The sequence below is a fragment of the Nostoc sp. FACHB-280 genome (assembly GCF_014697615.1).
Classification (GTDB): domain Bacteria; phylum Cyanobacteriota; class Cyanobacteriia; order Cyanobacteriales; family Nostocaceae; genus Nostoc_B.
In genome coordinates this window covers 1-57,671 of sequence record NZ_JACJSD010000023.1, presented here as the reverse complement: position 1 = coordinate 57,671, position 57,671 = coordinate 1, and the positions used below count along the sequence as shown (strand labels likewise).

56 protein-coding genes, 1 tRNA gene and 1 pseudogene (1 of these 58 running past the window's edge) are annotated in these 57,671 nt (G+C 40.3%); 31 read left to right on the top strand and 27 right to left on the bottom strand.

The window, feature by feature from the left end; genetic code table 11:
- From H6G75_RS17830 to crtC, 4 genes and pseudogenes are all read left to right on the top strand, one after another.
- Positions 1 to 243, top strand: the final stretch of a protein-coding gene (locus tag H6G75_RS17830) for a DUF2085 domain-containing protein (RefSeq protein ID WP_190981351.1). The gene continues 270 nt to the left of window position 1, outside the view; only the last 243 of its 513 coding nucleotides appear in the window; its start codon lies beyond the left edge, outside the window; its stop codon occupies positions 241 to 243.
- A 6-nt stretch (positions 244 to 249) separates the two neighbouring features.
- Positions 250 to 589, top strand: a pseudogene (locus H6G75_RS17825) (XisI protein).
- Between the two features lie 731 nt (positions 590 to 1,320).
- Positions 1,321 to 1,746 (top strand): hypothetical protein, encoded by a 426-nt coding sequence (locus H6G75_RS17820; protein ID WP_190981350.1) that lies wholly within the window; start codon positions 1,321 to 1,323, stop codon positions 1,744 to 1,746.
- A 40-nt stretch (positions 1,747 to 1,786) separates the two neighbouring features.
- Positions 1,787 to 2,659, top strand: a complete 873-nt coding sequence (gene crtC / locus H6G75_RS17815; protein ID WP_190981349.1) for a cyanoexosortase C — start codon at positions 1,787 to 1,789, stop codon at positions 2,657 to 2,659.
- A 124-nt stretch (positions 2,660 to 2,783) separates the two neighbouring features.
- On the opposite strand, the gene H6G75_RS17810 is transcribed toward crtC, so the two are convergent.
- On the bottom strand, positions 2,784 to 4,619 hold the full coding sequence (locus H6G75_RS17810) for an N-acetylmuramoyl-L-alanine amidase (RefSeq protein ID WP_190981348.1): 1,836 nt from the start codon (positions 4,617 to 4,619) through the stop codon (positions 2,784 to 2,786).
- 89 nt (positions 4,620 to 4,708) lie between these two features.
- On the opposite strand from H6G75_RS17810, the gene H6G75_RS17805 reads away from it, so the two are divergent.
- The 4 genes from H6G75_RS17805 to speB all read left to right on the top strand — a co-directional run bounded on the left by H6G75_RS17805 (position 4,709) and on the right by speB (position 8,715).
- Positions 4,709 to 6,346, top strand: a complete 1,638-nt coding sequence (locus tag H6G75_RS17805; RefSeq protein ID WP_190981347.1) for a CTP synthase — start codon at positions 4,709 to 4,711, stop codon at positions 6,344 to 6,346.
- Positions 6,347 to 6,457: 111 nt separating this feature from the next.
- A complete protein-coding gene (locus H6G75_RS17800) occupies positions 6,458 to 6,880 on the top strand; it encodes a hypothetical protein (RefSeq protein WP_062290840.1) in 423 nt (140 codons plus the stop codon).
- A gap of 284 nt (positions 6,881 to 7,164) precedes the next feature.
- Positions 7,165 to 7,620, top strand: a complete 456-nt coding sequence (locus H6G75_RS17795; protein ID WP_190981346.1) for a response regulator — start codon at positions 7,165 to 7,167, stop codon at positions 7,618 to 7,620.
- A 57-nt stretch (positions 7,621 to 7,677) separates the two neighbouring features.
- Positions 7,678 to 8,715 carry an agmatinase SpeB gene (gene speB, locus H6G75_RS17790; RefSeq protein ID WP_190981345.1) on the top strand — a complete coding sequence of 346 codons (1,038 nt, stop codon included), beginning with the start codon at positions 7,678 to 7,680 and terminating at the stop codon, positions 8,713 to 8,715.
- Between the two features lie 29 nt (positions 8,716 to 8,744).
- Here speB and H6G75_RS17785 read toward each other — a convergent pair whose 3' ends face one another.
- Complete coding sequence (locus H6G75_RS17785; protein WP_190676126.1) at positions 8,745 to 9,017, bottom strand: hypothetical protein; 273 nt, start codon at positions 9,015 to 9,017, stop codon at positions 8,745 to 8,747.
- A 297-nt stretch (positions 9,018 to 9,314) separates the two neighbouring features.
- On the opposite strand from H6G75_RS17785, the gene H6G75_RS17780 reads away from it, so the two are divergent.
- On the top strand, positions 9,315 to 9,725 hold the full coding sequence (locus H6G75_RS17780; RefSeq protein WP_190981344.1) for a hypothetical protein: 411 nt from the start codon (positions 9,315 to 9,317) through the stop codon (positions 9,723 to 9,725).
- A gap of 149 nt (positions 9,726 to 9,874) precedes the next feature.
- On the top strand, positions 9,875 to 10,738 hold the full coding sequence (locus H6G75_RS17775) for an HIT family protein (RefSeq protein WP_190981343.1): 864 nt from the start codon (positions 9,875 to 9,877) through the stop codon (positions 10,736 to 10,738).
- Here H6G75_RS17775 and H6G75_RS17770 read toward each other — a convergent pair.
- Positions 10,730 to 11,623, bottom strand: coding sequence for a 2OG-Fe(II) oxygenase (locus H6G75_RS17770; protein ID WP_190981342.1), 894 nt, complete (start codon positions 11,621 to 11,623; stop codon positions 10,730 to 10,732). The genes H6G75_RS17775 and H6G75_RS17770 overlap by 9 nt on opposite strands.
- Before the next feature lie 404 nt (positions 11,624 to 12,027).
- Here H6G75_RS17770 and H6G75_RS17765 point away from each other — a divergent pair, with 404 nt between their 5' ends.
- Entirely contained in the window at positions 12,028 to 12,435 is a 408-nt protein-coding gene (locus tag H6G75_RS17765; protein ID WP_190981341.1) for a hypothetical protein, read from the top strand.
- A gap of 78 nt (positions 12,436 to 12,513) precedes the next feature.
- Here the strand turns inward: H6G75_RS17765 and H6G75_RS17760 are convergent, their stop codons facing one another.
- From H6G75_RS17760 to H6G75_RS17745, 4 genes are all read right to left on the bottom strand, one after another.
- Positions 12,514 to 13,017, bottom strand: coding sequence for a molybdenum cofactor biosynthesis protein B (locus tag H6G75_RS17760; RefSeq protein ID WP_190981383.1), 504 nt, complete (start codon positions 13,015 to 13,017; stop codon positions 12,514 to 12,516).
- A gap of 122 nt (positions 13,018 to 13,139) precedes the next feature.
- Entirely contained in the window at positions 13,140 to 13,475 is a 336-nt protein-coding gene (gene psb28, locus H6G75_RS17755; RefSeq protein ID WP_190981340.1) for a photosystem II reaction center protein Psb28, read from the bottom strand.
- 280 nt (positions 13,476 to 13,755) lie between these two features.
- The gene (gene dtd / locus H6G75_RS17750; RefSeq protein WP_190981339.1) at positions 13,756 to 14,208 is read right to left on the bottom strand and encodes a D-aminoacyl-tRNA deacylase; all 453 of its coding nucleotides are present in this window, start codon (positions 14,206 to 14,208) and stop codon (positions 13,756 to 13,758) included.
- A 66-nt stretch (positions 14,209 to 14,274) separates the two neighbouring features.
- Entirely contained in the window at positions 14,275 to 15,423 is a 1,149-nt protein-coding gene (locus tag H6G75_RS17745; protein WP_190981338.1) for a GTP-binding protein, read from the bottom strand.
- Positions 15,424 to 15,856: 433 nt separating this feature from the next.
- Between H6G75_RS17745 and cysS the strand changes: the two genes are divergently transcribed.
- From cysS to H6G75_RS17730, 3 genes are all read left to right on the top strand, one after another.
- Complete coding sequence (gene cysS, locus H6G75_RS17740; RefSeq protein WP_190981337.1) at positions 15,857 to 17,299, top strand: cysteine--tRNA ligase; 1,443 nt, start codon at positions 15,857 to 15,859, stop codon at positions 17,297 to 17,299.
- Positions 17,300 to 18,092: 793 nt separating this feature from the next.
- On the top strand, positions 18,093 to 19,532 hold the full coding sequence (locus tag H6G75_RS17735; protein WP_190981336.1) for a TldD/PmbA family protein: 1,440 nt from the start codon (positions 18,093 to 18,095) through the stop codon (positions 19,530 to 19,532).
- A 113-nt stretch (positions 19,533 to 19,645) separates the two neighbouring features.
- On the top strand, positions 19,646 to 20,989 hold the full coding sequence (locus H6G75_RS17730) for a TldD/PmbA family protein (RefSeq protein WP_190981335.1): 1,344 nt from the start codon (positions 19,646 to 19,648) through the stop codon (positions 20,987 to 20,989).
- A gap of 124 nt (positions 20,990 to 21,113) precedes the next feature.
- Here H6G75_RS17730 and H6G75_RS17725 read toward each other — a convergent pair whose 3' ends face one another.
- The 3 genes from H6G75_RS17725 to H6G75_RS17715 all read right to left on the bottom strand — a co-directional run bounded on the left by H6G75_RS17725 (position 21,114) and on the right by H6G75_RS17715 (position 23,270).
- Positions 21,114 to 21,296: a DUF6887 family protein gene (locus tag H6G75_RS17725; protein WP_190981334.1), complete on the bottom strand. Its 183-nt coding sequence runs from the start codon at positions 21,294 to 21,296 to the stop codon at positions 21,114 to 21,116.
- Positions 21,297 to 21,406: 110 nt separating this feature from the next.
- Positions 21,407 to 21,544, bottom strand: coding sequence for a hypothetical protein (locus H6G75_RS17720; protein ID WP_190981333.1), 138 nt, complete (start codon positions 21,542 to 21,544; stop codon positions 21,407 to 21,409).
- A gap of 55 nt (positions 21,545 to 21,599) precedes the next feature.
- The gene (locus H6G75_RS17715) at positions 21,600 to 23,270 is read right to left on the bottom strand and encodes a DNA repair helicase XPB (RefSeq protein WP_190981332.1); all 1,671 of its coding nucleotides are present in this window, start codon (positions 23,268 to 23,270) and stop codon (positions 21,600 to 21,602) included.
- 137 nt (positions 23,271 to 23,407) lie between these two features.
- Between H6G75_RS17715 and H6G75_RS17710 the strand changes: the two genes are divergently transcribed.
- Positions 23,408 to 23,983: a Uma2 family endonuclease gene (locus H6G75_RS17710; RefSeq protein ID WP_190981331.1), complete on the top strand. Its 576-nt coding sequence runs from the start codon at positions 23,408 to 23,410 to the stop codon at positions 23,981 to 23,983.
- Positions 23,984 to 24,015: 32 nt separating this feature from the next.
- On the opposite strand, the gene H6G75_RS17705 is transcribed toward H6G75_RS17710, so the two are convergent.
- The 5 genes from H6G75_RS17705 to H6G75_RS17685 all read right to left on the bottom strand — a co-directional run bounded on the left by H6G75_RS17705 (position 24,016) and on the right by H6G75_RS17685 (position 28,610).
- Positions 24,016 to 24,348, bottom strand: coding sequence for a Ycf66 family protein (locus tag H6G75_RS17705; protein ID WP_190981330.1), 333 nt, complete (start codon positions 24,346 to 24,348; stop codon positions 24,016 to 24,018).
- 8 nt (positions 24,349 to 24,356) lie between these two features.
- A complete protein-coding gene (locus H6G75_RS17700) occupies positions 24,357 to 26,195 on the bottom strand; it encodes a helicase-associated domain-containing protein (protein ID WP_190981329.1) in 1,839 nt (612 codons plus the stop codon).
- Positions 26,196 to 26,359: 164 nt separating this feature from the next.
- Positions 26,360 to 27,043 carry a DivIVA domain-containing protein gene (locus H6G75_RS17695; protein ID WP_190981328.1) on the bottom strand — a complete coding sequence of 228 codons (684 nt, stop codon included), beginning with the start codon at positions 27,041 to 27,043 and terminating at the stop codon, positions 26,360 to 26,362.
- Positions 26,932 to 27,504 carry a pantetheine-phosphate adenylyltransferase gene (gene coaD, locus H6G75_RS17690; RefSeq protein ID WP_190981327.1) on the bottom strand — a complete coding sequence of 191 codons (573 nt, stop codon included), beginning with the start codon at positions 27,502 to 27,504 and terminating at the stop codon, positions 26,932 to 26,934. The genes H6G75_RS17695 and coaD overlap by 112 nt, the downstream gene beginning before the upstream one ends.
- 188 nt (positions 27,505 to 27,692) lie before the next feature.
- Positions 27,693 to 28,610, bottom strand: coding sequence for a histone deacetylase (locus H6G75_RS17685; protein WP_190981326.1), 918 nt, complete (start codon positions 28,608 to 28,610; stop codon positions 27,693 to 27,695).
- A 142-nt stretch (positions 28,611 to 28,752) separates the two neighbouring features.
- Between H6G75_RS17685 and H6G75_RS17680 the strand changes: the two genes are divergently transcribed.
- Complete coding sequence (locus H6G75_RS17680) at positions 28,753 to 29,769, top strand: mechanosensitive ion channel family protein (RefSeq protein WP_190981325.1); 1,017 nt, start codon at positions 28,753 to 28,755, stop codon at positions 29,767 to 29,769.
- Positions 29,770 to 30,159: 390 nt separating this feature from the next.
- On the opposite strand, the gene H6G75_RS17675 is transcribed toward H6G75_RS17680, so the two are convergent.
- Entirely contained in the window at positions 30,160 to 32,169 is a 2,010-nt protein-coding gene (locus H6G75_RS17675; RefSeq protein ID WP_190981324.1) for an S-layer homology domain-containing protein, read from the bottom strand.
- Between the two features lie 219 nt (positions 32,170 to 32,388).
- Between H6G75_RS17675 and H6G75_RS17670 the strand changes: the two genes are divergently transcribed.
- The gene (locus H6G75_RS17670) at positions 32,389 to 33,279 is read left to right on the top strand and encodes an alpha/beta fold hydrolase (protein ID WP_190981323.1); all 891 of its coding nucleotides are present in this window, start codon (positions 32,389 to 32,391) and stop codon (positions 33,277 to 33,279) included.
- Between the two features lie 223 nt (positions 33,280 to 33,502).
- Positions 33,503 to 34,507, top strand: coding sequence for a serine/threonine-protein kinase (locus H6G75_RS17665; RefSeq protein WP_190981322.1), 1,005 nt, complete (start codon positions 33,503 to 33,505; stop codon positions 34,505 to 34,507).
- Here H6G75_RS17665 and rimM read toward each other — a convergent pair.
- Positions 34,490 to 35,104 carry a ribosome maturation factor RimM gene (rimM, locus tag H6G75_RS17660; RefSeq protein WP_190981321.1) on the bottom strand — a complete coding sequence of 205 codons (615 nt, stop codon included), beginning with the start codon at positions 35,102 to 35,104 and terminating at the stop codon, positions 34,490 to 34,492. The genes H6G75_RS17665 and rimM overlap by 18 nt on opposite strands.
- A gap of 242 nt (positions 35,105 to 35,346) precedes the next feature.
- Positions 35,347 to 36,630, bottom strand: coding sequence for a valine--pyruvate transaminase (locus H6G75_RS17655; protein ID WP_190981320.1), 1,284 nt, complete (start codon positions 36,628 to 36,630; stop codon positions 35,347 to 35,349).
- 228 nt (positions 36,631 to 36,858) lie between these two features.
- Here H6G75_RS17655 and H6G75_RS17650 point away from each other — a divergent pair, with 228 nt between their 5' ends.
- The 4 genes from H6G75_RS17650 to fghA all read left to right on the top strand — a co-directional run bounded on the left by H6G75_RS17650 (position 36,859) and on the right by fghA (position 40,155).
- Positions 36,859 to 37,968, top strand: coding sequence for an S-(hydroxymethyl)glutathione dehydrogenase/class III alcohol dehydrogenase (locus H6G75_RS17650; protein ID WP_190981319.1), 1,110 nt, complete (start codon positions 36,859 to 36,861; stop codon positions 37,966 to 37,968).
- 122 nt (positions 37,969 to 38,090) lie between these two features.
- A complete protein-coding gene (locus H6G75_RS17645) occupies positions 38,091 to 38,750 on the top strand; it encodes a Uma2 family endonuclease (RefSeq protein WP_190981318.1) in 660 nt (219 codons plus the stop codon).
- 51 nt (positions 38,751 to 38,801) lie between these two features.
- Positions 38,802 to 39,281 carry a DUF29 domain-containing protein gene (locus tag H6G75_RS17640; RefSeq protein ID WP_190981317.1) on the top strand — a complete coding sequence of 160 codons (480 nt, stop codon included), beginning with the start codon at positions 38,802 to 38,804 and terminating at the stop codon, positions 39,279 to 39,281.
- A 31-nt stretch (positions 39,282 to 39,312) separates the two neighbouring features.
- Complete coding sequence (gene fghA, locus H6G75_RS17635; protein WP_190981316.1) at positions 39,313 to 40,155, top strand: S-formylglutathione hydrolase; 843 nt, start codon at positions 39,313 to 39,315, stop codon at positions 40,153 to 40,155.
- Positions 40,156 to 40,159: 4 nt separating this feature from the next.
- Here fghA and abc-f read toward each other — a convergent pair whose 3' ends face one another.
- The 3 genes from abc-f to H6G75_RS17620 all read right to left on the bottom strand — a co-directional run bounded on the left by abc-f (position 40,160) and on the right by H6G75_RS17620 (position 45,436).
- Positions 40,160 to 41,767 carry a ribosomal protection-like ABC-F family protein gene (gene abc-f / locus H6G75_RS17630; protein WP_190981315.1) on the bottom strand — a complete coding sequence of 536 codons (1,608 nt, stop codon included), beginning with the start codon at positions 41,765 to 41,767 and terminating at the stop codon, positions 40,160 to 40,162.
- A gap of 352 nt (positions 41,768 to 42,119) precedes the next feature.
- Positions 42,120 to 42,713 carry a Uma2 family endonuclease gene (locus tag H6G75_RS17625; RefSeq protein WP_190981314.1) on the bottom strand — a complete coding sequence of 198 codons (594 nt, stop codon included), beginning with the start codon at positions 42,711 to 42,713 and terminating at the stop codon, positions 42,120 to 42,122.
- Between the two features lie 23 nt (positions 42,714 to 42,736).
- Entirely contained in the window at positions 42,737 to 45,436 is a 2,700-nt protein-coding gene (locus tag H6G75_RS17620) for a CBS domain-containing protein (RefSeq protein WP_190981313.1), read from the bottom strand.
- 187 nt (positions 45,437 to 45,623) lie between these two features.
- On the opposite strand from H6G75_RS17620, the gene psbZ reads away from it, so the two are divergent.
- From psbZ to H6G75_RS17590, 6 genes are all read left to right on the top strand, one after another.
- Positions 45,624 to 45,812, top strand: coding sequence for a photosystem II reaction center protein PsbZ (gene psbZ / locus H6G75_RS17615; protein WP_190981312.1), 189 nt, complete (start codon positions 45,624 to 45,626; stop codon positions 45,810 to 45,812).
- A gap of 211 nt (positions 45,813 to 46,023) precedes the next feature.
- Positions 46,024 to 46,581, top strand: a complete 558-nt coding sequence (ribH, locus tag H6G75_RS17610; protein ID WP_190981311.1) for a 6,7-dimethyl-8-ribityllumazine synthase — start codon at positions 46,024 to 46,026, stop codon at positions 46,579 to 46,581.
- Between the two features lie 151 nt (positions 46,582 to 46,732).
- Positions 46,733 to 46,804, top strand: a tRNA-Gly gene (locus H6G75_RS17605).
- Between the two features lie 344 nt (positions 46,805 to 47,148).
- Complete coding sequence (locus H6G75_RS17600; RefSeq protein ID WP_190981310.1) at positions 47,149 to 47,289, top strand: hypothetical protein; 141 nt, start codon at positions 47,149 to 47,151, stop codon at positions 47,287 to 47,289.
- Between the two features lie 134 nt (positions 47,290 to 47,423).
- The gene (locus tag H6G75_RS17595) at positions 47,424 to 47,831 is read left to right on the top strand and encodes a hypothetical protein (protein WP_190981382.1); all 408 of its coding nucleotides are present in this window, start codon (positions 47,424 to 47,426) and stop codon (positions 47,829 to 47,831) included.
- A 4-nt stretch (positions 47,832 to 47,835) separates the two neighbouring features.
- The gene (locus H6G75_RS17590; protein WP_190981309.1) at positions 47,836 to 49,101 is read left to right on the top strand and encodes a glutamate-5-semialdehyde dehydrogenase; all 1,266 of its coding nucleotides are present in this window, start codon (positions 47,836 to 47,838) and stop codon (positions 49,099 to 49,101) included.
- Between the two features lie 171 nt (positions 49,102 to 49,272).
- Here H6G75_RS17590 and H6G75_RS17585 read toward each other — a convergent pair whose 3' ends face one another.
- The 3 genes from H6G75_RS17585 to H6G75_RS17575 all read right to left on the bottom strand — a co-directional run bounded on the left by H6G75_RS17585 (position 49,273) and on the right by H6G75_RS17575 (position 52,750).
- Positions 49,273 to 50,340: a fatty acid desaturase gene (locus H6G75_RS17585; protein ID WP_190981308.1), complete on the bottom strand. Its 1,068-nt coding sequence runs from the start codon at positions 50,338 to 50,340 to the stop codon at positions 49,273 to 49,275.
- A gap of 228 nt (positions 50,341 to 50,568) precedes the next feature.
- On the bottom strand, positions 50,569 to 51,621 hold the full coding sequence (locus H6G75_RS17580; protein WP_190981307.1) for a fatty acid desaturase: 1,053 nt from the start codon (positions 51,619 to 51,621) through the stop codon (positions 50,569 to 50,571).
- Between the two features lie 310 nt (positions 51,622 to 51,931).
- Positions 51,932 to 52,750, bottom strand: a complete 819-nt coding sequence (locus H6G75_RS17575; RefSeq protein WP_190981306.1) for an acyl-CoA desaturase — start codon at positions 52,748 to 52,750, stop codon at positions 51,932 to 51,934.
- 86 nt (positions 52,751 to 52,836) lie between these two features.
- Between H6G75_RS17575 and H6G75_RS17570 the strand changes: the two genes are divergently transcribed.
- Positions 52,837 to 54,066 carry a methionine gamma-lyase family protein gene (locus tag H6G75_RS17570; protein ID WP_190981305.1) on the top strand — a complete coding sequence of 410 codons (1,230 nt, stop codon included), beginning with the start codon at positions 52,837 to 52,839 and terminating at the stop codon, positions 54,064 to 54,066.
- Between the two features lie 64 nt (positions 54,067 to 54,130).
- Here H6G75_RS17570 and H6G75_RS17565 read toward each other — a convergent pair whose 3' ends face one another.
- Both H6G75_RS17565 and H6G75_RS17560 read right to left on the bottom strand, forming a co-directional pair.
- Entirely contained in the window at positions 54,131 to 54,508 is a 378-nt protein-coding gene (locus tag H6G75_RS17565; RefSeq protein ID WP_190981304.1) for a GxxExxY protein, read from the bottom strand.
- Between the two features lie 41 nt (positions 54,509 to 54,549).
- Complete coding sequence (locus tag H6G75_RS17560) at positions 54,550 to 55,749, bottom strand: Coenzyme F420 hydrogenase/dehydrogenase, beta subunit C-terminal domain (RefSeq protein ID WP_190981303.1); 1,200 nt, start codon at positions 55,747 to 55,749, stop codon at positions 54,550 to 54,552.
- 95 nt (positions 55,750 to 55,844) lie between these two features.
- Here H6G75_RS17560 and H6G75_RS17555 point away from each other — a divergent pair, with 95 nt between their 5' ends.
- Positions 55,845 to 56,645, top strand: a complete 801-nt coding sequence (locus tag H6G75_RS17555) for a PspA/IM30 family protein (RefSeq protein WP_190981302.1) — start codon at positions 55,845 to 55,847, stop codon at positions 56,643 to 56,645.
- Positions 56,646 to 56,711: 66 nt separating this feature from the next.
- Positions 56,712 to 57,173 (top strand): DUF29 domain-containing protein, encoded by a 462-nt coding sequence (locus H6G75_RS17550; RefSeq protein WP_190981301.1) that lies wholly within the window; start codon positions 56,712 to 56,714, stop codon positions 57,171 to 57,173.
- 397 nt (positions 57,174 to 57,570) lie between these two features.
- Here H6G75_RS17550 and H6G75_RS17545 read toward each other — a convergent pair whose 3' ends face one another.
- Positions 57,571 to 57,660 (bottom strand): hypothetical protein, encoded by a 90-nt coding sequence (locus tag H6G75_RS17545; protein ID WP_397331879.1) that lies wholly within the window; start codon positions 57,658 to 57,660, stop codon positions 57,571 to 57,573.
- Between the last annotated feature and the right edge of the window lie 11 nt (positions 57,661 to 57,671).

Below are 57,671 nucleotides of genomic sequence, written 5' to 3'. Positions count from 1 at the left end.
CGCCTGCTGTATGCTGTGACTGGCGGTAAAGGTTTTTATTGGTTAAGTCAATATGGTTGGAACGGTGCTGCTTTCGCTAGTGTGTTGATGATGGCTTACCCGTTGGAATTAGCAGCGCAAATTTTTGGCTTATGGGATTTTAATAATTATCTGGTTACACCCTTTGGGTTAATTACAGGTTTGGCTTGGGGGCTGTTTACAATGCCGATTCTGCACGGTGGACAGCGTGGTAAGGTATTTTAAACGTCAATGGCTGTAGAAAAATATCGGCAATATATTTCGACATCTTCTTTCAAAACGGCAACAAAGAGTCTCAATTAAACGCAATGTCGAAGAGTATGAAGTACAGACAATCTTTGACTAGCGGCAAGAGCATTATCAATTACTTTATGTTGGTTGGCGAGGAAATAAACGCAATTTTGGCTGCATTTTACATCTTGATATTAAAGATGGGAAAATTTGGATTCAACATGATGGTACTGAAGAAGGAATTGCAAATAGATTAGTGGAAATGGGAATACCTAAACAAGATATTATTTTGGCATTTCACGAACCATATATACTTCAATTCACTGGGTTTGGCAGTTAGGAAATACGCTATATATTAGCATCAACCAAACTTGTAATTTTTGATTGTAGAACAGATAGCAGAACTGTTAAGTTTGTCTGTTGAGCAAATTCAGCAACCCATCAATCAGCATACTGCTGATTCATAAAAGTTTTTCTCAATAAAATTGATGGCTGTAGCAGTTAGCAAATATCAGCGTTGATTGATGATGAGCGAGTAATTGCTTGACTCAAGCGTTAACTACTAGCATCTACAAAAGTATGTCTAGAGAATGGGTATCACCTTATATCTACAGATGGATGAACACCCATTCATATTTAGGTGAAAATTTGTAGAGAAATGTTGAAGGTTAGTAAAAAAACGAATAAACATTACCCAAAATACTTTAGACTTGACTTATAAGGTAGGAACTTTGCGGAGTTAAAATTCATCTATAAAGTTAGAGCTAATTGATAAACTCAATTTCAATAATTATCTAGTAAGGGTTTAAATTAAGTATTTATTCCCTCAAACCCAATGCTAGTAATTATTTGAGTTTTCTTAATATTTCATTATATGAATTAGCTCTTAAGTCTAAGCAAAAAATATTTTGTGCTTCTAATAAAAAATATTTTGTGCTTCTAATAAAAATAATTGCCAACTAAGAATTTTCCGAATCAAATGGATGACTTATAGCTGGTACGTAATTGCTGCAATGATCACAAATTGCAGAGATTTATCCTGTAAACATTCTTTGGGAGAATAATAATTTTATGAAAGTTAAAACTGTATATGCAAGTATGGCGATCGCTACATTGATTGCTACAGGTGTGATATTGGTTGCGCCAAATAATGTACTAGCTCAAGAAAGTATAAATCAAACTGAACATAATGGTTTAAGAGATTCAAAATCTATGGAAATTCAATGGCTTTTAGGTTTTATACCCTGGCCTACATGGAATAAGAATTCCAACAGTCCCAAAAGCAAAAATTTAGTTGATGGTGCTACCTATGCTAATAACCCAAATAATCCGATACAAGTAAATATAGGTGGCTCCAAGAAAGACACACCAAACGGTAAAAAGCACCCATCTAACTATAAAGAAGTTCCTGTTCCCTTATTAATACCAGGACTAACTGCTTTTGGATTAGGTTTAATACGTAAACATCGACAAGAGCAGAAACAAATAAATATGTAATAGATGACTTAAATACAGATAAAAGTAAATAGTTATCCCTATGAGTAAAAAACATAATCTAATTATTTTTTGTGGTTTGATTGTGGGTTTTAACTATTACTTCTTTTTTTGGTTAAAAACACTAATACAGTTCTTAATTGGTGGTAGTACATTTCCATTATTAACTATTACTGCCGTTTATTTAGCATTACAAGAGTTATGGCAGAATAAAATTAAACTTGCGAAATTAAGTGCTACCAATCTTCAGCGAAGATTAGGTCAGATTTTGATAGGGTGTGGAGTTTTGTTTTTTCCTTTCAGTCTGGATAAAGGGTGGAAACAGGCATTAGTCTGGTTAGGTATTTTATTAGGTATTGTGATTAGCACTTGGGGAATCAAGTTCTTTAAATACTATCTACGCCCAATTTTTTTAATAATTTTTAGTATCTATCCAGGCATTAATGTTTTACCAGGATATATATGGCAAGCCTTGACTCCTGAAAGAACAATGGATCAAATTCAAGCTTGGAATGTGAATTTAGCACTTCACGCTATGGGTTATCCCAGCAATATAGATGGAACATGGGTGAACTTACCTACAGGTAGCGTCAATATAGGATGGGGCTGTAACGGATTTGATTTAATGGTGTTGATGTTGATGACTAGTCTGTTAATAGGTATAGCTTACAGACTAAAAAGCCGGCAGATATTAATCGTAAGTTTATTGGGATGTGTGATTGCTTTTGCCTTCAACACAGCCCGCATTACATTGCTGGCAATTTCTGTTGCTTATTGGGATGGGCAATCATTTGATTTTTGGCATAGTGGCTGGGGCGGACAAATTTTTTCTTTAGCTATGTTTACCGCATTTTATTATTTGTTGATGCAAATGCGTTTACTAGATTTTGCTCGCAAATCTCATAGCAGTAACTAGGACTTACGTCTTTGAAGAATGGGTGTAAGGGTGCGGGGGTTTAAAGGTGTAGGTATTCAAGATTCTTCTTTTTACCCTTAATCCCATACACCCAGTCTCTACAGCAAATCTTGGTGTGTAAATCCTATTTCTGTTTAACACTGTTAAACCATTCAACAATTCCCTCAGCTAAAGCTTTGGCTAATTTTTGCTGTTCTTGAGAATTTGTTACCCATTCAAATTCATTGGGATTACTCATAAAACCTAATTCCATGAGTATTGATGGTGCTGCGGCTGGTCGAGTTAAGGCCAAGTTATTCCAAAACACTCCGTAAGAAGGTCTATTGAGTTTTTTAACTAGATAGTTGTGCATGAATACTGCTAGGTTATGAGCTTGGGGATGATACCAAAACATCCCAACTCCTTTGGTATTTTCAGCGTCGCCGTCATCGGGTAAAGAATTGTAATGAATAGAAAGTGCGATCGCAGGTTTTTCTTGAGTGATAATTGCTTGACGCTCTGGTAAAGACACATCTTTGTCAACATCTCTTGTCATCACTACTGTTGCACCAAATTCAACCAAATTCTCGCGCAGCAACTTCGCCACTGCCAAATTCACATCTTTTTCTAAATATCCTGTCGGGCCAGATGCACCAGATTCTTTACCACCATGCCCCGGATCAAGTAGAATCTTCATACCAGATAAAGGCTTACTTCGCCGATTTTCCAGGGCAGGCGGATGGCGTAAAGCTAAAACCAGGGTCGTACCTTCATATCTCAGTTGATATCCCCACTGTTGCGATTGTTTGAGGTTAAAGGTGTACTGCACCTGTCCCGGAATCAGCTGTTGCCAATCAAGGCGAGAAATCACAGGGTCATCATCTAAACGCACAATATCTGTTTGGGCAGTGGTATTGTAAAGTATCAGAGTCAAAGTCTGATCACTTTGCTGCACACTCACAGGTACAGGAAATTGTAGGGGAAAAACTATCTCTGTAGTATCAATCAGCCGACGATATCCGACACTCCGAATAATTGTGCGTGGCGGAATTGCACCCGGTAAAATGCGAGTCTCCTTGCTATTAATCCAAGCACCGTAGTCTAAGCGCAACCACTCACCTTCTTTCCCTGTGACTGTAGCTTGTGTTCCTTTCGGTAGTGGTGTCAGTCGGGAATAATCGGTGCTGGGGCCAGTGCGGGCTACACCTGCATCTACTATCACTTCAGCAACAGGTAACTGCGTTGGGGAGAGAATTGCTATTTTGCCAGTTCCTGGTTGAGTAATTGTCTGACCATTCAGCGTCAGTTTAAACTGAGGTTGACCTAAATCTATCTGTTGATTAGCATCTGGGACAATAGCAGCAGAAATGATGTTGTTACCGTAAAGCAGGCTGAAAGATTCAGAGTCAGGTTTCTGCACCGTCGTGCAACCTGCATACTTGCCAGCAATTGGCTGAGAATTAGGTTGGTTTCTGCCCGTAAGGGCTGCCAAATTACTAGGTAGTTGTACTTGTTGGGGTTGTGGTGCTAGGGCAACAGTTTGATTAGCGAGGTTTACAGAGACGTTAGCATTAAATGGGGCAACTGCACTAAAACAAATCAGTTCCCCTGGTAGTCTAGCAATATCCCCTGCTGGAGTCAGAGAACCTGGAGCAAATTCTAAGCCCTGTGGCACAACAGGTACAGTTGCCTGCCTTGTCACTTTTATCTGAACAGTTTGATTTTTGTGACGGACTGTAAAAAGATTTTCTCCCAATTGTAACGGGAAACTCGGAGCAAAATGCCCGGATTGACTGCGGTTAACTACCTTACCATTAATTAGTACTTGTCCATTATTTGGGGCTGTACCCAAAAAAAATATTTTTTCCGTACTGGTTTGGTGGTTAGGTGGTGGAAAAACAACAATAAGAGATGAATCTGCTAATGCAACAGAGGAGGTAGCAATTAAACCGAATAAGACTAATGCAATAAATTTTTTCACAACAAATCACAGAAGATTTCACGACAGTGCCTGTGGCACAATTACGGGATGTATTTTGAGAAGGCGCAAGAGAGAAATACAAAATTACTATGACTAAGTTTATCTTCGTAACTGGAGGTGTAGTTTCCAGTATCGGCAAGGGAATTGTAGCAGCAAGTCTAGGACGTTTGCTCAAATCACGGGATTATTCGGTGTCAATTTTAAAATTAGACCCCTATATTAATATCGATCCCGGTACGATGAGTCCTTTTCAGCATGGGGAAGTTTTTGTTACCCAAGATGGGGCAGAAACAGATTTAGATTTGGGTCATTACGAACGCTTTACCGATACCTTAATGTCACGTCTCAACAGTGTGACAACAGGCTCAATTTACCAAGCTGTCATTAACAGAGAACGACGTGGTGACTACAATGGTGGCACAGTTCAGGTAATTCCCCATATTACCAACGAAATTAAAGACAGAATCACATTGGTTGCTAAAGATACCAATCCTGATGTATTGATTACGGAAATTGGTGGTACGGTAGGAGATATTGAATCTCTGCCGTTTATGGAAGCAATTCGCCAGTTGCGTAAGCAAGTGGGACGGCAGAATGTGTTGTATATGCACGTCACTTTGTTGCCTTATATTGCTTCGGCTGGAGAAATGAAAACAAAGCCAACACAACATTCTGTGAAGGAACTGAGATCCATTGGCATTCAACCAGATATTTTAGTTTGTCGGAGCGATCGCCCGATCCCCGCAGGGTTAAAGCAAAAATTATCTGAATTCTGTGATGTACCAGAAAAATGTGTGATTACTTCTCAAGATGCCTTGAGTATCTATGAAGTACCACTGATTCTAGAACGGGAAGGCTTGGCAGAACAAGCATTAGCACTACTGCAAATGGAACAACGCACACCTGATTTAACTCAGTGGCGGACAATGGTAGAACGGCTATACAGTCCGAAGCGGACTTTGGAAATTGCCATTGTGGGTAAATATGTGCGCTTAAGTGATGCTTATTTGTCTGTAGTAGAAGCTTTACGCCATGCAGCCATCGCCACCCACGCTGATTTGCGCTTGCGATGGATAAACTCAGAAATCTTAGAAACGGAACCAGCCGAAAATTATTTGGAAGGCGTGGACGGTGTACTAGTTCCTGGTGGTTTTGGAACACGAGGAGTAGATGGTAAAATTGCTGCTATCAAATATGCCCGCGATCACCATATCCCATTTTTGGGTTTATGCTTAGGAATGCAATGTGCTGTCATTGAATGGGCTAGAAACATCGGCGGTTTTTCAGATGCTAATAGTGCTGAATTTGACCCTGATACAACTAATCCAGTCATTAACCTCTTGCCAGAACAGCAGGACGTAGTTGATTTAGGCGGGACAATGCGCTTGGGTTTATATCCTTGTCACATTCTGCCTAATACTTTAGCTGGGAAGCTTTATCAAGATGACGTAATTTATGAACGGCACCGACATAGATATGAATTCAACAATGCTTATCGTAAGCTGCTGTTAGAATCTGGCTATGTAATTAGTGGCACTTCTCCTGATGGCCGCTTAGTGGAAATTGTCGAATTTCCCAATCATCCGTTCTTTATTGCTTGCCAATTTCATCCAGAGTTTCAATCGCGTCCTAGCAATCCTCATCCTTTATTTGAGGGATTTATGCAGGCGGCGATCGCTCTTAACTACCCTAATACTAATCTACAAACACCTGTAGAAGTTTCTTAACTCACTCAAACTTGAGTTTTGAATTTACCCAAACCAACATTGACTTAGGACAGAGATATTTTGTTATACAGGGTTAGCATCATTTTTCCACATTGGACTTAAGGAGATGTTGTGCCGTACTGGATGAAAATCTTTTACGAGAGGAAAGAATATGTGATTAATTTTGACCGTGTAAATGCTTTTTGCTATGAAAAGAACGGCCGAGTTACCTTTTGGTTGCCTGATAGCGCCATTCCAATTGTCATTAATCCTCAAAATAATTTAGAAGACTATCAAAAAGTTCTCAAATATCTCGAACAAGTTACTGATGTCGAAGTAGACAGTGGTCACTGGGTAAAAATTATTGATGGCAAAAATGAATATGTAGTTAACCTCCATTGCATTAGTTCTTTTTGTCAAGAACCCAATGGCAGGATAACTTTTTGGTTGCCAGATGGCACTATCCCTATTGTTATCAACCCCTCCAATAACCCAGATTCCTATCAAAAAGTCTTGCAGTTTGTGAAAAATACCACAGGATATTCTTTGTCTTAATCAAACAGTCATCATCAGTATTCAGAATACAGAAATCATACCAAATCAATTTGCACAAGCATATAATTAGCCTGCCTAGCCTATCGGCAACGACAAAGCCAAACGTAGGCTTGGTTTGTATATTCCCACCAGACGGTAGGTCTGATGAGTTTATGTGTTATTTGGTTTGTGCTGTGATGTCATGGTAGCTTGATTACAGTTGCCCAGTAGTGTCAGTTTGCGGCTGACTACTACTGGGAAATCCTCCGTAATTGATCAGGCCAACTAGGGAGGCACAGCTAATCATGACAAATAATTACGAAGATCCACATCTCCAAGATGAGATAAAAAATTACCAATCTTTAGGTGGTTTGCAAATTCTCGTAGTTGACGATAGCGACGATAGTCTGCTTTTGACAACGTTTATTTTAGAAACTTATGGGATGCAAATCACAACAGCAACATCAGCTTTAGAAGCACTCAAGTTAATCAAAAATCGGAAATTTGATGTTTTCATTTTTGATATTATGATGCCAAAAGTGGATGGATATTCGCTAATTCGTAAAGCCAGACAAATGTTACTCTGGCAAAAACAGCATACACCTGCTATTGCTTTAACTTCTCTGACTGCGGAAGAAAGTTATCATCTCGCATTGTTATCTGGCTTTCAAGGCTATGTTCCTAAACCTGTTGAAGCTGGTGTGTTAATCGCTGAAATTACAAAAGTTTTAGGATTTTATCAAAGAGAAAATGGTGAATAGTTAAGAGCGATCGCTAAAATACATACAGACAACCCAGGTAAATCTAGCAGGCGATCGATGATAAACCAACTCCAAGACTATAATCCCAGTGGTGTCGGCGAAATTAACGGCAACCTCTTTGGTTTGCCTTTTGATTACGAGTCAGCCAACTTAATTGTCTTTGCTGTACCTTGGGAAGTCACCGTTTCCTATGGTGCAGGTACAGCCAATGGCCCCCAAAGAATCCTCGAAGCCTCAACGCAACTGGATTTATTTGACTTTGATAACCCAGAAGGTTGGAAACAGGGAATTTTCTTGGTGGAAATTCCTCAAGATATTTTAGAAAAAAATAATTACTATCGCACTCTAGCCGCGCAAATCATCGAAAGGCTGGCAGAAGGTAAACTCCTCACAGAGATACCCGATTTAACTCCCATCCTCACAGAAATTAATCAAGCTTCTCAACAAGTAAATCAGTGGTTATTTACACAGTGTCAAGCAGCCATCAATCAAGGTAAGCAAGTTGCAGTTATTGGTGGAGATCACAGTTCTCCATTAGGTTATCTTCAAGCACTGGCAACTAAATATTCTAACTACGGCATTCTGCATATTGATGCACATGCAGACTTACGCGATGGTTATGAAGGATTTGAATTTTCTCATGCTTCTATCATGTTTAACGCTGTGAAACTACCGCAAATCTCTAAATTAGTCCAGGTAGGTTTACGTGATATCAGCCATGATGAAGTGCAAATGATTGATCAATCTCATGGTCGTATTGTTGCTTATTATGACCCAGCCATCAAGCAAAAACTTTATGCTGGCACCACCTGGATAGAGATATGCCGCGAAATTATCAACCATTTGCCAGAATATGTCTACATTAGCTTTGATATTGATGGTTTAGATCCAAAACTTTGCCCCAACACAGGTACACCTGTGGCTGGTGGTTTGGAACTAGAACAAGCATTTTGTATATTCCGTGAACTAGTCAATAGCGGTAGAAAAATTATTGGCTTTGATGTTTGTGAAGTGGGTGATGCAGAGTGGGATGGCAACGTAGGTGCGAGAGTAGTCTATAAACTAGCCAATTTCATGGAATTATCTCAGCGATAATGAATATTGCCATCAAACTTCAGCAAACATCATGATACTTTTGGTTGATACCACAGGGATAAATTCAACTGTGAGCAAAAGTAATCTCCCGCAACAATTTGCTGCTGATGGTCAACTATCCAATCATACAGTTGTGCGGCTCTTGCTAGGGCGACCCGTTCAGAACGATACAGGCGTGGACTCGGACAGAAAACTTCGCCATTGATGTGTATCCCTGCAATCAACCAATAATCGCTGCATTCGCCCTCTGGTAAAATTTCTAGAAACCCGCTACTGTAAGGCTCGATTATTCCCATATTCATTTGCAAGCTTGACAAAAACCGTCCTATTTAATTTAGCGAGGGTTTCCCGAAATAAAAGTAGTGTAAGCTCTATTTGTTATGCTTCAGGTATTTGATCTATGATTAACCATATATGAAATATATCTAGTAGTGTAAATTCCATGACAGCTTGCAGAAAGTAACTTCTAAATTCACAAAACTAGGATGATTGCTGTCTAAGCCTAAATATCTAACTCATCTTAACTTTTATACCTATTCTCAAACTGCGGCTCTAGTACTTTAGCTCCTTAAAATATCTTAACAAGAGGATAGATTACATTGACAGTCAACACACTTCTCGGACGAATCAATCAACATCAATATCTGCGTGAATTGCGAAATAAATTACTCCATCTTCACCGGATGTTACTAGATACAGAACGCATCAACTATGAGCAAGTTCATGGCAGAGTATCGACTAATCGACTCTTTCAACTTGTAATTTCAGATGAGCAATTTGCTTGGCTACATAAAATTTCTGAATTAGTGGTGCAGATTGATGAAACTTTATCATCTGATCAACCCATATCTTTAGAAGATGTGCAGAATTTAATTGCCAATGCTCGCAGTTTAATTGTACCTTCTGAGGTTGGTAATGAGTTTGCGAGAAAATACTATGCTGCGCTTCAAAGTGATCCGAGTGTTGTATTAGCACATGCAGTAGTCTCAGAACTTTTAGCTATTAAGTAAATAAAGCAAAGCGAGGATATGTATAGTAAAGTAATTTTACGCTACATATCCTTTTTTATTGCTTATTTAAGATTATTGAAGATGTGAGTTAAATAACAAGTTGATGATTAGTTGTGCTAAGACAGGAATGACCTAAAAATCGTCATTTCATGCAGCAGCAAAAAAATCAATTCAGTCATCTCACAGCCATAGAAAGAACATACCTGTCATTCCCGGCAAAATTTCTCTTAAATCAAAACCTCCTGCAAGGAAAAATCCTAGATTTTGGTTGTGGTTTTGGTAACGATGTGAAATTGTTACGCGAACAAGGTTTTGATATTACAGGATATGATCCTTATTATTTGCCTGATTACCCTCATAGAAAATTTGATACAATCATTTGTTTTTATGTTTTAAATGTCTTGTTTGCGGAAGAACAAGCTAATGTTTTAATGGAAGTATCTCATCTGCTGAAGCCAGGTGGTAAAGCTTATTATGTCGTCAGAAGAGATATTAAAAGACAAGGTTTTAGAGAACATTATGTTCATAAAAAACCAACTTATCAATGTGTAGTTAAGCTACCGTTTCATTCTATTTACTTAGATGAAAGCCGAGAAGTATATGAATATACTCACTATAATTACCAAAGAAATTCCTCGAATAATTGTATATTCTGCAATCCCTATAAAAATTTAAAACTATTAACAGAATCAGCCACAGCTTATGCAATTTTCGATGGTTATCCTGTAAGTAGAGGGCATGTTTTAGTTATTCCCAAACGCCATACAAGTAATTATTTTGAATTACCCTTTAAAGAACAGTCTGCTTGTTGGTTGATGGTAAATAAAGTTCAAGAGCTACTCAAAACAGAATTTAAACCTGATGGTTTTAACGTAGGCATGAATATTAATCGAGAAGCTGGACAAAATATTATGCACGCCAGTATTCATATCATACCTCGTTATCAAGGTGATAATATGGGTGCTAAAAGTGGTATTAGGAATGTGATACCTAAAAAAAGTAATTTAAAATAGGTAATCTTGCCAAAATAGGCATTGTTTTTGTCGCATATTCAGATTTTGCGAGAGTTGCAGTAAATCTTGATGTGGCAAAGTATTATTAATATAAAATAGCTCACGTTTTCGGCGAGAAGTGTAATCAAAGAATATCGTGAATCTGTCGGAAGTTTCTGGGGGTTTGCCTCTATGGAAAATGCTACCTGTCCCTGCAAAAATGACTGTACCAGCACTTCCTATACAAGATTGGTAATTATCTGGTGAAATAATTTCTTGCATTGTTTGATTTGAAATATAACCGTAGTTATATTTTAAAGATTGAACTATCTTTTCTGTAAAAGATATAGGGATATATTGAAAAGGCCCTTGGCTCTCAGAAACATCATTGACATAAATGATAATTTTCAATACTTTGCGGTCTTCGGGATCTAGATGCCAGCGTCGAGAACCTTGCTCTAATTTATTGGCGATATCTCGGCGAAAATATGTACCGTGATAGGCGACTGGTAAACCAAGATAATGCTCAGTGATATTCAGTAAGCGTTGTTCTAATCCCCATAGAAAAATTTCCGAATGTTGCATTATTTGTTGTGGAGTAGCATGAATAACATATTGATTATGAATATTATTCATATCGGGTTTGATTTGAGAAGCAAGATGTTTGGCTGTTTGCAGGATTTGATTATTATGTGTAATTCCTAAAGCATCTAAAGAAGTAACTGCAATACCTTCATGATGAATTTTATCAACTAGTTCTAAATCATCTTTTGAGATTTGAGGTAAATTGGGTTGATGTTGATTGACTGCCTCCTGATAAGCAACATCATTTTGATGTTTTAAAAAAGGAAATTGATAAATTTTTTTAAAAATTCTTTTCTGGATTTTAGGTAATAGCAAGTGCATATATTTTCTGGTTAATTGATTGCATGATAATTACAGATATTCAGATATAAGAATCAAATGTGATTGCTCAAAAATCTGACTATCTGTAGGAGTGGATTAGTTACTATATTCGAGGTAGATACTGATTTTCCCGAAAATATTGATCCTAAACAAGCTCGAAAAATTTACAAATCTATAAAGTTATGATGAGCAGAAATTAGGATATCTCAGAACCCAAAGCTGGATAAGACTCTTCATCAAGATATTGAATTAATGCTAAAAGGATGTCTGACTTTAGTTATAAGTTAGATGCAATTATGTGTTGAACAGGTAAAATTGAATACATTGTTGCTATTTAACATAGTAAATAGCTAAATTTTAGACATATACCGCTATACTAGCCCTGGAGAGGAGAATATCTAGAAATGGTGCGATTGTTTGTTGCAATGGTTTTGCTAGTGTTGTTAACGGCTTGTGGTACTATTGGACTGCTGCCTACAAGCGAGTTGGTAGAAAAAGCGATCGCACTTGAGCTAGAGCAAACCAAACAAGACCTCAGCCAAAAATTAGATATAGATTTTCAGGGATTTGAAATTAAGCATCTGAAAATTGCTGAAGAAAAGGCACTGACAATTAAAAATTTACCTGCTTTCCGCGTCAAAGGAAAATACGATTTAATCATCAACCTACCACAGCGACAGTTGAAGCAACTGCAACAGCCTTTTGAACTTTACTTGCAAATTCAACAAGAAGGTAAAACTTGGCGGTTACTACTACCCGATAAAACTAGTAAAGAATCTCAACCTGTTTGGCGCAGTTATTTGATTAACTAGTACGAAAAGTCTGAAGTCTACCGCCAAGTCTTCAAGAATGCCAAGAAATCGTAGAGTATGCCTAAGTTCTATCAGTTATTATTTCCTCATCTGGCTGACTAAATGAGTTAGTTCAGGTAATATCAATTTTTCCATACCTAATCGCACAGCGTTACTAGAACCAGGGAGAGAGAAGATTAATTTATTTTGGTAAACCCCAGCAACGGCGCGAGATGCGATCGCACGAGAACCAATTTCTTGATAACTTAAGAATCTAAATATCTCTCCGAATCCCGGTAGAGTTTTTTCTAATAATTTTTCAATAGCATCATAAGTGGTATCTCTAGGTGCGATACCTGTACCACCATTGAAAATTATTGCGTCTAAATTAGCATGTTGACCCAGCGATTCTATTTGTTCTTGAATCTGCGTTGGTTCATCTTTAATAATTGTGTAGGCGGCAATGCTATGATTTGCACCTAACAATAATTGCTTGATTAGTTGTCCACTTTTGTCTGTTTCTGGGGTGCGGGTGTCGCTGACGGTAACTATAGCGCAAGTTACCGTCATTGCTGCTGTGTCTGGATGGGGTGTTTGCATCATCCGAGTGGAAATTTTCAATGAGTTTCAATGGCAAAAAAAGATGAAGAATGAAGGTTAAAGCGTTTATTTTAGACTTCACACTTCACACTTCACACTTTACACTTCATACTTCCGTCGGTTGCTTAAGATTTACTCAACCCCAAACCATTTTCTTCAGCATATCGCTCCATAAAGCGCATAAAGCGATCCCATTCGTCAGAAGATTTCATAATGTAAATAGCTTCTAAGGCTTCTGCTCTACCGTTGATGAATTTTACCTTAACTTCGCGGGTAACTATTTCGCCTTCTTCGTCAAGCATATACATCCCGGTGACTTCGTCTGTGTTGCCTTGGTCTAGAATTTTGGGATTTGTAAAAACAAATGTTGCTGTACCAGTATCACCACTACGCGATCGCGTTAAACGTACATCTGGTACTACATCTTCGTTAACACCTCTAGAAAACTGGATTTTTGCCATGATGAAAGAATTTAAAGTTTTGTGATCATTGATTTAATATTCTCTCATCATTTAGAACTCAGTAGTCTATTAAAAAGGCAGACGTGATGAGAGGCTAGGGAATAGAAGCTAGAGGCTAGTACAACAAGGCAAAAGTAAAAAGGCAAAAGGAAAAAGAAAGAATAACGATACCACAAGCCTTTTAGCAATTTTTTATGGTCACTGAGCGTAGCCGAAGTGTGGTCTGTTTATTTACGCCGACCTGTACTAGTAATATTTTTACTCAGTGTCTAGTACTTGTTTATACTGCTTCCCGTTCCAAGAATAAAGTTACAGGGCCATCGTTTTCGATGGAAACTTCCATCATTGCGCCAAATTTACCTGTTTCGACTCTTAAACCACTGGCGTGTAACTTGTCAATAAAGCTGTTGTATAAATCTTCTGCTGTTTGAGGCGATGCAGAACGGTCAAAAGACGGACGGCGACCTTTGCGACAGTCACCATAAAGGGTGAATTGACTCACTACTAACAATTCACCGTTAATTTCTTGCACAGATTTTTGCCATCTGTCTCCACCTTCATCATCGGGAAACAGGCGCAATTCTAAGCATTTACGCGCCATCCAGTCGAGTTCTGCATCTGTGTCAGTATCGGCAATACCTACGAGTAAATTTAAGCCTCGTTCGATTTTGCTGATGATTTCACCGTTAACGATTACTTGGGATGATTTCACTCGCTGGATGATAACGCGCATAAATAAAGTAAAAAGTAAAAGGGAAAAAGTAAAAAGAAATGTTTTTGACTTTTGACTTTTAACTTTTTACTTTCCGAAGCCTTTACCACGACTGACGGAAGGTAGACAAACACAGTTTTCTATTTGTGCTAGTAAAGTTTCGCGGTCGAGATTTTGACCAATTAGCACAAGTTGGTTTTTGGGTTCGCCTTTCCACTCGTCATCATCTAAGGTGAAGCGTTTACCGCAGAGGTGGAAAATGTGGCGTTTGGGACTTTCATCAAACCACATTACACCCTTAGCACGGAAAATGTTTGTGGGTAGTTGGTTATCTAGGAAATACTGGAACTTCCTAATAGAAAATGGCTTGTCGCTTTGGAAGGATATGGAAGTGAAGCCATCATTTTCTAAATGGTCGGAATGATGGTGGTGATGATGGTCGTGGTCGTGATGGTCGTGACCGCAGGTTGAGTGGTCGTGGTCGTGGTCGTGATGGTCGTGACCGCAGGTTGAATGGTCGTGGTCATGGTCGTGATGGTCATGATCATGATGATCATGCTCATCAACGGTGTCAAAATACTTATCAGACTCAAATAATCCTACACTGAGAATTAAGGCGAGTGGTACTTGCGATCGCTTGGTACGCAAAATTCTCGCACCTTCTTTGACTTCGTTGATTTTTGCTTCTAACTGAGTCAAAGTTGCTTCATCAACCAAATCTGTTTTATTCAACAAAATCACATCACCGTAAGCAATTTGGCTGTAAGCTGCTTGGGAGTTGAATAAATCTAAGCTGTAATTAGCTGCATCTACGACAGTGATAATCGAATCTAGACGAGTTAAATCTCGCAGTTCTGTGCCTAAAAATGTTAAGGCAACTGGTAGCGGATCTGCTAGTCCGGTGGTTTCTACGACTAGATAATCTAGTTTTTCTTCCCGTTCTAATACTTTATAAACGGCATCCACTAAATCATTATTGATTGTACAGCAGATACAACCGTTACTTAATTCCACCATATTGTTATTATCATCGGTGGCAATAATTAACTCGTTGTCAATGCCAATTTCACCAAACTCATTCACCAACACGGCAGTTTTTAAACCTTGTTGGTTTGTGAGAATATGATTTAGTAAGGTCGTTTTGCCGCTACCAAGAAATCCAGTAATAATCGTGACTGGTAAACCTTGTTTTGGCGCATCCATTGATTGAGATTCAGAATTCACTGCTGATTGCATAACGCGATTATCAAACAAATCAAAAAATAGAAAACTTTTCTAAGTTGCGGCTACCCGTTGGGGTCGGGTGTAAGGAAATCAGGGTTTAGGGGTTAGGACTTACGCAAAAAAACGAAAAAATAAGGTTTTAGAACAGGGTGCAGGGGTATGAGGGTGTAAGGGTGTAATTATCCAAAACCCTTACACCCCATACCCTTTCACCCTCACACCCAATCCCCACAGAAAATTTTGATGCGTAAGTCCTGGGGGTGTAGGTGTTTAAAATCATTACACCCTTATACGCCTTATCCAAATTCTTTTCACTCATATTTCTCTAACATTTACAAAGGGTAGCGCAGATAGTCCAGAAAACACTAGCATAGGGATGCTGGATAAACTTTCCAGTTGTTTTACCCTATTATTGCGTATCCCTCTATTGCAGCATTACTCTGTTATGACCCTAACTGTTTACAATACCCTCACCCGTCGTCAAGAACCGTTTGAAACAGTCGAACCAGGCAAGGTTAAGATGTATTACTGCGGCGTGACGGTCTATGACTACTGTCATTTGGGTCATGCTAGAGCTTGCATTGTTTGGGATGTTGTGCGCCGCTATCTCCAGTTTATCGGTTATGAAGTGCGCTATGTGCAGAATTTTACTGATGTTGATGACAAAATTCTCAACCGCGCCCGACAAGAACATTCATCAATGGAAACTGTAGCGGAACGGTTCATCAAGGCATATTTTGAAGATATGGCACGCTTAGGAATTAAAGAAGCTGATGAATATCCCCGCGCGACACATACAATGAACGGGATTCAGCGATTAATTCATGAGTTGGAAAATAAAGGCTTTGCTTACCCTTCTGATGGGGATGTTTACTATGCTGTGCGCCAGTTTGGTGAGTATGGTAAGCTTTCTGGTCGCAAGTTGGAAGATATGCAGGCTGGAGCAAGCGATCGCGTTAATATAGAAGACCCAGAGTATCAGAAGAAAAAAGACCCCTTTGATTTTGCCTTGTGGAAAGCCGCCAAACCCGGCGAACCTGCTTGGGAATCACCTTGGGGTGCTGGCCGTCCGGGATGGCATATTGAATGCTCGGCGATGGTGCGCGATCGCTTGGGTGAGACAATAGATATTCATGCTGGCGGTGCTGACTTAATTTTCCCTCACCACGAAAATGAAATTGCTCAATCGGAAGCCGTCACAGGTAAGCCTTTAGCAAATTACTGGTTACACAACGGTATGGTAAAGGTGGACGGTGAGAAAATGTCCAAGTCTTTGGGCAACTTTACCACCATCCGCGACTTGCTTGATCGCAATGTTGACCCAATGGCACTACGCTTATTTGTCTTGATGGCGCAATATCGTAAGCCTCTTGATTTTACCGATGATGCGATCGCTGCTGCCACCAACGGTTGGCACACCCTCAAAGAAGGTTTACTGTTTGGTCATCAATACGGCAAACAACTTGGCTGGGAAGTAAATTCTTCGCCACTCCCTGAATTTGTTGAACGTTTCAAAGAAGCTGTCAACGATGACTTTAATTTCCCTGGTGGGGTATCGGTGTTGTTTGAATTAGCCAAAGAACTCCGCCGTGAAGGAAATATTATCGTTCATGAAGGCAAAACTGACACACCCGCCGATGAACTGCAAAAACAATGGCAAACACTCGTTACTTTAGCAGAGGTTTTAGGTTTAACCGCCCAGCCAGAGGCAGAAACTACTGTAAATGATGGTTTAAGTGATGCGGAAATTGAAGATTTAATTCAACAACGCCAAGCCGCCAGAAAAGCGCGGAATTTTGCCGAAGGCGATCGCATCCGCAATGAACTACAAGCCAAAGGTATTACCTTAATTGATAGTTCTGAAGGTATACGCTGGCATAGGAGTTAGGGACTTTTAGGCAGTGGGCAGGGAACAGGGGGAAAAAGAAAAATATCTCTCTCGAAAATTGGATATTTCTCTAAAGTAGAGACGTTATGTACAACGTCTCTACTGAGAATAGTTTTCACGGTTAAGGTTTGAATCGGAAAAAAACCATACACCCCTACACCCAGTCTCAACTAACAATTAATCAACCAATCAACGCAACAGACTAATTAGATAGCAATCTATCTAGTAATTGTCGCCACACAGAATTTAATTCTGAATTCTGACTCCTGAATTCAGAATTGATAAATCAACTATGATTACTATATTTCGACTTTTGTAAACTTCACATTGCGATTTATTTGAGGAAAAAAACTCAACTACAAAAGCCATTATTTTGGTAAATTTTCATCACCCAAAACCGATATATAGAAGTAATGTTATATTTTCATGACATTACTTAGCAACCAATTTCTTCTGGAATTTACAACTTTCTTGATTAATGGCTGGTTTCTGCATTATTGCACTAAATTTAACTTTGAGACTGTGTGGTCATAACAGTCTTGAAAAAGCAGGTCAGGTCTGATAATTTACAGCGATTAGGGTAAAAGTTACGCGATACAAATTAGTATCAAATACAACCAATTTTGTTAAAAAACATAAAAATTTTCCAGCTTTTAAGAAAAGCAGAGTATATTACAGAGTTTGCCTAATATCTGGTTAGTTGATAGCTAATACGGAATTAGTAAAACAGAAAAAACCCATAAAAAAACGAAATTGTCAATTACAAAATCAGGAAATTTACCTTTCAATTATTATGTGGTCTGAATTAACAAAAGCGATCGCTAGTTTTCATATTCCGGCTGATTGGATCGGGATCAGAGCCGTCAGAGAAACAGCCGCCAACCGTTATGTGCGCGATGGTATACCCCAGGCTAACGGTAAATCTACCACTGAGGGAGCCATGATCGAAGTTTTGGTGAATGGCTGTCTGGGTTATGCAGCTACCAACTCATTAGAACTAGAATCTTTAGAATCTGCGGCACAAATCGCCTATAAACAAGCACTTGCTGCTAGTAAATGGTGGATATATCCGTTTAAAGAAACCGAACGTCCTAAAGTTGTTGGTGAATACAACTCGCCATTTTTAGAACCCTTAGACACGCTGAGTCCCGGAGAAATCAATGATTTGTTGGTGCGGATGTGCCGGACGCTAAAAGTACACGACAAAATTGTCCAAACCACAGCCAGCATCAGCACCAGTGAGAGAGAAAGCTGGTTTGTCAGCAGCAATGGTTCAGAAGTATATCAAAAGTTTATTTCTTTAGGGACTAATTATGGTGCGATCGCCCAAGACGGCGCAATTGTCCAACAGCGTACAAACAACGGTTGGCAAGCGCATTGTTATCAAGGTGGATGGGAAGTTTTAAGACAAGAACATCTATGGCAACGGGTACAGCAAGTAGGAGAACAAGCTCTAGAACTGTTAACCGCCGAAGAATGCCCCAATACCTGTACCAACTTGGTCTTAGCCCCAGACCAAATGATGCTGCAAATTCATGAAAGCGTCGGACATCCCCTAGAAATCGACCGAATTTTAGGCGATGAGCGCAACTATGCTGGCGGTAGCTTTGTCTCCACCCAAGATTTTGGTCAGCTAGTCTACGGTTCGCCATTAATGAATATTACCTTTGACCCCACAGTGCCGGGTGAGTATGCCAGCTATGGTTTTGATGATACTGGCGCAGTTGCTACACGGGAATATGTGATTAAAGAAGGCGTATTACAACGGGGTTTAGGCAGTTTAGAAAGTCAAGCCAGAGCCGGAGTCCCTGGAGTAGCTTGCGCCCGTGCTTGTTCCTGGAATCGCCCAGCAATTGACCGTATGGCTAACTTAAACCTAGAAGCAGGAAACGCGACCTTTGCAGAAATCATCAGCGACATAGAACATGGCGTTTACATGGAATCAAATCGTTCTTGGTCAATTGACGATCGCCGTTATAAATTCCAATTTGGCTGCGAATATGCCAAATTAATTGAAAATGGCAAACTCACCAAAACCCTCCGCAACCCCAACTATCGCGCCACAACCCCAGAATTTTGGCACAGCTTAATCAAAATCGGCAATCAAGATAGCTGGCAAATGTACGGCACTCCATACTGTGGTAAAGGCGAACCAAACCAAGCAATTTGGGTAGGACATGGTTCACCAGTTTGTGTATTTGCTAATGTTGAAGTCTTTGGGGGAGGGAGTTGAAGAAAGTGCTGAGTGCTGTTAGCGGTAGCGGGGCGTTTAGCCCGTGCTGAGTGCTAAGTTTTTATTATCGCCCTTGCTTCCATCTCATTTTCCTTGTCAAGTGTGTCATACCAATGAAACAAGAATTAACTGCTTTAGAATCTAGCTTTAATCAGTTGTTAGAAACTCTGCTCATCAAAAAATTAGAGCATGAGGAATTTACCCTCAAACTCAGCAGCGAACAAAGTCAATTTACGCGGTTTAATCATGCGAAAGTTAGACAAACTGGCTGTGTAGCTGATGGGTCGATTGAACTAACTTTAATGGCAGAGCAACGCAGTAGTTCTAGACAGTTTCCCTTTACCGGCAATTGGGAAAAAGATTGGCAAAAAGCACATCAAGCTTTACAAGAATTACGCGATGAAATAACTATATTACCGATTGACCCTTATTTAGTTTTGCCTTCCGGCAATAATACGAGTAGGGAAGTTCATCATAGTAATTTATTAGCACCAGAAGCCGTAGTTTCTAGCATCTTAGCAGAAGTCACAGAACTCGATTTTACTGGTATTTATGCTGGGGGTATAGTAATTAAAGCTTATGGCGATTCTAGTGGTCAAAAGCATTGGTTTGCCACCGATACTTTCACACTAGATTATTCATTGTTTATTAATTCGGGTAAAGCTGTAAAAGGTACATTTGCTGGTAATAATTGGGATGTAGCAAGTTACGCAGCAAAAATCAACGAAGCAAAAAAACAAATAAAGTTGCTATCACATCCAGCAAAAGAGTTACCTAGAGGGCAGTATAAAACTTATTTTGCACCTGCGGCTGTGGCTGATTTATTACAGATGCTTTCTTGGGGTGCTGTCAGTGAAGCAGATATCCAACAAGGAAACAGTGCTTTAGCTGCTTTATCTCGTAAAGAAAAACAGTTATCTGCCAAATTTAGCTTAAAAGAAAACTTTCAATTAGGCTTAGTACCACGCTTTAATGAACTAGGGGAAATGGCAGCACCAGAGTTAGCGATAATTGACAATGGCTTATTAGTAAATAGCTTAGTTAACTCGCGCACTGCCAAAGAATATCAAAAAACTGCTAATGGTGCTAACAGTTCCGAAACCTTACGCACGCCAGAAATCAGTCCAGGAAATTTAAAATTTGAGCAGATTTTATCCAGCTTAGATACAGGGTTATACGTCTCGAATTTACATTATTTAAATTGGAGCGATCGCCCCACAGGTAGAATTACAGGTATGACCCGTTACGCCTGTTTTTGGGTAGAGAACGGCGAAATCGTTGCACCCATCGAAAATCTCCGCTTTGACGACAGTCTCTATCGTTTTTGGGGAGAAAATTTAGTCGATTTCACTAATTTCCAAGAATTTATTCCTGAAGTTGACACTTATGAAAACCGTAAATTAGGTGGTAGTTTAGTGCCTGGGATGTTAGTCAATGATTTTACCTACACTTTGTAGGTGTAGGAGGTAGTGGTTCGTCTACGCTCACCAACCAGAGGTAGAAGTAAAAAAGAGTTTAGTAATTAGTCTTGGATGTAATGAGGTGAAAGTTAGCAGTGACTTTAACAACGATTCTGATTACTCATTGTTGAATTTCTAAGCGTTGTTTTACTATTTCAATAAACTCATCAGTATTGACTGTTGTACCGTCTTGTTGAATGCGTAAAACAGCTTCGTGTACAGCATCATCATCATCACGATGTTCTAAAATATACTTTCTTAACTCCTCTAGGGACATTGCTTTATAATTGGGCTTGCTGTTCATAAATACCTATAGCAGTACTATTTGAGAAATGAACAAAAGAGACAAGGAAAACATAGGGAAACAAGGTAGAGAGATGTTTATATATCATTGAAGATTGCCATATAGCAGTCCTAAATCATTTGTAAAATTTCTATATCTTTTTCTTCTTTCTTACCTTTGCTTCCTTGGCGTTCTTGGTGAAGCAGTCCGGTCTTGGGGGTTTCCCCCATGAGGAACTGCTGAACCCGGAGGGCGGTTCGTTTCCACATCTATGTTTTTAACGACTCGTCTAGGATTGCTGTATATCTGCTTTTTAATTTTCAATTAATCAATAATTTCAATTTGATAACTATAGCCTTGCTCAGTTAAAAATAACTGACGATGACGGGCAAAATCTTCCTCACAAGTACGCAGTGAAACTAAAGTATAAAATTGCGCGGGACGACCATCAGATTTAGGACGTAAAACTCTACCCAAACGCTGGGCTTCTTCTTGGCGAGAACCATATTTACCAGATACTTGAATGAGAACATCTGCATCGGGTAAATCAATGGCAAAGTTACCAACTCTGGATAAAACTAGTCCGCCTAATTCGCCTTCTCGAAAGCTTTGATAAAGTTTTTCTCGTTCTTTTTCAGGAGTTTTGCCAGTGATTAGGGGTAGTTGGGTAACTTGGGCGATCGCTTCCAATTGCGACAGAAATTCGCCAATAATTAAAATGCGGTGTCCTGACTCTTTTGCTAACAACTCTTTGATAACTTCCAGCTTGCGCGGATTTTCGGCGGCGACACGAAACTGATTCCGCCTGGGTGCTAAAGCATATTCCATCTGGCGTTCTTTATCTTGAGATACACGAATTTCCGTACAACTCGCCGTGGCGATAAAACCTTCACCTTCCAATTCGCGCCAGGGAACATCGTACCGTTTCGGCCCAATCAGGGCAAAAACATCACCTTCTCTACCATCTTCCCGAATCAAGGTGGCGGTGAGTCCCAAGCGGCGACGGGCTTGCAGTTCAGCAGTGATGCGGAAAACTGGTGCGGGGAGGAGATGAACTTCGTCGTAAATAATTAAACCCCAAGAACGCGCACTAAATAAATCAAAGTGGGGAAAATCACCGTCGCGTTGATGGCGATAAGTCAGGATTTGATAAGTTGATAAGGTAATTGGCCCTGTATTTTTGACTTCGCCACTGTATTCTGCGATCGCATCTTCTGGTAAATCTGTTTTATCTAACAATTCCCGCCGCCACTGTCGCACCGATGTTAAACTAGTTGTTAGTACAAGTGTACTCTCTTGCACGGCGGCGATCGCAGTCATACCGACAATTGTCTTACCTGCACCGCAGGGTAGCACAATTACGCCACTGCCACCTTGTACTCTTCCCGACTGATAAAATGCTTCTGCTGCTTGACTTTGGTAGTCCCGCAGCAGAAATTTTTTGCCTGTGCGTGTCTCATCGCGCAACTGTATTGCTAAAGCATCACCCGTAACATAACCTGCAATATCTTCCGCCGGATAGCCAGCCCCTAACAAAGCCTGTTTGAGTACGCCGCGCAAACTCGCCGCGACTTGAAAGCAAACTTCAGAAAGTCGCTCACCTAATAAAGGCGCAACTTGTTTATCCCGTGACAGCAACTCTGCTAAAGGCTGATCACTTATCCGCAGCAGTAAATTATCTCCATCCCGTTCAATTACCGTTAAGCCATAGCGACTACCCAAAGTGCTGATTTCTTGGGCGACTGCTTCCGGGATAGGATATTTTGCATAGTCCCGCAACGCCGCTACCATCGCTTCCACCTGCATCCCCGCCGCCCGTGCATTCCAAATACTTAGGGGTGTAATTTGGTAGGTGTGGATATGTTCGGGACTTTTGATTAGTTCAGCGAAAGGTGCGATCGCTTCTCTAGCTTTAGCAGCGTTGGGAGAATGTACTTCTAAAAGAATAGTGCGATCGCTCTGCACAATCAGTGCATTTTCTGGGATGTAAGACATGATTTTGTCAGCTAAATCCTACGAAATATAATTTTGTAATTCTTTGTAATGTGAATAGTACTTCTGTCGAGCAATAGTATAGATAGCCTAAAATATTAAAATAGAATATCTTTAAAAAGACGAAGTGAGGTAAATTTGTGCAAATAATAGAACCACAATATTTTACCATACAAGAATATTTAAACTTAGAAGATAACGCTTATTTTAAAAGTGAGTATATTGCCGGAAGAATTATTCCAATGGCTGGTGGAACTGCAAATCATAATCGAATTTCTGGTAATTTTTATGCTATTTTGAATTTTGCTTTTAGGCAACAAGATTATGAAGTATTTAATAGCAATATGCGTTTGTGGATAGCTCAACAACGTATTTATACATATCCCGATATTTCTATTGTTGCAGGTAAAATAGAATTTATGGAAAATCGGACAGATACCATCACAAATCCAAAATTAATTGTTGAGGTATTATCAAAATCTACTGAAAATTATGATAGAGAAGTAAAATTTAAAGCATATCGTACTTTACCATCTTTTGAAGAATATTTATTAGTTGAGCAGGAGAGAATTTTTGTAGAACATTTTTCTAAAAGTGCTAATAAGCGATGGTCTTTGCAAGAATATGATGCCGAAGATGAGTTTATTAATTTAGTTACTGTTCCCTTGGAAATTAAATTACAAGATTTATACAACAAGGTCGAATTTGAAGTTTAATCTGAGGTTTAACAATGCTCGCTTACTTTAAACTACCGATTTCTATAACCCCCATTAATCACAATATCTTTAATACATAGATAAATAATCAACACAGTCAGTAAGAATTGCATAAATTGTAAAATAGGGTCTAATCGCCAGCCTTGAAAAACTAGGATCAACCCAGAAGTTAGCAGAAAAATAGGGATAATTATAGTTTGAAAAACATAAATAATTAAAGATAAAGTTTCTAATCTTCTCGCACGTTGAATTAGCAAAATTATCATAGCCAGTATGTAAGCTACAGCAAAAATCATCTGCACAAAACCAATCAAACTGGCTGTATTGAAACCGAAATTTACTTGCATTAAAATTAATTCGTTCATAAGAAATTCTAACCACTCAACGCAATACTATAACCCAACTTTTTCACGGCGTTACGGAATTTAGTTTCTGATTCGCTAGGCACAACTAAATGCTTTTCTCCGGCTAAGAAACACAGCTTTTTGGTGCGAGAATCGTTTGCAATTAATACAGCTAAAGCAGCATCAGTGCATTCTATCAACCGAGCTTGACCGCGATCGCGCAAACTATTGCCCCGCGCTTCAATATCTGCTAAAAATTGATTGACTGTCTCTGGTATTTCATGACCACTCCGGGCTTGCAGAAATTCTCGTAATTGGGTTATACTTTGCCCTTCTTCTATCGCACCTAGTAACTTAGCTGTCTCCAACCGCCACACTGCATCCGAAATTTTTTGGGCGTAAACATCCAGTACCAGAGTATCAGCAGGAGTAAGTGGTTCGCCAGTCGCGGCTATTTCTAAGTTTGGTAATACTCGAAATACCGCCCTTACTTCTAACGGTGGCGGTGTATAGTCGTTTTGCAAACCCAAGCAATATGCACCCAAGGGTGTTAATTGCAAACACATCAAACCATCGTAACGGCTGAGAAACGGTAAGTCATCGGTTCCCCATAAGTCGGTATAATCAGGACGAACGCCGCCGGGGTTAACGTAGGCGATATTAATCATCCCCAAAGTGGCAACATATTCAAATAGCAGACATAAAGCATATCTGCCTTGCAAAATCTCCCAATCATCGCCACCATTACCTAAGCTACCGTAATGGGAGTCACTAATATACAAGTTCCAAGGATTGCGGGTAACTTCAAAATTGTAGCCTTTGACGAGAATGCAGCGAAACAGTTCATTAACGCCCATCCAACGCCCCACAGGACACTCGGCTAAGGCTTTGGTAATGGCTTCGCGGCGTTTGTCTGGGGCTGTTAAACCTTGCTTACCTTTGCCTGTTTGCCCTTTAATAGAATCTATGCGGCGTAGTTCGTCTAATACTTTATTTTTTAGCCATTTTTTCCAAATATTGCGGATGGTGGCTGCGGGTGGGTTTGTCAGGGCTTTTTGTCCAGTTTTGGTTAATACTAGGCGTTTGCTAGAAAGTTCGGCTAAACCTGCGGCTTGGACTAACATTGCCCAGGCGAAGGGCTTAATAAAACCGATTTTTTCGTAAGCTTGTTTTGCTTCGTCGTCGTTGTAATAATCGCCGCCAGTCAGTACAGAGGCGATCGCACTCATACTACTATTATTTGGATATCCAGTTTTATCACTAACACTGAGTTTTCCAGCGTTAATTAATCGCAGTACCGCGAGTAAATCTTGTTGTGCAGCAGTTTCCATCTCACACTGCTTGACGACAATTTCTTTTTCATGGGTTTCTCGTTCGCGGGTTTTCCAGTTCCATTCTCGCCACTGCAAACGAAAAACCTCTGGACATTTATCTAAGCTAGTAATTGAAAATTCTGCTGGTGGCGAAACAAATGCTTTTAAGCGTGTTTGTAAATCTTGAGGAATAATATTGCTGTAGATAAATAAACACAACAACGATGGTTGACGCTTGTAACCGTATACGTCAGATGTTCCCCAATTAGGTTCTTCCAGATATTTAGCGTAGAAACTTGTAGCGTTAAACAAACCATCTGTGTTGTAAATTGTTTCCGCTACTGCCTTTTGTTGCAGATGATCTAGTTCTCGCCACAATTGTTGCAGATTTTCCCCCACAAGATAACGGTGAATCACTGCAATGATTTCCGCTTTGCGTGTGGGTTTGCTATTAGTATTTAGTAACGCTGCCAGCTTTTTTAGTTGATCAACAGATAATTGTTGTAAAGCCTCATCAACTGTGGAAATGCTTAACTGATCCTGATAGTAAGGCATGGCAATGCACTAGAAATAACCTGCGATTTTCGACCTATAAGCAAGATAGGTTTAGGAAAATCTTACAATATTAAGTGCTGAGTGCTGAGTGCTGAGTGCTGAGTCAAGAAAATATACTAACCTCTAGTCTCTAACCTCTAACCTCTAGCCCCTAACCTCTAACCTCATTTCTTTTTTGAAGAATAATTCTGAGATTGATTTTCTTGGCGTAATTGTTGTCTGCCATTGGTGATAATTCTTAACATATCTTTGAGGTCTTGCTCGATATTTTCGAGGACACTATCGGCATATTGATCAGCACCATCTTCAATTTCTTGGGCTTGTGCGATCGCAGTTTGACGCATTTGTTCTAATTCTTCCATACAAGCTTGCCGCCTGCGTTCAATTTCCGCAAGGGTTTCTTGCATCATCGCCTCGCATTCTTGCTGGGTTTTGCGCCGTAGCTGTTCCGCTTCGTGTTCCGCCTGCCTGAGAATATCACTTTCTGCCAAAATTTGCGCTCTTTTGGCTTGGGCAGCTTCGACAATTTGCTGTCCATATTCTTCGGCTTCTAGCATCACATCTTGCTTGTGTTGCAAAATTTCCGTTGCTTCTTGGAACACCGAAGGTAAGGAGACACGAATAAAATCAAGCTGTTCAAAAAGTTTGTCTTCGTCTATTAATGTGCGCCCCGTTAGGGGAACTCGCCAACTCGACAAAATCAAATCTTCTAAACGGTTGAGTTCTTGCTGAATATCTACTCCTGTTCGGGAGTTGTCCCCGTTGCCGACTCCATTGGGATACTCTGGAGGGGAGGGATAACTGCCGTTGTGGTTGGGTTCGCTATTGGATAGTTGTGGTTGTAGCATTTGTATATATCTAAAGCAATGTGCGGGGGAACAAGATGATCGACAGAACCACCAAATCTTGCGATCTCTTTTATCACACTACTACTTAAAAAACTATACTCATTTGATGTTGCGAGAAAAACTGTTTCAATTTGAGTAGACAGAGTTTTATTCGTGTGAGCCATCTGTAATTCTACTTCAAAGTCAGAAATTGCTCGTAAACCGCGTAACAACACTTGTGCTTGGCGCTGTTGGGCATAATTTACAGTCAATCCGTCAAAACTATCTGCTTCAACATTTGGTAAGTGTTGCGTAGCTATCCGAATTTGTTCTAATCGTTGCTGCACAGTGAACAACGGCACTTTATTAGGATTCCGCAGTACAGCGACAATTACCTTGTCAAACAGCCGACTACCACGTTGAATAATATCAAGGTGTCCTAAAGTAATGGGATCAAAACTGCCGGGATAGATAGCAATCACAATATTCGGTGTATCACAGTTATTGAGGTGATTATATCGGATTACTCTATGCTGAGTTGAAAGTGCTGAGTGCTGAGTGCTGAGTGGGAAGACAAGGTAGAAAGATTCCTTCCGTGTCTTCCTTGTCCCCCTTGTCCCCCTTGTCTCCCTTGTCTCCCCTGTAACCTGTCACCTATAACCTGTAACCTCTAAAGCCCATACTGACGATAAACCTCACTAGCAGCGCGATGAATAAGAGAATGTCGCCACACTAGAGATTTCATATCATCGGCGTATCCACCGCCAATTACACAGGCGACGGGATAACCTGCGCTGACACAGGTATGTAAAACTTGCATTTCTCGGCGGAATAGCCCTGTATCAGTTAAAGCTAATTTGCCCAAGCGATCGCCTATATGAGTATCCACCCCTGCATCGTAAAATACTAAATCAGGACGAATCTCCGATAACAAATCTGGCAAATATTCAGCTAAAGTTTGCAAATAAGCATCATCTTCCATTCCTATAGGAAGAGGCACATCTAAATCACTTTTTTGTTTTGTACCGGGAAAATTAATTTCACAGTGCATTGAGAAAGTAAATACACTGGCATCATCCTCAAATATAAAAGCTGTACCGTCGCCTTGATGCACATCCAAATCGACTATTAGAATTTTCTGTACCAGTCCAAGTTTTTGTAAAACGCGAGATGCGATCGCTAAATCGTTGAAAATACAAAAACCAGATCCATAACTGGGGAAGGCGTGATGAGTTCCCCCAGCCGTATTGCAAGCCAAACCCTGACTTAACGCCATTTGAGCCGTGAGTATCGTACCACCAACCGCCACACAGGTACGATTGACTAAAGCTGGACTCCAAGGCAACCCGATACGGCGTTGGGCTTTATAATCTAGGGTTCCATCACAATATGCTTGCACATAATTTGGTGTATGCACTAACTCAATCAACTCTGGTGATGGACGCTGTGGAGTGTGAAACTGTTCTATTTGCGCCACCCCATCACTTAGTAGTAATTCGTACAATTTACTAAACTTAGCCATCGGGAAACGATGTCCTTCTGGCAAAGGTGCAACATAGTCTGAATGATAAATTATTGGCAAGTCCATATTATGTATTTTTAACTATAATCTGATACTAAATATACCTAAATATTAAAATAATCCTGTTTTTGTCAGATGAGTTTTAGCAATAATTGTTTTATAATGTTGCTTTAATTTTTGTCATTCAATTTAAGAAATCAAATTAATTATGACCCAATGGATTTTACCAGCCGCCCTAATTTTATTTAGCTTTTTAATTGGTATAGTTTGCGAAAAATTCTTATTTCATAAGTTCAAAAAAATCATTATCCAAAAACATATCCCTGGTAGTCAGATAATTTTTTATGCTTTACATCGGGTTACTTTTGTTTGGTTTCTATTAGCAGGTTTTTCATCGGCTTTAGTCGCTGCATCTCCCAACCTCAACCCAGAATTAAAAATTGTCTGCCAAAGAATCATTACAATTATTTTTCTCTGTTCCCTCACTTTAGTTTTAGCAAGGCTGACTGCTGGTTTCGTCAATTCCTGGACACGGAAAACTGAAGGAGTTTCAGCCTCACTAATTTCTAATCTGGTAAAAACGGCAGTTTTTATTTTAGGCATATTAATTATCTTACAAACATTGGGTGTAGCAATCACACCGCTAGTCACGACGTTAGGAATTGGTGGTATCGCTGTTGGTTTAGCACTGCAAGATACTTTAGCAAATTTATTTTCTGGTTTTTACTTAATTATTTCTAAACAGGTAAGAACTGGAGATTACGTCAAACTAGATGAAGGACACGAAGGTTACGTTACAGATATTACTTGGCGCAATACTACAATTAAAGAGCTTTCTAATAATGTGGTGATTGTCCCTAACTCAAAATTAGCCTCAGCAATTTTCACTAATTATCATCTCCCCGCCAAGGAAATTACTTTAACAATGAACGTCGGAGTTAGTTATGACAGCGATTTAGAACAAGTCGAAAGAGTTACTGTCGAAGTTGCTAAAGATGTTATGCGAGAAATTGCCCCAGAATTAATTGCCAATGAACCTTATATTAGATTTCATACCTTCAATGATTTTAGTATCGATTTTACTTTATATATGCGAGTCAGTGAATACTTTGATCAGCGCATGGGTAAACATTTGTTTGTCAAGAAATTACACAAGCGTTATCAAGAATTAGGGATTTCAATTCCATTTCCCATTAGAGAGATTTATGTTCAGAATAATAATTGAATCTAGGGGCTAGAGTATATGTATTATCTGTAGTGGCGTGGCAAGGCTAAAATAGAGCATAAAAATGACTCTTGTGGTGTGGGCATCCTGCCCGCACCGGACGGGCTAGAAGCCCATCCCACAAGAAATTTATAATGCAACATTTAAGGCTTGTCACGCCAGTAGGGTGTGTTAGGTATAAGCCGTAACGCACCAAGAAATTTGCGGTAGATACCTTACTCTTGCCGATACAACATCCTACGTACATTTCAAAAATAAAATATGATTTCTAGAGATAAAAAAGAAGGTAAAAGATAGACAATCAAAAATGATTTTCATCTTTTACCTTGGAGTTGTATCCTACTGTGCATTGGTAGAAACAATGAATAGCGTTTCTACAAAACTTGAATATTATCTTCTACCTGGAGTTCTCCCACCTTCATCGTTACTACCACCGTGGGGATGAGAGTTACCAGGATCGCAGCCTTCAGAACCGTTACCAATTCCTTGGTTACAATGACGACGGAGTTTTCTGGTTGCGCTTGTATTACTTTCTTCCAGTTCGGCTTGCTGCTGTGTTTGTTCTACAGAGTACTGTGAGTTAATCTCGACAGCTTCACCAGTGCTGACTAACGCTTTATATATCAAAGCGGCAACTTCGGCTCTTGTGGCTACCTTATCAGCATTCAAAGTTTGAACATTGGGATAGTTAACTACAATACCGCGTTCTGTTAGTGCCGCGATCGCATTTCGCACATCACTGCGAATAGTTGCAGCATCTGAATAAGCTGCCAAAATAGATTCTGTAGAACCGCTAAAGGTGTAGTTTAAGCCTCTAGCTAACGATAGCAAGACTTCTAAACGAGATAAGGCTTGGGTGGGGTTGAATTTATTCCCCGAAATTTCGAGAAAGCCCGTAGAATAAGCCTTACCGATAGCACTGTAAGCCCAATAATTTGCCGATACATCTCTAAAGCTCACAGTCTGACGAATGTTGGCCTTTTCAAAAGCTTGGCTAATCATCGCAGCAAATTGGGCGCGAGTTACCTGTTCATCAGGACGGAAAGTCCCATCAGGAAAACCTTGAATAACTTGCAAAGCTGCTAACTCGGCAATAAAATCACTAGCCCAATAGTTACTCGAAACGTCGCTAAACTTAAATTGGATACCTTGAGCTACACCAATTTCCCGGTAACTCATCATCATTTGACCGATGTCATAAGTAGAACTATCATCATCACTAACTTCGTTAAGTTCTACTAAACGGCCGGGTTCAGCTTTTAAAGCTTCTGCCAAGCTGTAACTGAAAGTGCTGATTGTTTGGCGTATTAAGGCAAATTTACCACTACTAAAGGATGTCGGATAAACACTATTGACTGCAACTGAGGATACATTTTCTGCCTCAAACTGGTTGACTTTCACTGTTTGAGAACTGCTCAGAAAAGTTACCCGTTGGTCGCTAACTTGGGTAAAGTAGTCGTAAGTGGTGCTATCAGAATCAATTGTGCCGTCTTCATCGGCATCAACTCCGTAGACAGTGCGAACAACTTGATATTCGCTGGGATTAGCCGCCAAAATTAAGTTCACAGTACTGAATGCTGATAAAGATTCAAATTCGCTGTAGCCAATAAAGCGGTTTTGAGTATCGTATAATCGGACAACTATGCGATCGCCTGCTTTAATACCTTTAACAAATTTTGCTCTGTGCTTGAGTTTATATTTGTAGTCACCAAGAAATCTTTCTTTTAAGAAATTGTTGTGGCGTTTCGATTTCAAGGAAACACGGGCAATTACTTCCGAAAATTCCCCAGATGGTTGCAAAATAGCCAGATTAAAACCTGTTTTTTTGGCTTTAACTACTGTACTCGCCGCACTCACTTGGGTATTACGTTGGGCGACGACATTTCGTTGAACTCTAGTCCGACTAACTTGACGAGTACTAGTTTCTCGACGCTCAATTAAAGCTGTCAAACTCTGGGTAGACTCTTCATCAAGTTTGGCAACACTTCCCGACTCATCTGTGCGGTATACCCAAACTTGCTTGGCGTTGCTAACTACTACATGCCAACCAGGGACTACTGCTTGAGAACAGTTATCTTCTGCTTTTAAACCCAAACAGCCATTAGACCAAGTTTGCTGTTGGGCTTTAATTACACGTAAAGTTGAAGCTTGTGAACCGGTGCGACTGGAAATATCTTCTAAAACAGCATCTTTGACTGATTCTGGTAAATCTGACTCTTTACTACCTAACTCATCTGCTAACAGTTGTTGCGTTGTAGAGTTAACAGGTGTTTGCGCGATGGTGGAAGAGAACCGAGGAGTTGCAGAAGCTGAAAAGATGGGCGAAAACATTGCCACTGAAGTAGCAGCAACGATAACTTGGCTCAAATGAGCAAAAGAACGAGTTTTTTTGTGTTTCATCTCACACCATACCAATCGGTGAGTAAGTGAAGAGAATGTGAATTCCCTTGACTTATTAAGCCCGTTGTGCAGATGAAATGAACACTTCTCTAAATAATTTGGATTACTTAACAATAGTGCGATCGCCTAGTTTAGTTAACAAAGTAGCGCACGAGCGATCGCATTGCCCAAAGTTCTCTAGACTTTACTATATAAAGTAATAGTTTAGGAATCTTAATAATGACCTTAACAACCCAGCAACTACCATCAGTCGATTTAGAAAAATTTATTTGGACTTGGCAGGGGCATAAAATTCAATATACCGTCATGGGTACAGGCAAGCCCTTAGTATTGGTGCATGGCTTTGGTGCGTCTATTGGACATTGGCGGAAAAATATCCCGGTGTTAGCCGAGGCTGGTTATCGGGTATATGCTGTAGATTTGTTGGGTTTTGGCGGTTCTGATAAACCACCATTAAATTACTGTGTAGAAATCTGGGTAGAATTACTCAAAGATTTTTGGACGGCGCATATTCAAGAACCTGCGGTGTTTGTCGGGAACTCCATTGGCGCACTGATTAGCTTGATAGTGTTAACAGAACATCCTGAAATTAGTGCTGGTGGGGTGTTAATTAACTCAGCAGGTGGTTTGAGTCATCGTCCCCACGAATTGAACCCACCACTACGTATTGTGATGGCGACTTTTAATCGTGTGGTGCGATCGCCTTTAACTGGTAAATTTGTCTTTAACCGCATCCGCCAAAAATCTCAAATTCGTCGCACTTTATATCAGGTTTACCGGAACCGGGCTGCTGTTACTGATGAATTAGTTGATTTACTTTATACACCTTCTTGCGACCCAGGAGCGCAACAAGTGTTTGCTTCCATCCTGACAGCGCCGCCAGGCCCTAGCCCAGAGGAACTTTTACCCAAAGTTGAACGTCCTTTATTAGTGATTTGGGGCGCTGATGACCCTTGGACACCCATTACTGGGGCGAAGATTTACGAAGATGCGCGTGCGAATGGTAAAGATATCAAAATTGTTCCCATTCCTAACGCTGGTCATTGTCCCCACGATGAAGTTCCAGAGATTGTCAACACCCAAATGATCAATTGGTTAACACAAGTGTGAAGTCTGAAGTGTGAAGTCTGAAGTATTAACTTCTGTATTTACAGAGAGTTTCAAATTAGTGAAGTAGACTATCTAGGTTTTCTAGTCCGACATCAAGATGATTTTACTTCTGAATTCTGACTCCTGAATTCTTTTTTCTATTTCAGACTTCATACTTCATTTACCGGGTGAGTACCTTTTATTCTGATTGCACCTTGACAAAATCAAACTCAGGTGGTGTGTAATGGAGCTTGATGTGCGTAATAAAGGGACAATTCCCGTAAGTCACCATCCAGATTTTTCTGTGCAAGGCTATCAAGTAATTCGAGAACTGGGACGTAATCACGCAGATGAACGCATTACTTACCTTGCTTATGACTGTAAATTTCAACAACCAGTGGTGATAAAAGAGTTCAACATTGCCCATGAAACTACTGATTGGTCGGGTTTAAAATCTTACGAACAGGAAATTGCTATCCTGCAACAACTTCAGCATCCCCGCATTCCCCGCTACATAAATTCTTTTGCAACCTCAAAGAATTTTTATCTAATCCTAGAGTATAAAAATGCTGTACCTTTAGAGGCAAAATATAACTTGTCTCCAACTGAAGTTAAGCAGATAGCCATCTCACTTTTAGAAATTTTGGTTTATTTGCAGCAACAAATTGACCCAATTATTCATCGGGATATTAAACCAGAAAATGTTTTAGTGGATGAGCAACTTAATGCTTATTTAGTTGATTTTGGTTTGGCTCGCCAACAAAATACCAAAATAGCTTTCACTACCTTATCTGCTGGTACTCCTGGTTTTATTCCCCCAGAAGAAAAGTTTGGTTATGCTTTGACACCAGCTTCAGATTTGTATAGTGTTGGGGCAACATTGCTTTGCTTACTCACCAATACCCAAACAGCGAATATTGGTCATAGCGGCTTACAATTTCCCAAATTAGTAAATCATCTCCATCCCAGTTTTCGGTCTTGGTTATGGACAATGGTGCAACCTAACTGGAAAGACCGCTATCTGAATGCTTCAGTGGCTTTAGCTGCACTCAAATCAATTCCCGTTACAGGTAAGGCTTCTGTCATGGAAATTTTACTAGCTGCAATCAAGTTGAAAAAACGTACAGCGATGTTAGCCTTAGCCGGGTTGGGAATGTTAGCAGTCGGACTAACAACGTTAGTTTTTTCGCAACCAGGTGGTGCAACTCAGCAGTTAGAAGAAAGCCAATCTTTAATTGATATCAAGTAAACCTGGTGGCGGTAAAATTTCCACGCGCCGAGATGGAATATCTACGACTGGTGTGATTTCTTTAACAAAGGGAATTAAAACTGTTTTGTTAGCTTTTTCATGATTGAGTAATTCCACTTCGAGTAAATCATTACCAGCAGGGATGACATCTACCACTTTCCCCAACAATTCACCGGAAGTTTGTAAGAAAACTTCCAAACCAATTAAATCGACAACATGATATTCATCTTCGCCTAATTCGGGGCGATCGCTTGCCGGGACAAATAATCTACAATCACGTAATTCTTCGGCTTGGTTGCGATTGTCCACCCCAGCTATACTAATCACATACAAGTTTTTTCCTTCCAAATAACGCCCATCTAATAATTCTATTGGTTGCGGTTCTGTTTGCCCAGGACGCAATAACCAACGTGTTCCCGATACTTCAAAGCGTTCGGGAAAATCCGTTTCTGGATAAACTCGTAATTCTCCAGCCAACCCTTGAGGCGCAACAATTTTCCCAATTGCCAACCAGTCATCTAAATTGGGGAGTGGGGAATTGGGAGTTGGGAGTGGGGGTTTTTTTTCTGTTTTTTGATTCTTCGGTTTTTTGGTCATTGGTTAATAGTCAAAGGTCAATAGTCAACAGTAGCCCCGACGACTGGAATTCGCGGCTATAAAAACAAAGTCCGCACTTCGACAAGCTCAGTGACTACCTGCGCGGACTAAAAAAAATCAGAGGTTTGGAACCCGCGCAGCCGCGACTTCAGTCGCTAGGCACGAGAATAAAGCAAAGCAGTCAAAGTATAAAGCACGAATACCAGGCATAGTAAAACTTTTACCTCCTGCCTCCTGCCTTCTCACGCACTCACCGCCGCCTGCTGATAAACTTGCTCTGCAACTTTGGCGAGACGTTGCATAGCAGCTACAATCTCAGCATCGCTACCAGTTAAGCTAATGCGTAAACATTGGTGTTTGTGTGACCATTCTTCTTGTAAACCAGGGAAGAAGGTACTACCAGGAACCACAATAACTCCAACTTTTTTGAGTTCTTGGTAAAATTCCCAATCAGTGATGGGTAAATCTTTCAACCATAACCATGCAAAGATTGCGCCTTCACCACGGTGGAGGAACCAAGGTAAATCTTTAGGCATAGCAGCATCTAGAGTAGTTTCCAGAACTGCAAACTTGTTTTGATAAAAAGGCCGAATGACTGTTGTTGCAATTTCTCCTAGTTTACCGGAGTTGATCGCACGAGAGGCGATCGCTTGTCCATAACGAGAAGCATGAATACACAAGTTTGTCTGGAAGCATTCGAGAACTTGAATGAATTTTTCATCACCAATAGCGACACCAATACGTTCCCCTGGTAATCCGGCTTTAGATAAACTCATACAGTGAATAATATTTTCCCCAAAAATCGGCTGCATCTCTGTGAAGTTCAAAGCCGGGTAGGGGGGCGCGTAAGCAGAATCAATCAACACAGGTACATTGTAATTTGCCGCGAGGGCAGCAATTTTGTTGACTTCATCAGCTGTGAGGACGTTACCAGTGGGGTTGCATGGACGAGAGAAGATAATACAACCAGTTTGTTCTGACACAGCCAATTGGCTAAAATCAGGGCGATATTTAAATTTATGGTTAGCTGCGTCTATATCCAGAGTTGGTTTGTAAGCAATTAACGCCTCTGGTTGCAAACACACGCCGCCATAGCCTGTGTAGTCGGGGCTGAGTGGTAAAACAATTTGTCGCAGTTCACCGTTGCTGGTGGAACCACCAAAGGAATTTGCCGCGTAGAAATAAAGGCTTTGGCTACCGGGAGTAATTAAGATATTGCGAGAGGTTAAGTTTAAACCATAGCGTTTGTTGAAGTCATTAGCGATCGCTTCAATTAACGGCGCATAACCTTGACTTGCGCCATAACGACAAACCACTTCCCCATATTCCGCACTCGCCAACAGTTCTGCCGTTGCATCGCGCCACAACTGTTCCACCTCTGGCAAAATCAACGGGTTTCCCGCACTTAAATTAATTAACTCCTGCCCCTGACTCGCTTGCAACGTTTCTACAATGTCCTTCATAATCGCTCGTACACCAGTGAGGTTGGACATTTGAGCGCCAATTTTCGTTAGGGCAGGGTTCATAAGCTTTGTAGAATTAGAATTAACTGAGATGTTGACAAAATTATAAAATTCATGCGGCGGATAGATATCATCTTCCAAGTTTGCCGCCTGTAACTAATGTACCAATCTCACAAAAAAATGCAATTTTAGTTCAACATTTCTAGTAAAAATCAAAAATTCTTCTCAGCATCCATTGATGCTAAACCATAAGATTTTATTAATACAACTTATATCTAGGAGGGCTAACTCGTGGAAGTTAAAGCCGCAGTAGCTTATGGCGCGGGAAAGCCGCTAACTGTTGAAACTGTGCAACTATCAGGGCCACAAGCTGGAGAAGTTTTAGTAGAAATTAAAGCTTCGGGAGTTTGTCACACTGATGCTTATACCCTTTCGGGTGCTGATCCTGAAGGTTTATTTCCGGCAATTTTAGGTCATGAAGGCGCTGGTGTAGTCGTAGAGGTGGGTGCTGGTGTTACCAGCGTCAAACCAGGAGATCATGTCATCCCACTCTACACCCCAGAATGCCGTCAATGTGAATATTGTCTCAGCCTGAAAACCAATCTCTGTCAAGCAATTCGCGCCACTCAAGGACGCGGTGTTATGCCCAACGGTACGAGCCGTTTTAGTATCGGTGGCGAAATGATTCACCATTATATGGGTACATCCACCTTTGCTAACTACACAGTATTACCAGAAATTGCTGTCGCTAAAATTCGAGAAGATGCCCCATTTGACAAGGTTTGTTACATTGGTTGCGGTGTCACCACAGGTATAGGTGCAGTGATTTATACCGCCAAAGTAGAACCGGGTGCAAAAGTTGTAGTCTTCGGTTTGGGTGGTATTGGCTTAAACGTCATCCAAGGAGCGCGGATGGTAGGAGCCGATATGATTGTGGGGGTAGATATTAATCCCAGCAAACGCGCCTTAGCCGAAAAATTTGGGATGACGCACTTTGTTAACCCTAAAGAAGTGGAAGGTGATTTAGTTAGTTACTTGGTTGATTTAACTAAAGGCGGCGCAGACTACACCTTTGAATGTATTGGTAATGTCAAAGTGATGCGTCAAGCATTAGAATGCTGCCATAAAGGTTGGGGTGTGAGTGTCATTATTGGTGTGGCTGGCGCAGGACAAGAAATCAGCACACGTCCGTTTCAATTGGTTACAGGAAGAGTGTGGAAAGGTTCAGCCTTTGGTGGTGCAAGAGGACGCACAGATGTGCCGAAAATTGTTGATTGGTATATGGATGGCAAAATCAATATAGATGATTTAATTACCCATGTAATGCCAATTGAAGAAATTAATCATGCTTTAGAATTAATGCACAAAGGTGAATCTATTCGCAGTGTTGTAACTTTTTAGATTCAGTGAAGAGAATAGCTAGGTTGGGTGTAGCGATCGCGTAACCCAACAAAGTCTTGATAATGTTGGGTTCAGTTCCTCCACCTAATTAATTTAATTGCTACCAAACTTGGGAGATGCAAATGATTACTACTAGTGAAGTGATAAGCAATCCTCAAGAAATACAACTTGCAGAAAAGCGCGTCACGCTAAATAACATTAGTTGGGATGCTTATGAGCAAATTCTTGATGCTTTGGGTGATAATCGTGCAGCCCATCTGACATATTATCAGGGAATGTTGGAGATTATGACACCTTTAGAAGAGCATGAAAGTGGTAGTGAAAATATTGGTATGTTGATTCATCTTTTGACTGAAAAACTGAACCTTAATATCAAAAGTATGGCTTCAACTACACTAAAAATACCAGGATTAAAAGTAGGGGCAGAACCGGATAAATGTTACTACATTCAAAATGAACCTCTTGTCAGAGGTAAAACAGTAAATTTAGCCGTAGACCCGCCTCCCGATTTAATCTTAGAAGTAGATATTACCCATACAGATATCAATAAAAAGCAAATGTATCAGGATATGAAAGTTCCTGAATTTTGGCGTTACAACGGTACAAAATTAACTATTTACCTTTTAGAACAAGGCGAATACAGAGAATCAGAAATTAGTAATACATTTGCGATATTAACTAAATCAATGGTTTACGATTTTTTGGCTCAATGCAAAACTCAAGGTGAAACTCAAACTAAACGTGCTTTTCGTAAAATGTTGCAAGCACAAATTCAGCAGTAGTTTAGTTATTAACAATGATTAAATAGCATAAAAATTGAATCAATTTTAACTATGCAAACCCCCCAAAGCAAACAAACAAATCTCTATGAAACTGATTTTTATGCTTGGAGTCAGCAACAAGCTGATTTACTGCGTCATCAACAATGGCATCAACTTGACTTATCCAATTTAATCGAGGAAATTGAATCATTGGGAAGAAAGGAACGCCAAGAATTGCGAAATCGCCTCAGCATTTTAATTGCACATTTATTAAAATGGGAATATCAACCGACAAAACGCAGTCGCAGTTGGTTAGCGACAATTCGCATTCAACGGCGGGATATTCTCAAATTGCTAGAGGAAAATCCAAGTTTAAACTCTTATTTAGAAATCGCAATTCAGGAAGCTTATGAAAATGCTAGAGATTTAGCATCAGGAGAAACAAACCTCCCACTTTCAACATTTCCTCAGCAATGTTACTATATCTTCGCTGACATTTTTAACGCCAGCTTTTATCCTGGTGAACCTGCAAGCGATGATTTAATGGAATAATAGCGATCGCAACAAATTCGCTACACAAATCATGACGCATCTGCAAATTCTCTCCGAATATAAATGCTTTGACGGGAAACTCGGCTTTTACTCTCATACTTCTGCAACTTGTCACAGTGAAATGCGCTTTGCTGTTTATCAACCACCACAAGCAGCAAAAAAACCCGTACCAGTCCTCTACTTCCTCTCTGGTTTGACTTGTACAGAAGAAAATTTCATGGTCAAAGCTGGGGCGCAACGCTACGCCGCCGAGCATGGTTTAATGTTGGTAGCACCAGATACTAGTCCGCGAAATACTGGTATTGTTGGTGAAAATGATGCTTGGGATTTCGGCACAGGTGCAGGATTTTATGTTGATGCTACCGCAGAACCTTGGCGATCGCACTATCAAATGTATAGTTACATTGTCCAAGAATTACCTGCTATCATTGCAGCTAACTTCCCCATCCAAGCAGATAAACAAGGTATTTTTGGTCATTCAATGGGGGGACACGGGGCTTTAGTTTGTGCTATACGTAATCCCCAACAATATAAATCAGTGTCTGCTTTTGCACCCATCGTTGCACCAATGAATTGTCCTTGGGGACAAAAGGCTTTTAAGGGTTATTTAGGCAATAGTCAAGATAATTGGCGTGCTTATGATGCGAGTGAATTAATCAAACAATTAGGCTATCATAGTCTCATTTTAATTGACCAAGGCACGGCAGATAAATTTTTAACTGAACAACTAAAACCAGAAATATTTGAACAAGCCTGTGCATCTGTAAATCAACCCCTCAATTTACGTTACCAACCTGGCTATGACCATAGTTACTATTTTATTGCTAGTTTTATTTCTGATCACATTCGCCATCATGCAATCGCGCTGAATTAAAACTTTAACACTGACCAATTTCTTGATAATATTGCTCAAGCTGATTGGGTAAGTAGTTTGTCATTTGTAAACTTTGCTGTTTCACTTGCCAACTGTGGTTAATATTGATGCGACTTAAAAAATCAATATCATGAGAAATGACCAATAAAGCGCCTTGATATTCATTGATGCCGATGACCATTTGTTCTACAGTTTCAATATCAAGATTATTAGTTGGCTCATCGAGAATTAGCAAGTCAATTTCGGATATGCTAATCATAGCGATCGCTAGTCTAGCCAACTCGCCACCACTCAATACAGATGCTGATTTATGCACATCATCATATTTAAATAAAAAGTGTCCTAGTTGTTGACGCAATAACTGATAACTCAAATTGGAATTAGCAGACTCCATGTTTTCGAGAATTGTCTGCTGACGATTTACGAGTTGATAAGTTTGGTCGAGATAAACAGCTTTCATGACAGGTGTAATTAAAATCTCACCTGATTCTAATAACACTGTTTCCTTCGCCATTCCCAAAATAGCTTTAGCTAAAGTCGATTTCCCTGAACCATTTGCCCCAATAATTGCAATGCGTTCACTTGAAGAAATATGCAACTGAATATTTTGGATTAGTAACCGATTAGCCACCCAAAGATTTGTACCTTGAATAGCAATTAAATTCCGTCGTTTTTGATTGCTTTCTTCTAAATGAATACTGGTAACTTTGGTAGTTTTAATCTTTGTCTCTGCAACTTTTTGGGTTGCTTTGGTTACAGCCGCTTCATGTTTTGTTTTAGCTGTTCCTGCTGCGGCTTCGGCTTTAGTTTTAATTAATCCAGCCGCCATTCTGTCAATACTACCATTGAGTAACTTGGCTCGACCTTGACGTTGTGCTTGGGCGGCGCGTTGCTGTTCTTGCATTGCTGTAGCTTGGGTGCGTTTCAGTTCCTTTCTGGCTACTTCGTGCGATCGCATTGCCACTTCTAATTCTATTTGCTTTTGTTGTCGATAATCAGAAAAATTGCCTCCATATACTTTTAATTGATTGGGGGTAAGTTCCCAAGTCACAGTAATTACTTGATCTAAGAAAAAAGGTTTGTGAGAGACAATGACATAAGCACCAGCAAAATTTAAAAGTAACTGTCTCAAGTTTTCTAATGCAGGTAAATCTATATGATTGGTTGGTTCATCCAGCAACAACAAATTTGGCTGTTGTGATAAACCAATTGCCAAAAATAATTTCGTCAATTCTCCACCGCTTAAATTAGCCATTGGTAATGATAAATCAATGGTTGTGTTGAATTTGGTTTGCAAAATCTCTACAATTTCCCACCATTCATCAGAAATTGAAATTAAATAATTCAACACTGTATCTGCATTAATTGATTCTTGAATAGTGCTAATTTGAGGTAAATAGTAAACACTACCCTGTCGAAATACCGAACCAAATTTAGGCTGAATCTGACCAGCAATTATCTTCAATAGTGTTGATTTTCCAATACCATTGCGACCAACTAAAGCAATGCGATCGCCTATTGCAATACTTCCTTGAATACCTGAAAACAATGGCTGCATATCACTGAGTTCATAACTTAAATTCTCAGCGATTAATATTGATTTTTTCTGCATTCTTACCAAACCTCAAATCATCAAATTTTACCCATATATGCACACATATTACGGGCGAATTGAACAGACAAAATATTCAGATATAATGGCATCTGCATCCAGAATCAACCACAGATAAATGCGGTTAAACTCACAATATTGAGGATAAAAACAAAAATTCTAGCTCATGATTATTTGAAGTAACCCTGTCAAACTTGGCGTATCTATTCGGTTTTGACAATTTTTTTCTGGTACTACTTCATTTCAGCTATCTCGATGAGATGTGATGAGGTTTGATATAGACTACAGTGTAGCACAAAAGCATTACGAAAAGCGAAGAATCTTCACACAAATGTAGTATGTGTCACAAAAATTAAATTTCTTCTCCAACTGTGGACAAATTCACACTTTCGTAAATATCAGTCAAAGAAATAGCAAAATCTATTGTTTGGAGTGATAAAACTGCGTCTAATGATTCGTATTCTGTTAATACCCATTGATTATTAGCATTTTTAGCGTAATGCTCAATTAAGTATTCATATTGATTAACTATAATATATTCTTTGAAGGTGGGAATAGAACGGTAAAATCTAAATTTATCAGTTTTATCATGGCTCTGTGTTGATTTAGATAATACTTCTATAATGACTGTAGGATTTGTGACTGTAGTAGTGCTATTTCCTTCATATATTGGTTCCCCTTCAATCACCATAGCATCGGGATAAGTATAGATACGGTAACGAGATATCCACAATCTTACATCGCCTATGTAGATTTTGTAATTTTTACCCCGCATCTTCAGTTTAAAATTAGCGTAAAAATTACCCGCTATTTCGTTATGGTTTGTAGTTCCACCTGCCATTGGCACAATTTCCCCATCGTAGTATTCACTTTTAAATTCGGATGTCTCTTCTAGTTGGAGATATTCTTCGGGAGTGTAGTGTTTTTTTTGTGTTTGGATTTGCATAATTTTATCTTGAAAATAACTGGTTATTTGGGATAGTTTTTCATTAAAAATTCTTCTGCTTCTATTTTATTTGTAATTACTCTATCTAACGTAGCAGCAAGCATATCATCAAGAATTTGCCGATATTGGGGGCCTGGCTTATAGCCTAATTTCTTCAGGTCATTACCATTTAAAATAGGTTGGATGTGAGTCAATACTGTTAAGTAATGCCAAATTTGTTTTCTGAGCGATCGCGGGCTTTGTAAGGCGATTAAAATCAGCATTGGTAAGTCATACTTTTTCAGTAACTGCACAATTTGACTAGGACGCTGCAACTGCGGTAATAATTCCCTAACTTCTGCTTCCGCTTGGGCTAAATTTTGCAAGCGATGAATGCTATCGTCTTGTAATTGCAGATTTTTGGCGACTTTTTCCCGATATTTTGGTTTGAGGTGGGCAATTAACGCTTCTAGGCGCATTTGCCAGTGGACAAGGGTAAGTTGGGGATCAAATCTGTGCAGACAGCGTTCTAATAACCGCAGTTGACGTAAAAGTTCCGCATCTAAGGTGAGGGTGGAATGGATGCACTGCAAAGCTTGTAAGTTATCGAGTAATTGCAAAGCCGATTTCCAGTACGGTGCTTCTAAGATATGTTTCAGTTCTGTTTTCAGCCGAGTTTGCAACGCGGGAGTTTTGCTATTGTGTTGAGCAGTGCGATCGTAAACACCACTGTTAATTGCATAACGAATATACTCTTCTGTTCGTGGTTCAAAATCAAATCCAAAGCGCACAGCAAAGCGCACACCACGATAAATCCGGGTAGGATCTTCAATAAAACTATTGGCGTGTAACACCCGAATTTGCTTGGCTTGTAAATCTAATAAACCACCAAAGAAATCGAGTAATTCGCCCGCACGGGGAGAAGTTAGCCGCAATGCCAGTGCATTGATAGTAAAATCTCGGCGGTACAAATCTTGACGAATGGAACTCGCCTCAACTTCAGGGTTCGCGGCTGGGTAAGGATAAAATTCTGTTCTAGCTGTGGCAATATCTACCCACAAGGAATCTAATTCTGGGTCTTTATGCCACAACAAAGCCGCAGTTTGAAACGCACCATGAATTTCTAAACGCGCGGCTGGATAAAGTTCTTGCAATGCTTTTGCTAATTCCACCCCAGCACCAACATCTGCTGATTTATGAAAGCCATCTACGACCAAATCAATATCTTTAATCATTAATTGGTCTGCTGTTTCGGCTAATAGCAAGTCCCGCACAGCACCACCAACTAGGTAAAGATGCCAACCGCATTTTTCTGCTGCTTGGGAGGCTTTGGTGAGTAATTGCCACAGTTGGGGTGCAAGACGTGATTGTATGTTGAGTGCTGAGTGCTGAGTGCTGAGTGCTGAGTACCGAGGACTTATATCTTGAAATTCCTCACTGTTTTGATGTAACTCCCGTAGGACATCGGTACGAGTGACGATCCCAACTAATTGCCCATCTGCTAAGACTGGTAAGCGTCCGATATCATAAGTCACCATCAGCGACTCGATTTGTGGCAGGGTGGTATCTGGGATGATGGTTTTGAGATTGATAGTCATGTAACCTTTGACTGGTGCATGACTAAAGCCGTGGTGAAAGGCTATATCCAAATCTCGCCGGGAAATAATGCCGACTAACTGTCCTTGGGCATCAACTACAGATAACCCAGAATGCCCATAACGTAATAAAATCCGTTGTGCTTCTTCAATAGTAGTTTCTGGGCGAATGGTGCGGACTGGGGAAGACATCAAATCTCTGGCGGTGAGGGGATGGGGAATGGAGGCTTTTAAACCTTCCAAAAGTTCTTCTAAGGTGGCTTGTGTATCAACTCCCCGCAAGTTGAGTGATGCCGCTTGGGAATGTCCACCCCCGCCGAAAGGTTGAAATAACAAGTTAAGATTGACACCAGGAATTTGCGATCGCCCAATTACAGTTAATCTTGATTCATCTTCCCCTAATGGATATTCATTGACTAACAGTAAAGCATCAATTTCGCTTAACTCTACTAACTGCGATGCTAAACTCGATAACCCAGGCACAAAAGCATCAGTTTTTAAAGTAACCCAAGCGATCGTATAACCCCGTAAGCAAAGATATTCTAACTCTTGCAATGCCGTTGTTAATAGCTGTTGCAACTGCGGTGATAAACCAGGGTCGCGGTAAGTCGAAATCACAGGTAAACTTGCGCCTTGCTGCATCAACCAAGCCAAAGCTAAAGCATCCCTAGCTGTTGATAAATCATAAGTTAAGGAACTCGTATCCACATGGATACCCAAAGCCATCACCGTGGCTTGAGACGGGGTGAGAGAAATTTGCTGTTGTTGTAATTGCTCCACCATTAAAGTTGTGCAAGCACCCACCGGGGCAATATGCAATTGCGTCGCCGGAATATCGCCCTCTTGCTCTACGTGATGGTCATAAACTACAATTTCTTTCACACTGGGTAAATCTAACCATTCAGCTGCTTTACCCAGGCGATCGCGATGTTGTGTATCCACCACAGTAATCGAACGAATTGTTTGCGGATTCACTGAACGCCGCTCAATTAGCGGATACTCATCTCGATGTAACGCCAAAAAATCTCTTACAGGTGGATGTGCGCCGCCTGTTAACACAATCTTACTTCCCGGTAGCAAGCAAGTCAGCCCAACCGCCGCCCCCAAAGCATCAAAATCAGCCGTTGTGTGGCAAAGAATTAAATCCATAATCCTTAGTCCTTGGTCATTAGTTATTAGTCATTAGTACCTAAACAAAGAACAAAGGACAAATGACATAAGGACAAATAACCAAAGTGTATCAATTTCTGCTAGGTTAAAAAATAAGGAAAAACTGTCACTGTCGCCCTTTAGGATATTCTATCTTTAGTATTACGCTGTCTTGGGAGAAGCAAAAATGACCATAATATTCCAGTTCGCTTTAGTAGCTCTCGTTTTGATGTCTTTTGTATTAGTTGTTGGCGTTCCTGTTGCTTACGCCACCCCCCAAAACTGGGTTGAATCTAAAAGATTATTATGGCTCGGTTCTGGAGTCTGGATTGCCTTAGTAGTGGTGGTTGGTATATTAAACTTCTTTGTAGTCTAGACACTTGACAATAGTCTCAAAAAATAGCATATAGCTTGTAGCAAAAGAAAAAGGTAAATAAAATCATTTACCTTTTTTCTCATTTTTGGCAGATATCGCGGAAATCAACTTAGTTCTCCACTCAGCACTTCTGATAATTGTGCGCTTCATCTCAACCATCAGCAGAGAAGAAATGTATATTGACAAGAGTATAGTTGATTAAGAGGCAGTCATGGCAGTTTTTGAGGGAACTTTTACTCAAACTGAACCTTTGCGTTTTGCAGTGGTTATTGGTCGATTTAATGACCTGGTTACTGCAAAGCTAGTGGAAGGATGTCAAGATTGCTTAAAACGTCATGGTGTAGACCCCAACCCCCACGGTAATCAAGTTGATTATGTTTGGGTACCGGGAAGTTTTGAAGTGCCAATTGTTGCCCGTCAACTAGCACTTTCCCAGCGTTATGATGCGATCATTTGTTTAGGCGCAGTTATCCGTGGACAAACGCCCCACTTTGATTATGTTTCTTCGGAAGTAGCCAAAGGCATTGCCGCCGCCAGCTTTCAAACCGGAGTTCCAGTAATTTTTGGCATTTTGACAGTAGATACAATGCAGCAAGCCTTAGAACGGGCAGGAATTAAAGCGAATCATGGCTGGGATTATGCAATGAACGCTCTAGAAATGGCCAGCCTGATGCGGAAGTTACGCTCTAACCTCACAGAGCCGTACACCTTAAATCCCCAGCCCTTACCTGCTGCTCCAGGTCAAGAGTCAATCGTTAGCAGTCAGTAGTCAATGGTCAATGGTCAATGGTCAACAGTCAATGGTCAATCGTCTAATAACAAAGCACAAAGGACAAATGACAAATGACAAATAACCATTGACTAAAACTTAGGGGTTGACAAATCAAAAAATATCTGACAATATAGTAAATGTGAAGTTTGCGGGTATAGCTCAGTGGTAGAGCGCAACCTTGCCAAGGTTGATGTCGCGCGTTCGAATCGCGTTACCCGCTCTGATAAAAACTAAATTATAAGTTATAAGTAGGTTGAAGTTTATTAGCTTCAGCCGATTATGCTTTTTATAGAGTGAACGAAAGTCAGGAAAAAAATATCCTGCTTTCTGTTTCATGCTCGGTAGAATTTAGAAAGTGTTCCTAGAAAAATTACTAGTAAAGGTCTGCGGAAATAAAGCACCCATTATAAATTGCTAAAAAGCTCACTATAAGGGTTTCTTCATTTCAGACTTCAGACTTGAGCCTTTTTTTACTGGGTGTTCAAGGTAGCCTTGTGCAACAGTTCGTTTTTCTAGTAGTTGCGGCGTAAGCTTAGAATTGTATTAGATATGTAGGCACAATAAATGCCCCAAAAACTGGACTACATTACCTTGAAAGCCACAGATGCACAGCCAGGAATCTTGCAACAAGATTGCCAGCTACAGCATAAGACAACAGATAGATGTACCTATTTTCAGAAAATTGGGAATCAATATGGTTGTTAATGATGGCAGTATTTGTCTGACTTCGCTATTTATATAAACAGTTGATGGTGAGATTAGCTAATTCCTAACGCATCCAGTCAGGAATGAAAATCTCCAACTTTATGAAAAAACACGCTCAAGTTAGTAGAACGCTTGTGCATCCTCAAAAACACGAAAAAATTGACTTTAACCAGGAATATCCCTGTCCCTGCCGCCGTCGGGGACGGTTAGTTCCGATTACCCTTACAGAAGCATTTGGCTGCGATCGCTGTCAGCAAATCTTTGTTGTCCAAGATAATGGGCATGTCCTCGAACAACTTTCCACCACTTATCCCTACAAGCGGTCTTGGCGCTGGACGGGAAATGCTTGGCATGTTGTTCATCCCCGCTTGGGAGAAAGCTATCTGCCAATCGCCCTCGGCATTATTTTTGTGCTAGTGATTATTTGGCTACCATTAGCCTTGAAATTAGCCAAAGGTTCCAGCATTGTTACTTGGGCAATAGTGGCAGTGATATTAGCTATTCTGCCAGCACTCATGGTCTGGCTTACCTACCGACGTTAACCCAATGACCGTTGAAGTTGTACAAGATTACCCTGAACCAATGAAAAGCGCCAAACGCGCTTTTCAGGCTTCCTTGAAGTTGGGTTTGACCAAGGGAGTAGACCGCAGTCGGGCTGTTTTGGCAATGGCCCAGGCTCTGGAAAGGTCTTTTGATGATATTTTAGAAGCCAATACTCTGGATTTAGAAGCTAGTAAAGAAATGGCTGTATCAGAGTTAATTTTAGATTGGCTGAAACTCACCCCCAAACGACTAGAAACCACCGTCGAAATACTGCGGCGCTTGGGTGAACTCTCAGATCCCCTGCGGCGGGTGAGGAATGCTGACTATCAACCAGAAGACTCTCAAAGCTACTCGCAATTGATGGCTTTGGGAGTGATTGCTTTTATTTATGAGGCATTTCCCGATTTAGGTGCGATCGCCGCAGGTTTGTGCATTAAAACTGGCAATAGTATCATACTTAAAGGTAGTACAGAAGCTAGTCATTCTAACGCTGCGATCGCTGAAGTACTGCAAAATGCCGTGGAAGAAGTGGGGCTACCACCTGGTTGCGTAGAGCTAGTCACCGCCGAACATGGTGCTTCCCTACGGGATTTAGTTACCCAAGACCAGTACCTAAACTTAGTCATTCCCTACGGACGTTCCAGTTTAGTGCAGCAGGTGATGCGACAAGCCACTTGTCCGGTATTAAAGTCCGCAATGGGCAACTGTTACCTGTACTGGTCGCTCAATGGCAGCTTAGAAATGGTACGCTGGATGATTCTTGATAGCCATCAAAGCGAACCAGACCCGGTAAATGCCATCGAAAAGGTCTTAATTCACCGCCAAGCTATGCCATCATCGCTGTCTGTGCTGTGGAATAGTTTGAAAGAGAAAGGCTTTGAAATCAAAGGTGATGCAGAGTTAGTCGAAGCCTTTCCCCAACTGCAACTAGCCAAAGACAGCGAATGGGGCAATTCCTACTTAACTAAGACTGTGGCCTTTAAACTAGTGGATAGCTTAGAAGCTGCGATCGCTTGGATTAATCAACACAGTAGCGGTCATGCTGATTGTATTGTGACTGAATCTTATCAAGAAAGCCGCCAGTTTGCCCTGGGAGTGAATAGTGCTTCCACCTACATCAATACTTCCCCTAGATTTTCACGCAACCCTTCACGAGGGGACTCAATATTCTTAGGTATGTCTAACCAAAAAGGCCACCGTCGCGGATTTATTAGCTTGGAAACCTTGACCACCGTCAAGCATATTATTCAAGGGAACGGTAGGTTTTAAAGCAATACGGTTCAGTTACGAAAGTCTACCTGTGGAGATGAGGGAATAGAGAACAGGGAACAGCAACACAAAAAACGCTCATCTGAATCGGCGGAATTTGGGGTATAAAAAAAGTCCGCTGATGCGGACTTAGTGTATCTAGTTCCAGACTTCTATGTAGTCGGGAATAATTTATTTATGATTGGAGGTGTAATATACCTTCCCGCCTTCATCCGGTACAAAATGGCAGCTAACACAAGAACGCCATAAAGCCTTCCAAATTGGCTCTTCAGACTTGCGGTAATATTCACCCATCACTGGTTTGATGGCTTCAGTTGCTTTCAACAAATTGTAGTGAGGAATATTCAAGAAAATGTGGTGGGCAACGTGAGTACCGATATCGTGATGAATATGATTCACCAAACCATAATTGCGATCGATACTAGAAATTGCACCTTTGAGGAAAGTCCAATCTTCGCCACGATACCAAGGAATATCAGCCTCAGTGTGATGTAAAAATGTGACTAAATCTAACCAAATTACAAACACAATGTAGGGCATAGCGTAGTATTTAAACAACCACATCCAACCCCATTGATAGGTAAGAAAACCTAACAAACCTACCATCCCAATCCAGAGTACAGTGCTAGTGATTACGTCCCATTTCTCTGATTTTTTGAAGAGTGGGCTATTAGGGGAAAAATGAGAGCCTTCTTTATTAGGGGAACGCTTAAATAAATAGACTGGATAAGCCAATAAAAATAAATAATATCGACCTATTTTCTGCGCCAGTGGCATTTCTTTATACTGTGATTCGCTTACAGGATACCAGCTTTCATCATTATCAAGATTGCCAGTATTTTTATGATGTGTCCTATGACTGATGCGCCAGCCGTGATAAGGCACTAATATTGGAGTATGGGATAAATGACCGATTAAATCGTTGAGCCACTTATGCTTAGAAAAAGATTGGTGTCCGCAGTCATGACCGACAACAAATAAAGCCCAAAACATTGTACCTTGCATTAACCAGAAAATAGGCCAAAAATACCAAGAATCAAGATAATGCGCCACTGCATAAAGTGAACCAATAATCAGAATGTCACGAAAGAAATAAAACAGTGATTTACTGACGTTGGGTTGAAAACATTCCTCTGGGATAGCAGCTTTTAAATCCTGAAGAGTAAATGGCAGTTTAGTTGTATCCTCAGAAGCTTGATTGACACGAGAACTGTCGAACTGAATTGTATTTGATTGCACTTGATTCTGTAATAAAAAATAAAGTCGAACTGTTTTAGAGGTTTTCCTTCCCCTTTGGGATACTTGCGATGCTGATATAAACGCAAGACAAAAATATCTGGCAATTCACTGAAGCAATAACTAAATTTATAGAGAATTGCCAGAACTATTTAATTTGTAGGCAAATAATCTTTTCGCTCTACCTGATCAGCTTAGATTAATTCAGAGCGATTTTAGCTGGATTTTGATTTATTTACCTGCGTAATATTCGTTAAAAGTTTGATAACCTTCATCAGTCACATAAAGTTGACATTGGTCTGTAATTTGTTTCATTAAAGGCCAAGAAAACTTAAATTCATCATGCAAATAATTACCCCAATTTTCTTTAATGCTGCTATAAGCTAGGCGCAAATTATAAGAGGGGATGGCAGTAGAAATGTGATGTGGTACGTGGACATTAATATCGTGGCACAGGAACTCTACCCAACGAGGATAATCACAATGAATAGTGCCGAATAGCTGCGCCATTGCTTCATTCCATTTGCTGGCTTTGTCAAACGGCACATCAGAGAAAGTGTGGTGAACAATGGTGAATGTACTCATCCAGAAATGGTATACCATCCAAGGCACAAACCAGAATTTGATGAATCCCCAAATTCCAGTTGTAGCAATGAGGGTAGGGAATACAACTGCTGCAAAAATTGCGACGACAGCCACTGAAAGTTTAATACTTCCTTGGTCTTTAACTTTAAAGTTGCGCCAATCAAAATGCACAACAGCCCAATGTCCGATAGAACCTACCCACCATAGCCGCTTTTTCATGAATAATTCAAAAGCAGATTGACGAGTTTTACCCCAACTTCCAAAAACTTCTGGTCGGATGGGATGCCAAGCATTATCCTCTTCTAACTTGTTGGTATGTTTGTGGTGATGATTATGCTTAATCCGCCAACTATGAAAAGGGTAGATAAGCGGCATCATAAATATATGCCCTACTAAATCATTCACCCAGCGTCTTTTAGCAAATGAACGATGACCGCAGTCATGCCCAATCACAAAAAAACCTGTTAAAGCAGTACCTGTAAAAATCCAGGCTAGAGGCAAAAGAAACCAGGGAGAAATTGCCAAACTATAGTAGCCTAAGCCTACCATTAAAACATTGAAGAAAACTTGTGTCCAAGCTTTACGCTTATTTTGCTGAAAACATTCTTTTGGCAAAGTTTTGATAATATCTTTGAGCCTTAGTTGGGAATTACTAAGGTCTTTATTTGTGACTTCCGTCTTGATGATTGATGTAGTCATGAAAACCTAAAAAACAACAAACTCCTCCACCAAGTCACATAAAAGTAACTTGTAGTAAAAATTATCGAATTAACGCTCTGGATTATAGCAACTTTAGCTACCCAAGCACAGCAGTAAGTAGCTTTTAGATAGAATTGACTAATAGTTTTTTAATGGTAAAATCACCAATTTATCTATAAATTCAATCCAACATCTAAATAGTCTAATCTAAAACCCAAAATTATTTGACGGATGGATATTTTGATTACTCAGAAATACCTTTGTCATTAATCATTGGTAGACCAATAACTAATGACAAATGATAAACGAATTACGACTTTTTGTCTGCAAGTTTTACATTTTTGGCCAGGCCAAATAGTTGCAAAAATTGAATTGTCATCCAAGTCAAGTCGATTTCCCACCATTCCAAACCATGACGGGCTGAATATTGAAAAGCATGGTGGTTATTGTGCCAGCCTTCGCCAAAAACTAGTAAGGCTATCCACCAACAATTTGTTGATTGATCTCCAGACTCATAGGTGCGATAGCCGAATTTATGTGTACCGCTATTGACTAACCAAGTGCAGTGATAAACCCAGACAATGCGGACAAAAATTCCCCACACAACGAAAGACCAGCCACCCAAAAACAACAATAGTAAACCTAATGCAACTTGGATGAGAATGAAATATTTTTCTAAAAACTGATAAACTGGGTCTTCGGCAATATCTTTGGTAAAGCGAGGAACGTCAGCATGAGCAGGACATTTGTGAATTAGCCAACCCATGTGGCTCCACCAAAAGCCTTTATTGGAATCATGGGGATCTGGGTCAGTATCGGAATATAAATGATGAATGCGATGTGTCCCTACCCACTCTATTGGCCCTCCTTGACAGGCGAGTGTCCCGAAGAACACTAAGAGATATTCCAACCATTTGGGTGTTTGGAAGCTGCGGTGAGTAACAAGGCGATGGAAGCCTAGGGTAATACCTAAACCACCAGTTACCCAGTACAGTAATAAAGCCACACCAACTGCCGTCCAGCTAAAGTTGCTAGGAACAAAGGCAAATAAAGCGCCGATGTGGAGACCAACGAAAAATAGGGTGTTTACCCAATTAATTTGAGGTTTAGTGGAAGTAGCAATTGTCATGCAGTAACCTGTATTGAAATTGTTCAGCCTAATCTGCGCGATCGCACAATCCGCACATTTATAGTTTTTTATTTAATGAGGAAATAATGAACAGCTTGGAACAGCTGCGGCAAGCAGAACAGGCACTGTTAGAGATTTTTTCTGGAATTGACGCTCAGGTCAAGCATAATCTAAAAAGAGTTCTGGATGCCTTTCGTAATCAGCGCGTAGGAGCGCACCACTTTGCCGGTGTGAGTGGCTATGGTCATGATGATTTAGGACGAGAAACTTTAGATAAAGTTTTTGCGGAAGTAATGGGTGCAGAAGCCGCAGCCGTGCGAGTGCAGTTTGTATCGGGAACTCACGCGATCGCTTGCGCCCTGTATGGTGTACTCCGTCCTGGTGATGAAATGTTAGCAGTGGTCGGCTCTCCCTACGATACGCTTGAAGAAGTGATTGGGTTACGGGGTGAAGGCCAAGGCTCCCTTATAGAGTTTGGCATAAAATACCGCCAATTGGAGCTAACTTTAGCAGGAACTATTGATTGGCAAGCATTAAGTTGTAGTGTGACTTCTAACACTCGTTTAGTTTTAATTCAACGTTCTTGCGGTTATTCTTGGCGGCCTAGCTTATCAATTGCGGATATCGAAAAGATTGTACATATCGTCAAACAGCAAAATCCTGATACTGTTTGCTTTGTGGATAACTGCTACGGCGAATTTATCGAAACTCAGGAACCCACCCACGTTGGTGCGGATTTAATGGCGGGTTCTTTAATTAAAAATCCTGGCGGTACTATTGTGACCGCAGGCGGTTACGTAGCTGGTCGGGCTGATTTGGTAGAAGCCGCCGCCTGTCGCCTCACAGCACCCGGTATCGGTAGTTATGGTGGTGCTACTTTTGACCAAAATCGCTTGTTATTCCAAGGCTTATTTTTATCGCCGCAGATGGTAGGTGAGGCGATGAAGGGAACTTTCTTGACTGGTTACGTTTTTGACAAGCTTGGTTATCCGGTGAATCCTGCGCCCCTTGCACCCCGTGGTGATGTGATTCAGGCGATTAAACTCGGTTCTGCTAAGAAATTAATCGCTTTTTGTAAGGCGGTGCAGCAAAATTCCCCCGTGGGTTCATACCTTGACCCTGTGCCTGATGCTATGCCGGGGTATGAGAGTAAGGTGGTGATGGCTGGGGGAACGTTTATTGAGGGGAGTACCTTGGAGTTTTCGGCGGATGGGCCGTTGCGGGAGCCTTATATAGTTTATTGCCAAGGGGGGACTCATTGGACTCATATTGCGATCGCATTAGAGGCGGCGATTGAAGCAGTAGGCCAAGCTTAGAATTGTTTCGCGCAAAGGCGCAAAGGCGCAAAGAGATTTTTTGCGTCTTGCGCGAATATTGATTTTAAAGTCCGTTCACAAGTCGTGTGATGCCGTCTTTAATCAGTTCTTCACCGAAGTTTATTAGCAAACCAAGGTGCTTGTCTGTTAAGCGAAGGTATGTCAACAGTTGCTTTTTGTGTACTGGATGTATTGCTTCCAAAGACTTAATTTCAATGATTACTTTATCTTCAACAATCAAGTCTGCCCGAAAGCCTTCCTCTAAGCGTACACTTTCATAAATTACAGGAATTATCTGTTGTCTTGTTACCCAAAATCCACGCTTTTCTAACTCGTAAGCTAGAACGGACTCATACACAGATTCAAACAAACCCGGCCCTAACTTTGTATGAATCTTGTATGCAGCATCAACAATCTGTTTTGCGATCTCATTTTCAGTCATTCATCCTCTCTCTTCGCGCCTTTGCGCCTTTGCGCGAAACATCATTCCGGTAACTTATACTGCCCAACAATCCGTTTAGCATACTCCGGCACATGCGCCTCTAACTTCTCAGGATGATTCCGCTTCACATACAAGTAATTTCTTGTAAAGTGCGAATCAATCGAGAACCGCGCATATTCCAAACCTTTGGGGCCGATTTTATCAATCACCACGCCCATCATTTTCGCTACCCACATCGGTAAGGTTACGCCTTTGTCATAAGCCGGAATCCCTTGTTGTACAGCTTCTTTGCGGTTTCCTTGGGACATTACAGGTTGAGTGTCTATCTGGTCTTTTACCAAGTCCAGCATTTCTTTGCCTGTATCATTTCTCACTAAAATCCACTGCCAGCCGAAGGGTGCGCCCATATAACCAACGACTAAATCTGCTAGGGAGTTGACGTAATCAAAGCAACTCATACAAGAGGGGGCGAAGACATCTTTGAGTTGGTTGGTTTTTAAGCCAAAGAAGGGGACTTTCTCGATTGAACCGTCTTCGTGTTTGAAGTGAATGCGGAAGTCTTGCATGAATTCGTAGTGTACTACTGTGTCAGGCGATCGGCTAGTGGTTTCTAGGAATTTCTTCAGTCCGGCGCGGGTGACGTTATCTACGCAAGGTGTACCTAAAACGTATAATTTTTCTAGACCGAGTTGCTTTTCTACTGCCCGGAGTGCTTGAATTTGGCAACCAACACCAATTACTAATAGGCGCTTCATCCCGGATTTTTCTACTTGTTCCAAAATAGAAAGGTTGGGTGAGAGTGTTGGTTTATTTACCCGTGCTGCCAGTATTTCTTCTGGGGTGCGAGCAATTACAGGCATGGGTTGGAAGCGGTCTTCTTTGGTATTTTGGACGCAGACTACGCCTTCCACTAAGCCACGATTTAGCATTTCTATGGCAATACTGCTAACTATCCCTGTCCATTGTGCGCCTTCGATGGGCTGTTGTTTCCGCGCTGCCATCATTTCTTGATGCACGCCAAAGTACAGTTCATCCGGGTTTTCGAGATGGCGCGAACGACTGTGGGCTTGGGTTTCGAGGGTGTCTATCTGCTGGGTAATAAACGCACAAGCTTCCTTGACATAGTGAATATAGTATGTATCACATAGTCCACATTCGCTGCACAGTTCTTTAGCAGGGCGACGGCTACCGGGTTTTAAGGCTTTGGCTTTTGTATGCTTGCTAGAATCAACAGAGGTCATATAAATGTTTGTTTTATCCAGGAATCCTTTTACTACAATACCTTTACAGCTTATAAACTTAACTATTAATCATCTTGAAATAAACAGGTATCATTATGGGACTAAGTAAACGCATCAATAGTATTGTCCGTTCACAGATAAATAGCACACTGGGTAACTTCAAAAAAGTAGATTTTCAGAACGCAGAAAAAGCAGCATTTATTGGTGGTGGAGTAGTAGCTGGTGCTGTTATCTCTGAAACAGTGGGTGGAATGGGATTAGCTGGCGCGGGAACAGCTATTGGTATTGGTATGCCTCATTTATTAGCTGTAGGAGCAGTTACTGGTACAGCTGTTTATGGAGCTAAAAAGGGAATAGAAAACAGAGACTCTCTAGCTTTAGGCGCAGCTGCCTTGGGAGCAGCAGGCGGTATAGGTGTTTCTAGTACTATTGGTAATATGGGTTTACTGGCGGCTGGAACGGGATTTAGCATAGGTATGGTTCCTGTAACGGCGGCTGGTACAGTTGTGGGACTAGGCGCTTATGGTTTATTTAAACTCCTGGATGGAGAAAATCATTCTAATGGCTCAAAACCAATTATTGAATCTCTCAATGAAGTCAAACAAAGCATTATAGTAAACATTCATACTGCCAAAGCTAATCAAAATCGATTACAAGCAGATTATCAACAAACTCAAAATAAAGTTGCATCTTGCCATCAAATAGCCTTATTAGCTTTGAAAAAAGGAAATGAAGACTTAGCTCGTGAAGCTTTGATGCGTAAGTATACATATCAGCAAACTGCTGATAGCATTAACAAACAACTTGCAGAACTGACGAAAACTGTTAATTCTCTATTACTTGATTTACAGTTTATAGAGCAAATGATTATCCAAATAAAAGCAGACGCAGAATAAAGTGAAATTACAACTAACGGGATTAAATTAAGTTTAGTGGTTAGTTTTGAGAGGTTAAAAAATCTGATGACTGCGCCTCAATCAAAAGTATTTACCGACTCGCGTCTTTACGACCAAGATTTTTATTTGTGGATAGAGACAACTGCTAAACAACTAAAAGAAGGCAGATTTTCTGATGTTGATTTAGAAAATCTTATCGAAGAGATTGAAAGTATGGGGAGAAGTGAAAAACGCGCAATTGAGAGTAATTTAGTTGTTTTATTAATGCACCTATTAAAATACAAATATCAGCCAGAAAAACGCTCTAATAGTTGGAAAGGAAGCATCAGAGAACATCGCCGCAGATTGACAAGGACTTTTAAGGATAGTCCTAGTTTAAAATCATATTTTCAGGAAGTTTTTGCTGATTGTTATCAAGATGCCAGAAAACAAGCCAGTGATGAAACTGGTTTATCTGTTGATACTTTTCCCGTAGAATCTCCATTTACTACGGATGAATGCTTAGATGAAGATTTGTTACCGGATTAGTTGAGTCTTGATATTTACCGCAGCTTGTATGGTGATGCTATGATGTGAAATCTACTTACCACTATTTGACCTTGGATATTAATTACATAAATAAATTCTTATAATCCTTCCATAATTCCATGACTTACGCACGCACCGTCCACAGAAAATCGAACCACAGAAACGCAGAGTTTACGGAGGAATAAGAGTTTTTTGCGTAAGTCCTAAAATCTATACTTAACTGATTTCTTCTACTTCTTCATAAAAAGTTAATTCAACATTTCCGTAAAAGCACAAATGTACTCATAAAAATTCTTCTGTTACTTTTGTTCCAGAATCTATCAATCAGGGCAGAAGTATTAATGTCTAAAAACAGAAAAGATGAAGATATTGGCTCTCCCAGACTAGATATGTTAAATTAACAACAGAAATACCAATTTAGTAAAACCCTTCTTCTAAAATTATTAAAGTTAGTTAAGCCATAAGCCCTGCGTTTAATGAGCTTAATCTTCTGATTAA

Excerpts from the sequence above, each read along its gene's own strand:
- fghA (WP_190981316.1), top strand. The coding sequence starts at position 39,313 with ATGACGCATCTGCAAATTCTCTCCGAATATAAATGCTTTGACGGGAAA.
- psbZ (WP_190981312.1), top strand. The coding sequence starts at position 45,624 with ATGACCATAATATTCCAGTTCGCTTTAGTAGCTCTCGTTTTGATGTCT.
- H6G75_RS17700 (WP_190981329.1), bottom strand. The coding sequence starts at position 26,195 with ATGCCTTACTATCAGGATCAGTTAAGCATTTCCACAGTTGATGAGGCT.
- H6G75_RS17680 (WP_190981325.1), top strand. The coding sequence starts at position 28,753 with ATGACCCAATGGATTTTACCAGCCGCCCTAATTTTATTTAGCTTTTTA.
- H6G75_RS17795 (WP_190981346.1), top strand. The coding sequence starts at position 7,165 with ATGACAAATAATTACGAAGATCCACATCTCCAAGATGAGATAAAAAAT.
- ribH (WP_190981311.1), top strand. The coding sequence starts at position 46,024 with ATGGCAGTTTTTGAGGGAACTTTTACTCAAACTGAACCTTTGCGTTTT.
- H6G75_RS17580 (WP_190981307.1), bottom strand. The coding sequence starts at position 51,621 with ATGACTACATCAATCATCAAGACGGAAGTCACAAATAAAGACCTTAGT.
- H6G75_RS17655 (WP_190981320.1), bottom strand. The coding sequence starts at position 36,630 with ATGAACCCTGCCCTAACGAAAATTGGCGCTCAAATGTCCAACCTCACT.
- psb28 (WP_190981340.1), bottom strand. The coding sequence starts at position 13,475 with ATGGCAAAAATCCAGTTTTCTAGAGGTGTTAACGAAGATGTAGTACCA.
- H6G75_RS17640 (WP_190981317.1), top strand. The coding sequence starts at position 38,802 with ATGCAAACCCCCCAAAGCAAACAAACAAATCTCTATGAAACTGATTTT.
- H6G75_RS17600 (WP_190981310.1), top strand. The coding sequence starts at position 47,149 with ATGCCCCAAAAACTGGACTACATTACCTTGAAAGCCACAGATGCACAG.
- H6G75_RS17590 (WP_190981309.1), top strand. The coding sequence starts at position 47,836 with ATGACCGTTGAAGTTGTACAAGATTACCCTGAACCAATGAAAAGCGCC.
- crtC (WP_190981349.1), top strand. The coding sequence starts at position 1,787 with ATGAGTAAAAAACATAATCTAATTATTTTTTGTGGTTTGATTGTGGGT.
- H6G75_RS17765 (WP_190981341.1), top strand. The coding sequence starts at position 12,028 with ATGGTGCGATTGTTTGTTGCAATGGTTTTGCTAGTGTTGTTAACGGCT.
- H6G75_RS17695 (WP_190981328.1), bottom strand. The coding sequence starts at position 27,043 with ATGCTACAACCACAACTATCCAATAGCGAACCCAACCACAACGGCAGT.
- H6G75_RS17745 (WP_190981338.1), bottom strand. The coding sequence starts at position 15,423 with ATGCAATCAGCAGTGAATTCTGAATCTCAATCAATGGATGCGCCAAAA.
- abc-f (WP_190981315.1), bottom strand. The coding sequence starts at position 41,767 with ATGCAGAAAAAATCAATATTAATCGCTGAGAATTTAAGTTATGAACTC.
- H6G75_RS17730 (WP_190981335.1), top strand. The coding sequence starts at position 19,646 with ATGAAACAAGAATTAACTGCTTTAGAATCTAGCTTTAATCAGTTGTTA.
- dtd (WP_190981339.1), bottom strand. The coding sequence starts at position 14,208 with ATGCGCGTTATCATCCAGCGAGTGAAATCATCCCAAGTAATCGTTAAC.
- H6G75_RS17685 (WP_190981326.1), bottom strand. The coding sequence starts at position 28,610 with ATGGACTTGCCAATAATTTATCATTCAGACTATGTTGCACCTTTGCCA.
- cysS (WP_190981337.1), top strand. The coding sequence starts at position 15,857 with ATGACCCTAACTGTTTACAATACCCTCACCCGTCGTCAAGAACCGTTT.
- H6G75_RS17670 (WP_190981323.1), top strand. The coding sequence starts at position 32,389 with ATGACCTTAACAACCCAGCAACTACCATCAGTCGATTTAGAAAAATTT.
- H6G75_RS17645 (WP_190981318.1), top strand. The coding sequence starts at position 38,091 with ATGATTACTACTAGTGAAGTGATAAGCAATCCTCAAGAAATACAACTT.
- H6G75_RS17575 (WP_190981306.1), bottom strand. The coding sequence starts at position 52,750 with ATGACAATTGCTACTTCCACTAAACCTCAAATTAATTGGGTAAACACC.
- H6G75_RS17705 (WP_190981330.1), bottom strand. The coding sequence starts at position 24,348 with ATGAACGAATTAATTTTAATGCAAGTAAATTTCGGTTTCAATACAGCC.
- H6G75_RS17805 (WP_190981347.1), top strand. The coding sequence starts at position 4,709 with ATGACTAAGTTTATCTTCGTAACTGGAGGTGTAGTTTCCAGTATCGGC.
- H6G75_RS17770 (WP_190981342.1), bottom strand. The coding sequence starts at position 11,623 with ATGCACTTGCTATTACCTAAAATCCAGAAAAGAATTTTTAAAAAAATT.
- H6G75_RS17550 (WP_190981301.1), top strand. The coding sequence starts at position 56,712 with ATGACTGCGCCTCAATCAAAAGTATTTACCGACTCGCGTCTTTACGAC.
- H6G75_RS17785 (WP_190676126.1), bottom strand. The coding sequence starts at position 9,017 with ATGAATATGGGAATAATCGAGCCTTACAGTAGCGGGTTTCTAGAAATT.
- H6G75_RS17720 (WP_190981333.1), bottom strand. The coding sequence starts at position 21,544 with ATGTGGAAACGAACCGCCCTCCGGGTTCAGCAGTTCCTCATGGGGGAA.
- H6G75_RS17555 (WP_190981302.1), top strand. The coding sequence starts at position 55,845 with ATGGGACTAAGTAAACGCATCAATAGTATTGTCCGTTCACAGATAAAT.
- H6G75_RS17725 (WP_190981334.1), bottom strand. The coding sequence starts at position 21,296 with ATGAACAGCAAGCCCAATTATAAAGCAATGTCCCTAGAGGAGTTAAGA.
- H6G75_RS17560 (WP_190981303.1), bottom strand. The coding sequence starts at position 55,749 with ATGACCTCTGTTGATTCTAGCAAGCATACAAAAGCCAAAGCCTTAAAA.
- H6G75_RS17775 (WP_190981343.1), top strand. The coding sequence starts at position 9,875 with ATGCAGCAGCAAAAAAATCAATTCAGTCATCTCACAGCCATAGAAAGA.
- rimM (WP_190981321.1), bottom strand. The coding sequence starts at position 35,104 with ATGACCAAAAAACCGAAGAATCAAAAAACAGAAAAAAAACCCCCACTC.
- H6G75_RS17760 (WP_190981383.1), bottom strand. The coding sequence starts at position 13,017 with ATGATGCAAACACCCCATCCAGACACAGCAGCAATGACGGTAACTTGC.
- H6G75_RS17715 (WP_190981332.1), bottom strand. The coding sequence starts at position 23,270 with ATGTCTTACATCCCAGAAAATGCACTGATTGTGCAGAGCGATCGCACT.
- H6G75_RS17565 (WP_190981304.1), bottom strand. The coding sequence starts at position 54,508 with ATGACTGAAAATGAGATCGCAAAACAGATTGTTGATGCTGCATACAAG.
- H6G75_RS17620 (WP_190981313.1), bottom strand. The coding sequence starts at position 45,436 with ATGGATTTAATTCTTTGCCACACAACGGCTGATTTTGATGCTTTGGGG.
- H6G75_RS17820 (WP_190981350.1), top strand. The coding sequence starts at position 1,321 with ATGAAAGTTAAAACTGTATATGCAAGTATGGCGATCGCTACATTGATT.
- H6G75_RS17665 (WP_190981322.1), top strand. The coding sequence starts at position 33,503 with ATGGAGCTTGATGTGCGTAATAAAGGGACAATTCCCGTAAGTCACCAT.
- H6G75_RS17570 (WP_190981305.1), top strand. The coding sequence starts at position 52,837 with ATGAACAGCTTGGAACAGCTGCGGCAAGCAGAACAGGCACTGTTAGAG.
- H6G75_RS17625 (WP_190981314.1), bottom strand. The coding sequence starts at position 42,713 with ATGCAAATCCAAACACAAAAAAAACACTACACTCCCGAAGAATATCTC.
- H6G75_RS17735 (WP_190981336.1), top strand. The coding sequence starts at position 18,093 with ATGTGGTCTGAATTAACAAAAGCGATCGCTAGTTTTCATATTCCGGCT.
- H6G75_RS17675 (WP_190981324.1), bottom strand. The coding sequence starts at position 32,169 with ATGAAACACAAAAAAACTCGTTCTTTTGCTCATTTGAGCCAAGTTATC.
- speB (WP_190981345.1), top strand. The coding sequence starts at position 7,678 with ATGATAAACCAACTCCAAGACTATAATCCCAGTGGTGTCGGCGAAATT.